Raw genomic sequence first — 56,910 nt, 5'->3', positions numbered from 1 at the left:
CGTGGTCGTCACCGGGGCGACCGGCGGGATCGGCCTTGCCGTCGCCCTGGAGCTGGCGGGGTCCGGCTTCGACGTGATCGGCACGGCCAGGACCCAGGACCGGGCCGAGCGCCTGCGCGATGCCGCCGAGCGCGCCGAGGTGGGCGTACGCACGGTCCTGCTCGACGTCGCCGACGCCACGTCGACGGTTCGGGCCTTCACCGAGATCGCCCAGATGACCGCCGGCGGCCCGTGGGCGGTGGTCAACAACGCCGGGATCGCGCAGCCGGGGGCGATCGAGGACGTGGACGACGAGCAGATCCGCGCCCAGCTGGAGACCAACCTGATCGCGCCCGCGCGGATCGCCCGCCTGGTGCTGCCGCAGATGCGTCAACGCCGGGACGGGCGGATCGTCAACATCTCCTCCGTCTCCGGCCGGGTCTCCAACCCGTTCCTGGGCTGGTACTGCGCGAGCAAGCAGGGGCTGGCCGCGATCACCGACTCGTTGCGGATCGAGACCGCCGGGTTCGGCGTCAAGGTGGTGCTGATCGAGCCGGGCAGCTTCGGTACCGACATCTGGGAGCGCGCCATGTCCCGGCTGCCGCCGCGCAAGACGTCGGCCTACAACGACTCCTACGACCTCGCCGACGACATGGTCCGGCGGGCCAAGGCGCTGCCGGGTCCGGCCCCGGTCGCACACGCGGTGCGCACCGCGCTGAGCGTGCCGCGTCCCAGGCCGCGCTATCTGGTGGGCAACGACGCCAGGGCCGGCGCGTTGCTCGACCTGTTGGCGCCCACCGCTCTCTCGGATTACGCCAAAGGGGTGGCGACGGGCCTGCGCACACCTCCGGAGGGCGTCACCCGCGCCCTGGCCCGGCTGACCCGGCGACACGGCCCCCGCTGACCCGTGTCGGGCGCGCATGACAGGCTGGGCGCATGCAGGCGTACAGCGAACGACTCGGCGTGCCGGCCTCCTGGTGGGCCCTGACCGCCCTGATGGCCGTCTCCGGCGCACTCGTGGGGCTGGCCTTCGGGATCGTGCCGACCGTCGTGCTGGCCCTGGCCCTGGGCGCACTGGCGGCGTGGGCCACCGGCGCCTACGGCGCGGCGCGGATCACCGTCACCGAGACCGAGTTGCTGGCGGGTCGGGCCCGGATCCCGCTCACCGCGCTGGGTGCGGGGGTCGCGCTCGATCCCGAGCAGGCCCGCTCGTTGCGGATGGAGAACGCCGATCCGCGCGCGTTCATGCTGCTGCGCGCGTACATCCCGGGGGCCGCGCGGATCGAGGTCGTCGACCCGGCCGATCCCACGCCCTACCTCTATCTGTCCTCGCGCAACCCGCAACGCCTGGTCGACGTCGTGGCGGCGTTGCGCGCCCGCGCCTGATCGGCGAGGGCAGGCTCGATCCCGGCTCGAAGGAGCCGGGAGTGAGCGAATCGTCCGGCGCCGCGATGCGGCGGCGGGCGGCGGCGGACAGTCAAGAACGCCCGCCGGTGAATCGGCGGACGTTCGACTTCGTACGTCCTGCGTGTGTCTTCGGTACTTCCCACGATCCGCGTCATCCACCGCGTCCCGCGTCGTGCTCCCGCGTTCAAGGACGCTCGGCGAACGTCGACGGTCCAACTCCTGCCGGTACCCGTATGGCGTGTGCAGGGTTGCCGTTCATCGCCGGTCGTCCTCGACCGCACACGATCAGGCGCAGTCGCTGCAGACCGGCTGGCCGTTCTTCTCCTTGGCGAGCTGGCTCCGGTGATGCACCAGGAAGCAGCTTGAGCACGTGAATTCGTCGGCCTGCTTCGGGACGACCCGGACGGACAGCTCCTCATTGGAGAGGTCCGCACCGGGAAGCTCGAGTGATTCGGCCTGCTCGAACTCGTCGACGTCGACCGAACCGGCCGACTTGTCCACGCGCCGAGCCTTCAGCTCCTCGATGCTGTCTTCGTTGATGTCGTCATCGGTCTTACGCGGGGTGTCGTAGTCGGTTGCCATGTACCTCTCCCCCTCCGGGTGGATCTGCGGTGCTCAGTCGTGCAGACACCGCCCGTGAACCTGCTTGGACGATGCCTTCAGCGCACGTAACGCTTGAGGGGCCGGAGTTGTGCCCGACCCGAAGCGCAGATTTTGCCTTACATCAAGGCTCGTTACGCAATCGACACCCAACCGAACCCCCAAAGAGGTGACTTGGTTGGATGGGGGGCCACTGTAACCCCGTACCGCCCTGCACAACCAGGAGGAATCGTGACGGTCTACGCGCTGGGTGATCAAATACCCAAGGTGCACCCGGATGCTTATGTGCACCCGGACGCGGTCGTGATCGGCAGCGTGGAGATCGGCGCGGATTCTACGGTGTGGCCGGGGGCCGTACTGCGCGCGGATCACGGCCGGATCGTGATCGGCGAGCGCACGTCGGTCCAGGACGGATGTGTCCTGCACACGACGGCGCCGTGGCCGACGGTAGTGGGCGACGAGTGCGTGATCGGTCACATTGTGCATTTGGAGGGCTGCGTGATCGAGGATCGTTGCCTGGTCGGCAACGGCGCGGTGGTCATGCATCAGGCCGTGGTGCGCACAGGTGCCCTGGTGGGAGCGGGTGCGGTGATCGGAAATCGGCTCGAGGTGCCGTCGTACGCGATGGCCTTGGGGGTGCCGGCGAAGATTCGCGAGAACGCCGTTCCGGTCGGCGCGTTCGCGGAGACGGTGCGCAGCTATGTCGAGAACGGTCGTCGATTCCGCCGCGATCTGCGCCGGATCGACTGAGTCCACGCCCGCCGGGACGTTCACCCGGGTGTGTCGGATCGCACACGTGGGCCGCGGTTTGAACGCCCCGTTCGCCCCCGTATATAAGTGCGACACGGGGGCTGGAATATCACGGGGAGTGTCGTGCTCGAGTTGGCCGACCTGGACAAGCGATTCGGCGAGAAGGTCGTCCTCGACGGCCTGTCGCTGACCGTACAACCGGGTCAAATGTTTGGTTTCGTCGGCACCAACGGTGCCGGCAAGACCACGACCATGCGCATCGCGTTGGGCGTGTTGGCGCCGGACGCGGGGGACGTCCGCTGGCGGGGCGCGCCGGTGGACCGCGGCGTGCGCCGAAGCTGGGGCTACATGCCCGAGGAACGTGGTCTGTATCCGAAGATGCGCATCCAGGACCAGTTGGTCTATCTGGCCGAACTGCACGGGATGACCCGCGCCGACGCGCGCGCGTCGGCCGAGCGCTGGTTGAGCCGACTCCAGGTGGCGGGCGGGCCCGCGGACCGGCTGGAGACGTTGTCGCTGGGCAACCAGCAGCGCGTGCAGTTGGCCGCGGCGCTGGTGCACGAGCCGGAGCTGCTGGTCCTGGACGAGCCGTTCTCCGGCCTCGACCCGGTCGGTGTGGACGTGATGGCCGGCGTGCTGCGCGAGCGCACCGCCGCCGGCGCCTCGGTGGTCTTCTCCAGCCACCAGCTCGAACTGGTCGAATCGTTGTGCGACGCGGTCGGGATCATCAACAACGGCCGGATGCACGCCTCGGGCACCGTGGCCGAGCTGCGCGGGGACAGCCGCGCGGTGCGCTATCGGGTGCGGCTGGCGAACGCGCCGGCGGGTTGGGCGGAGGCGCTGCCCGGCCTGAAGGTGCTCTCCTCGGAGTCGGAGAGCGACACGGTGCTGGTCGAACTGCTTCCCGGAACCAGCGAGCAGGCTCTGCTCGACGGGGCCCGGGCGGCGGGCCGGGTGCTGGCGTTCGCGCCCGCGACCCCCTCGCTCGCCGAACTCTTCCGCGAGGTCGTCAACGGAACGGAGGTCGGCGCGTGAGCACCGGCGGCAGCACGTTTTGGTCCGCCGTGCGGCTGGTCGCGCGCCGCGAGTTCACCGAGCGCATCCGGGATCGGGGCTTCCAGATCTCGGTGGCGGTGATGCTGGCGATCCTGCTCGCATCGGTGGCCATCCCGGCCGCGCTCGGCGGCGGGTCGGACAAGTACGACGTGGCCTTCCTCGGGCCGCAGCAGACGCAGCTCGCACAGACCGCACAGCGCCAGGCGACGCTGCTGGACGTGGACGTGCGGGTCGGCTCCGTCGCCGACCGGGCGGCGGCCGAGAAGGCACTCGCGGACGGGAAGCTGGACGCGGTCGTGGACAACGGCCGGATCCTGGTGGACAGCAAGCTGGCCGACCCGCTGGCGGCCGTGCTGCAGAGCTCTTGGGCCACCGTGGAGCGCGACCAACGGCTGGACGCGGCGAAGATCGACCCGGACGTGGTGAACCAGGCCTCGGCGATCGCGCCGATGCCCAAGACCACCCTGGATCCGGACGCCGACCAACGCGACGCGCGCAAGGGCATCGCCTTCATCGGCACGCTCGTGCTCTACGGCATGCTCATGCTGTTCTGCATGTGGGTGGCCAGCGGCGTGGTCGAGGAGAAGTCCAGCCGGATCGTGGAGATCCTGCTCGCGACCGTGCCCGCCCGCGCGCTGTTGACCGGCAAGATCCTCGGGATCGGCCTGCTCGGCCTGCTCCAGATGCTGGTCACCGCGGTGGTCGGGCTGGCCGCGGCGTCCGCGCTGGGCAGCATCGAGTTGACCGGCGCGATGGTCTACCCGGTGGCGCTGGTGCTGCTGTGGTTCGTGGTGGGCTACGCGATCTACGCGTGCATGTTCGCCGCCGCCGCGGCCCGCGTCTCCCGCCAGGAGGACCTGCAGAACGTCATCACGCCGATGACCTCGCTGCTGATCGCCTCGTTCCTGGCCGCCATCTTCCTCGGCCAGAAGGGCGGCACGCTCGCCCAGGTGCTGGCGTACGTGCCGCCGTTCTCGGCCATGCTGCAACCGGCGCTGACCGCGGCGGACGAGGTCTCCGTGGTGGAGAACCTGGCCGCCTTCGCGATCGCCCTGGTGGCCCTGGTGGCGCTGGTGCGGCTCGCGGCCCGGATGTACGAGGGCGCGGTGTTGCGGATGGGCGGCAAGGTCGGCTTCAAGGAGTCGCTCGGCAAGTCGACCCGCAAGCGTTGAACCGAGGCTTCGACCGCAAACGCCCAACCGGCGCGCGCACGACAGGGCCCGCCGTCCCCCGAGGGGCGGCGGGCCTGTCGATGTTCCGCTCGGGTGCGCTCAGCGGCGGTTGGCCGCCTTGCGGGCCTCCACGGCGAGCCGGCGCTCCTCGAAGCGCACCACCTGGGAGTCCAGGCCGCCGAGGAACAGCGCGAGCTCCTCGCGGGCCTTCTCGCCCTCCGGGCCCAGGTCCGTGCGTTCCATGATCTTGAGGTGGCGCAGCACCGGCAGGATCACGTCGTTCTGGTGGATCGGCAGGTTGTACACGCCACCCACCGCGAGCTTGGCCGCCGCGCGCTCGAAGCCGCTGATCCCGTGCCCGGGCATCCGGAAGTCGGTGACCATCTCGGTGACCGCGCGCATCGCCTGGTCCGGGGCGATCTCGAAGGCGGCCTTGAGCAGGTTGCGGTAGAAGACCATGTGCAGGTTCTCGTCCGTGGCCACCTTCGCGAGCAGTTGCTCGGCGATCGGGTCGCCGCAGGTGCGACCCGAGTTGCGGTGCGAGACCCGGGTGGCCAGCTCCTGGAAGGTCACGTAGGCGATCACGTGCAGCGGATTGTCCATGTGGTCGCCCTGGTAGCCGGCCTCCATGTGCTCCATTCGCGAGCGCTCCAGCGCGACCGGGTCCACCGCCCGGGCGGCCATCAGGTAGTCGCGGATCGCGATGCCGTGCCGGCCCTCCTCCGCCGTCCAGCGGTGCACCCAGGTGCCCCACGCGCCGTCGCGGCCGAACATCGCCGCGATCTCGTAGTGGTAGCTGGGCAGGTTGTCCTCGGTCAGCAGGTTCAGCGTGAGAGCTATCCGGCCGACGTCGGTGAGCCCGGACTCCTGCGGAGTCCACGCCTCGCCGCCGAGCACGCCGTCGAAGTCGCGACCGGCGCTCCACGGCACGTACTCGTGCGGGAACCACTCCTTGGCCACCGCGAGGTGGCGGTCCAGCTCGACGGCGACGACCTGCTCCAACTCACGGAGCAGGTGCTCACCGGTCGGGGCGGGGGCGAGAAGGTTCATCGGCTCTCCAGGGCATAGGCAGACAACGTCGTACAGCGGCAGACACGGAGGACGACGCTGTGCATCGCCCGCACGACGCGTCCCTACGATTCCGTAACTTACGACAGCGTAGGTTGGTTCCACCCCAAGACGGAAATGTGATCCACGACTCTCGCACGTACGTACGATCGCTTTCGGCCCCGGCGACCGCCCGCACCGGGGCGGTCGCCGCCCGGAATCAGCCCGCCGGGAAGCCGATCCGCATCATCAGACCGCCCTCTTCCCGGGGCTCGACCTCGATCCAGCCGCCGTGCGCCCGCACGATCGAGCGCACGATGGACAGCCCGAGCCCGACGCCCTTGTCGCTGGCGGTCCGCTCGGTGCGCAGCCGCCGGAACGGCTCGAACATGTTGTCCACCTCGTAGCCGGGCACCACCGGCCCGGTGTTGACCACGGTGAGCACCGCGACCCCCGCGGTGGTCTCGGTCGAGATGTCCACCGTGCCCCCGGGCCGGTTGTAGCGCACCGCGTTCTGGATCAGGTTCATCGCGACCCGCTCCAGCAGCACCCCGTTGCCCTGCAGCACGGCGGGGCCCAGCTCGTCGTCGAGCGTCACCTTGCGCTCGGCCGCCTCCGCGCCGGTCTGGTCCACCGCGCGGCGGGCCACCTCGGCCAGGTCGACCGGCTTGCGCTCGGTCAGCTCGTTGTCGCTGCGGGCCAGCAGCAGCAGGCCCTCGATCAGGCCCTCGCTGCGCTCGTTGGTGGCCAGCAACGTCTTGCCGAGCTGCTTGAGCTCGACGGACGCCTCCGGATCGCCGAGCGCGACCTCCAGCAGGGTGCGGTTGATCGCCAGCGGGGTGCGCAGTTCGTGCGACGCGTTGGCGACGAACTTGCGCTGCGACTCCAGCGAGCGATCCAGCCGGTCGAGCATGTCGTCGAAGGTGTCGGCGAGTTCCTTGAACTCGTCGTCCGGACCGTCGAGGTCGATCCGCCGGTGCAGATTGGATCCGGCCACCTCGCGGGCGATCGAGGTGATCCGCTCGAGCGGGCGCAGCACCCGGCCGGCCATCACGTAGCCGAACCCGAAGGCGATCACCGACAGCAGCAGCAGGGCCAGCAGCGACTGCTGGAGCAGCGAGTTCAGCGCGGCGTCGCGCTGGTGGATCTGCTGGATGGTCTGCCACTGCTCGAACTGGTCGGGCGTCATCGGCACGCCGTTGATGGTCATCAACGTGTTCGGCGCCAGGCTCAGATTCAGCCGGCCCTCGGTCAGGCTCTGCCGCACCAGCAGGTAGACGGTGCCCAGCAGGAGCACCCCGGCGATCAGGAACATCCCGCCGTACAGCGCGGTCAGCCGCATCTTGATGGTGGAGCGCAGCAGCGCGGGCAACTGCGAGGGGGCCATCCGCGACAACCGCGACATCTCCGCCGCGTCGTCGGCGTCGCGGCCCAGGATCAGCCGGCGTCCGCCGGTGGCCGGACGCTGGGGGTCGCGACCCGGCTCGCGCACGGGTTCGCGGTTGGGCCTGGGCGGCGCGCCCGGTGGCGCGCTGGGGCGCGGCGGCTGGGGCGGTCGGCCCGGACGGGGCGGTGGGCCGGTCTTCGCCGCCGGGTTCGGCTTCGCCGCCGGGTTCGGCTTCGCGGGCGCGGTCGAGGCGCCCGCGGCCGGCTCCGCGGATCCGGCTGCGGTACTTCCGGCTTCCGCCGGGACGGCCCGAGAGCTGTCGTTCATGGCGGTCCTCAAATGCGGTATCCGGCGCCGGGCACCGTCAGGATGACGGGCGGCTCGCCGAGCTTGCGGCGCAATGTCATGACGGTGACGCGGACGACATTGGTGAACGGATCGGTGTTCTCGTCCCATGCCTTCTCGAGCAGTTGCTCGGCCGAGACCACGGCGCCATCGGCGCGCATCAGCACGTCCAGCACCGCGAACTCCTTGGGCGACAGGTGCACCGGGACACCCTCGCGCAACACCTCGCGCCGGTTCGGGTCGAGCCGGATGCCGGCCCGCTCCAGCACCGGCGGCAGCGGGGAGACGGCCCGCCGGCCGAGTGCGCGCACCCGGGCGATCAGCTCGCTGAACGCGAAGGGCTTGGGCAGATAGTCGTCCGCTCCCAACTCCAGGCCCTCGACCCGATCGCTGACGTCGCCGGCGGCGGTCAGCATGAGCACCCGCATCGGAATGCCCGTCTCCACCACCGCCCGGCACACGTCGTCGCCGTGCACGATCGGCAGGTCCCGGTCGAGCACCACCACGTCGTAGTCGTTGACGGCGATCCGTTCCAGCGCCGCCTCCCCGTCGTACACCACGTCGACGGCCATGGCCTCTCGGCGCAACCCGGTCGCGACCGCGTCCGCCAGGAGCTGCTCGTCCTCGACTACGAGAACCCGCACCGGCTGTGCCTCCTGCTCGATGAGTGGATGGATCCGTTGTCCATCTTCCCCCGCGCCCCGGTAAAGCCTCGGTAAGCCGGCCGGCCGACCGGGGCGGGCGGGATCGGCCCGGCGAGCGCGTCGCGCCGCGGACGTTACGGGACCCCCCGAAGGAGGGAAGGATTCCGGTACGCCCCGGAAAGTCCGATCCCGGGCCGGCGGGCCGGAAATCGCCCCTGGTCACACCCTTAGGTCGAGCCCCGTCAAAGGCCCGGATCCATGGTTTCCCCGGCATTGCACGGGGGGAGGACAACCGAAACCGGCGACGACGAGTGACATTGGGGCGGCCTTATGGACGAATTCACGGCCGGCGTACTGCGGCGCATACGTGAGACCGAACAGGCTCTGAAGCAGGCCTGTGACACCGGCGACGACTTCCTCGTCGAGGTGGAGCAATCCGAGTTGGACGACCTCCTGCGGATGGCGTCCGAGCACGGCGTGCGGGTGCTTCCCGAAAGCGCCTAGGCACTCCGCTCGGGCGAGAGCACCCGAGCCACGCATGGACACACGGTTCTTGATCTCCCCCGGCGAGGTCCCCAGTGGACGCCGGGGGTTCGGCTGTCGGGCCGAATTCGCGAAGGCCCGGATCCGGTGCGGGGGCACCGGGTCCGGGCCTTGCGCATGCTCGGGTCTACGCGTGCAGGGCGGCCAGCGCGGCCTCGAGTTCGGCACGCAGTCCGGCGGGCGCGGCCAGGCACAGGCTCGACCCGTCGGGCTCGGGCCACAGGTCCTCGATCACCTCGGCGCCGGCCTCGCGGGCGATCAGCGCGCCCGCGGCCACGTCCCACGGATTCAGGCCACGCTCGTAGTAGGCGTCGACCCGACCGGCGGCCACCGAGCACAGGTCGATCGCGGCCGAGCCGGCCCTGCGCAGGTCGCGCACGCGCGGCAGCAGCGCGCCGATCACGGCGGCCTGCCGGGTGCGCCGCTCGGCGGTGTAGCCGAACCCGGTCGCCACCAGCGCCCGGGCCGACTCGACCGAGGCGCGGCAGTGGATCGGCTTGCCGTTGCGGTAGGCGCCGCCGTCGCGCACGGCGTGGAAGGTCTCCCCCACCACCGGCACCTCGACCACGCCCAGCAGGGTGCCCTCGGCGGTCTCGGCGGCGATCGACACACACCACCCGGGCAGGTCGTACAGGTAGTTCACGGTGCCGTCGATCGGGTCGATCACCCAGCGCACGCCGCTGCTGCCCGCGGTCGCGTCGCCCTCCTCGCCGAGGAAGCCGTCGTGTGGTCGGTGCGCGCGGATGCGTTCGATGATCAGCTTCTCCGCGGCCGTGTCCATCTCGGTGACCACGTCGGTGGGGCTGCTCTTGGTCGCCGCGACGCCGAGGTCGGCGGGACGCTCGTGCAACAGGAAGCCGCCGGTGTGCCGGGCCGCGTCGCGAGCGATGGCCAGGAGTTCCGCGGTGTCGATCGTCATGGACCCATCCTGCCGGCGGAGCCGTGCAGGGCCTCGCCGCGCGGCGACCGCGCGGCCGCCTCCGGGTCGGCGCGCAGCGCCCGGGGGTCCGGGCAACAGCCCACCGGGCACACGTCGTGCGCGGCGCCGAGCACACCGAGCGCGCACCGCGCGGGCGCCTCGCCGCGTACCGTCGCGGCGCGCTCCAGGAGCAGGTCGCGCACCGCGCCCGCGAACCTGGGGTCGGCGCCGGTGGTCGCCGCTCGGGCCACCGGCAGCCCGAGCCGCGCGGCGGTCGCGGCGGCCTCGACGTCGAGGTCGTAGACCACCTCCATGTGATCGGAGAGGAATCCGATCGGCACCAGCACCACGGCCGGTGCAGTGCCGTCCTCGGCCGACGCCACGAGGTGGTCGTTGACGTCCGGCTCCAGCCACGGCACCTGCGGCGGGCCGCTGCGGCTGGAGTACACCAGGTCCCAGTCGTGCTCGCGCCCGAGCGCGCGCGCGACGCCCTCGGCGACCAGGCGCGCGGTCTCCCGGTGCTGCTCGACGTATCCGCCGCCGGCCGGGCCGGCGGTGCGCGCGGTGACGGTGGGGATCGAGTGGGTGACCATCACCAGTCGGGCGCCGGCCCGCACCGCCTCGGGCAGTTCGGCCAGCGCGGCCAGCACGTGGTCCACCAGCGGCTCGACGAAACCGGGATGGTCGAAGAAGTGCCGCAGCTTGTCGAACACCGGTGCCCGGTCGCCGACCTCGGCCCGGGCCTCGAGCAGGTTCTCGTGGTACTGCCCGCAGCCCGAGTAGGAGGCGTAGGCGCTGGTCACCAGGACCGCGGCACGGCGGATCCCGTCGTCGGCCATCCGCCGCACGGTGTCCGCGAGATACGGGCGCCAGTTGCGGTTGCCCCAGTAGACCGGCAGCCGCAGTCCCTGTGCGGCGAAGTCCGTCTCGATCGCCGCGATCAGGGCGCGGTTGTGCGCGTTGATCGGGCTGGCACCGCCGAAGTGGGCGTAGTGGCCGGCGGCCTCCTCGAGGCGTTCCCGGGGCACCCCTCGGCCCGCGGTCACGTTCTCCAGGAACGGGAGCACCTCGTCGGGGGCGTCCGGCCCGCCGAAGGAGAGCACCAGGAGCGCGTCGTACGGACTGGGGTCGGGGGCCTGTGTCGCGTGCATGTCTGTGATCCTCGCATCGCGGCCCCGCCCGCCCCAACGCCCCGGCCCGCGCGCGGCGTGAGTTGCGGCCCATCGGGCCCCGGCCCCTTCCCGGTCCGATGACCGGCGAGTAATGTCCGGCTGATCCCACGGCGACCCCAGGAGGAACCCGTTGAGCAGCGCCACCCCCGCCGTCTCCAAGACGCCGCCGATCTGGCGGAACTGGACCGGAAACCAGTCCGCGCGGCCGCACTCGGTACTCACTCCGAGGTCGGCCGAGGAGATCTCGGCGGCGGTCCGCCGGGCGGCGGCACAGGGTCTGGCGGTCAAGGCCGTCGGCGCCGGGCACTCGTTCACCTCGGTCGCGGTCACCGACGGGGTGCAGATCCGCCCGGAAGGGCTGACCGAGGTGCACGCGCTCGATCGTGCGGCGGGCACCATCACGGTCGGGTCCGGGATGCGGCTGAGCGACTTCAACGCGCTGCTCGCCGGCTACGGCCTCGCGCTCGCGAACATGGGCGACATCGCGGTGCAGAGCCTCGCCGGCGCCACGTCCACCGGCACGCACGGGACCGGGCGGGTGTCCGGATCGCTGGCGGCGCAGATCCGGGGCATGGAGATCGTGCTGGCGGACGGCGAGATCACCACGTGCTCGGCGACCGAGAACGCGGAGTTGTTCGCGGGTGCCCGGGTGGGTCTGGGCGCGCTGGGCGTGGTGACCGCGCTGACGTTCGCGGTGGAGCCGAGCTTCCTGTTGGAGGCGCGCGAGGAGCCGATGCGGCTGGACGCGGTGCTCGCCGACTTCGACGCGCTGTGCGCGGACAACGAGCATTTCGAGTTCTATTGGTTTCCGCACACCGACAACTGCAACGTGAAGCGCAACAACCGGATCGAGGGGCCGGCGAAACCGCTGTCGAAGGCGCGTTTCCTGCTGGACGACGAGTTGTTGTCCAACGGTGTGTTCTCGCTGGCCTGCCGGGTCGGCCGGGCCGCGCCCAGGACGGTGCCCACGATCGCGCGCCTGTCCAGCCGCGCGTTGTCGGCGCGGACCTATTCGGACACCTCGCACAAGGTGTTCACCAGCCCGCGCCGGGTGCGCTTCATCGAGATGGAGTACGCGCTGCCGCGGGCGGCGGCCACGGCCGCGCTGACCGAGGTGCGTGCCTTCGTCGAGGCGGCGGGCCTGCCGATCAGCTTCCCGGTCGAGGTGCGGGTGGCCCCGGCGGACGATCTGTGGATGTCCACGGCGTACGGGCGCGACACCGCCTATATCGCGGTGCACATGTACAAGGGCACGCCGCACGAGCGGTACTTCACCGAGGTGGAGAAGATCATGGTCGGGCACGGCGGGCGCCCGCACTGGGGCAAGATGCACACCCGCGACGCGGAGTACTTCGCGAAGCTCTACCCGAGGTTCGCCGACTTCACGGCGCTCCGGAACCGGGTGGATCCGGAGCGCCGCTTCGGCAACGACTACCTGCGTCGGGTGCTGGGCGACTGAGGCCCGCCGCACCGGCGCCGGTCCCAGGGCTAGCGCGTGCCGGCGCCCGCGTTCGACCGCGAGTCGCCGTCCGCGCCGCCCTGGGCGGTGCCGCCGGCGTCGTTGCCGGCCGCCGCCCCGCCGTTCGCGGTGCCGGCCCCGCTCGAGCCGCCCGCCGGCGGGGTCGCGGGCGGCGCCGTGCTCGGCGGCTTGGAGTCGCTCGGGTCGGACGAGGGGGTGTGGCTCGGTCGCGTGGACGGGGTGGTCGAGGGCACCGAGGTCGCCCCCGTGCCGTTCTCGCCGGTCGTGCCCTGGTCGCCGGTGGCCGGCCCGTGCGTGGGTGCGGGCGTGGAGCCGGTCGGCTGCGGGGTCGAACCGCCCGGCTGCTTCGGGGTGTCGGGTCGGGCGGGCTTGTCGTCGACGATCCGCGAGATGGTCGAGCCGCCCGCGTCGCCGTGTCCGAACAGGCTCGCGAACGAGCGGCCGATCGCGGTCTCGGTGAGCGTCACCACACCCATCGCCACCACGAACACGAGCACCGCCCCGACCAGCGAACGGGCCAGCCAGACCCGCTTGTCGCCGTCCGCGACCGGTTCGGCGTCCGTCCCGGCACCGCCGAGCAGGCGCTCCGCGCGCGTCGAGCCCGTGACCGGCGCGGTCCGCGCATGCTCCTCGAACCGGGTGTAGTCGCCGACCGGCAGCAGCATCGTCTCGTCGGCGGCCGATCCCGGGTCGGCCACACCGGTGGGTCGCTCCGGTACGGCGGCGGGGTCCGGACTCGGCCCGCCCTCGTGCGGCGGGATCAGCGTCGCCCGCACGTCGCGCAGTTGCTCGCCGGTGCGGCGGAACAGGTGCACGTAGAGCGCGCTTCCGACCGTGGCGACCACGCTCGCGAGCGCCGCGCCGATCACCGTCCCGGCGACGCCCAGCGTCGAGAGCAGGAAAGCCGAGGAGATGGCCGCCAGGGCACTGCCCACAACCTGCACCGCGTTGACATCGATCCGGCGACGTTCATTCTCGGTCCTTTCCGGCATCACTTTCCTTGCCCGTCCGAGCACGGACGGTGGTTAATCATGAAAAACAGGACTTCACCCTGGTTACGACTGAACGGCCCATCGACATCGTTCCGATCGGCCCAATCTTGTGATCGACATCACCCCGGACGGCCGAAAACGACTCGTCCGAACGGGACGCGCCGATGCGGCGCGGTGTGTCCCGGTAGAGCCCCCGAATGGAGTACTGTTCACGCCAGGTTCCGGAACGACCTGTGCGCGAAGGGGGAGGCGACCGACCGCGGAGGTCAGGGTGGGGCGCCGCCCCGGTATCTACCCGAAATGGTGTAACCAAGGCAATTCGGCCAGTCAGGTAATAAATCCGACACGCCGGACAACTCGGTCAGGTTGTGGCCACGCCGAGGCTGGGCAGGTCACACTCGTAGCGGGAGCAACGACGCAGGTGACGTCGGCAGGCACCACCCGGGAGGTCCCCATGCCCGAACTGCGTGTCGTGGCCGTCAGCAACGACGGCACACGGTTGGTGCTGAAGGCTGCCGACGGCACTGAGTACATGTTGCCCATCGACGAACGGCTCCGTGCCGCCGTCAGGGGCGACCGCGCCAGGCTCGGCCAGATCGAGATCGAGGTCGAGAGCCAGCTGCGTCCGCGTGACATCCAGGCCCGGATAAGGGCCGGTGCCACCGCGGAGGAGGTCGCACAGCTCGCCGGAATCCCGGTGGACCGGGTGCGGCGTTTTGAGGGCCCGGTCCTCGCCGAGCGCGCCTTCATGGCCGAACGCGCCCGCAAGACCCCCATCCGTCGGCAAGGCGAGAGCACCGGCCCGCTGCTCGGCGAGATCGTCACCGAACGCCTGCACCTGCGCGGCGCGGACTCCGAGTCCGTGCAGTGGGATTCGTGGCGGCGCGACGACGGTAGCTGGGAGATCCTGCTGCTCTACCGCGCCGATGGCGAGATGCGCTCCGCGAGTTGGAGCTTCGATCCGCCCCGGCGCCTGGTCACCACCAACGACGACGAGGCCCGTTCGCTGATCGGCGAGCACCCGGCGGCGTCCGAGACCCCGTTCCCGTTCCGACCGCGCCTGGCCACCATTCCGCGCGAGAGCGACGACGACGCGATCACCAGCCTGCTCGACGCCGTCCCGGGTCTGCGCGGCGAACCGCAGACCCAGTCGGCCTCGCCCGGTCCGATGCGCATCGACGTCACCGCACTGGCCGAACGCCCGCGCGTGGGCAGCATCGAGCGGGCGGAACGGGCCGAGCGCGTCGAGCGTCCCGAGCGGATCGAGCGCGTCGAGCGGTCGGAACGCCCGGAGCGCGCCGAACCGATCGAGGAAGAGGAGACCCAGGCCCCCGCCGCGGCGGCGGGCGCGGGCAGCGCGTACGAGAACGTCCTGGTGCCGCGCGGCGTGGTCGGCCCGCACCGCGAGCGGCTGGTCGGCAGCACCGACCGACAGGCCGAGGCCGACGGCGTGCGTCCCGGCCGCCGGGCGACCGTGCCCAGTTGGGACGAGATCGTGTTCGGGAGCAGGCGCAAGCGCCGGGAATGATCGACGGCACGACAGACGGGTACGACAGGAGCCGAGGGCCCGCACGGGCCCTCGGCTCCTGTCGTGCGCTCGTCGCCGGCACCGCGGTCCGAGCGCGCTACTCGCCGGTGGCCACCGGGCGTTCCGGGTCGGTGATCCAGTCGCTCCAGGAACCGGCGTACAGCGCGGCCGGCACGCCGGCCAGCGACAGTGCGAGCACCTCGTGCGCGGCGGTCGCGCCGGAACCGCAGTACGCGGCGACCCGGGCACCGTGGACCGCGCCGCGGGCCGCGAAGTACTCCTTGAGCTCGGCGGGTTCGTGGAAGCGGCCGTCGGCGTGCGTGTACTCGGTCGCGGGCGCGCTGACCGCGCCGGGGATGTGGCCGGCCTTCGCGTCGATCGGCTCGGTCTCGCCCCGAAAGCGCTCCGCGGCACGAGCGTCCAGCAGCACCCCGCCCGCGGCCACCAGGGCCGCGGTCTCGTCCGCGTCCAGGCGTGTCATCCCGCCCGGGCGCGGGACGAACGCGCCCGGTGCGGCGGGTTCCGGCACCACGTCGGTGACCGGGTGCCGCTCCGCCGTCCAGGCCGCGAAGCCGCCGTCGAGCACGCGCACCCGGTCGTGGCCGAAGTAGCGCAGCAGCCACCACGCCCGCGCCGCGGCGACGCTCGGCCCACCGTCGTAGACGACCACGTCGATCTCCGGGCCGATCCCCAACCGGCGCATGCTCGCGCCGAACGCGGCCGGCTCGGGCATCGGATGCCGGCCGCCGGCGCCGCCGGGGGTGTGCGGTCCGGACAACTCCGCGGCGAGATCGACGAAGTGGGCGCCGGGGATGTGGGCGACCCGGTACGCCTCGATGCCGGGCGGGCCGCCGAGTTGCCACGTGACGTCGAGCACCAGCGGCGGCGACGAACTGTCCAGGGCGGCGGCCAGGTCGGCCGCCTTGATCAGGGAACTCATACCGGCATCCTGCCTCGTGCGGCGGCCATCGACGAGCACATGTCCGACGCGGGTGGCAGCATCGATGACGGATCGTCCCGAATTGTCGGCATCTGTCGAGGAGGCATCGATGAGCGAGTGGACCTCGCGATATCCCACCGGGGTGCCCTGCTGGGTGGACCTGGGCGTCCCCGACGTCGAAGCCGGACTGGCCTTCTATCGCGGCCTGTTCGGCTGGGAGGGCGAGATCGGGCTGGCCGGGGTGGGCCACTACACCACCTGCACGCTCGGCGGCCGTCCGGTCGCCGGCCTGATGGGCCGCATGCCCGGTCGACAGGGCCCGGTCGCCTGGACCACCTATCTGGCCGCGGACGACGCGGACGCGGTGATGCGACGGGTCGGCGCGGCCGGCGGCACGGTGATCGCGCCACCGATGGACGTCATGACGTTCGGCCGCATGGCGGTCGCCGCCGACCCCACCGGCGCCGTGTTCGGCGTGTGGCAGGCGGGCGACCACAACGGCGCGGGCGTGGTCAACGAGCCCGGCGCGGTGGTGTGGAACGAGTTGTACACGCCGGACAGCGCACGGGCCAAGGAGTTCTACACGGCGGTCTTCGACTTCACCTACGAGGACATGTCCGACGCCGACTTCGACTACGCGACGTTCCACGTCGGCGGTGTCCTGCGCGGCGGCGTGGCGGGCGCGCGGAACGGCCCGCCGGCGCACTGGGCCGCGTACTTCGCGGTGCGCGACGCGGACGAGACCGTCGACCGGGTGGACAGCCTGGGCGGCAGGGTGCTGCGCGGCCCGGAGGAGTCGCCGTACGGCCGACTGGCGGCCGTGCGGGATCCGCAGGGCGCGGTGTTCAACGTGATCGCGGTGGCATCGAATCCGAATGATCCGCAATAGTCCATCCGGTCCGAATTCACCTGCGGGAGTGCCGGGTTCGACCCGCCGCTCCGGCCGAAACCACTCCGCCCTTGAATCAAACGGGTGACGTAGAGTCGAGCGTGACGGGCTCCCGTCCGGAAACGGGGTCCGGGATCGGCGGGACCCGTGCGCCTACGTACACACGGATCACGTCGCCCGCGGCCTTCCTCGGCCGGGAGACGCATCTTCTTCGTCCCGACCATCGAGGGGGTCCATTTCCATGGGCAAGCTGTTCAAGATCGTCCTGTTGCTCGCCGCCGCCGCGGGCGTCGCCACGCTCGTCGCGTCGAAGCGGCGCAACCAGGCCTGAACCGGCCCGGGTTCATCGAAGGGACGGCCTCGTCCGGAGGCCGTCCCTTCGGCATGAGCGCCCTTGGGCATGAGCGCGGCGCCCGGGCGTGACGTGAGGACACGCCCAGGTCCTGTCCGCCGGACAGGGCCTAGCCGCGCGCCTCCAGCAGCGGCACCAGTTGCTCCGCCGACGTCATCGAGCCGTGCACGCCGGTGAGGCGGGATTCGCCCGGTTCGCGGCGGGAGGCGACCACCGCGATGTCGCCGAAGGCCGCCGCGACGATGTCACCGACGCGGGCACGGACCCGGTCCTCGACGACCGGGCCGAACCAGCCGGACTCGATCGCCTCCTCCCCGGTGACCACCCACATCTGGTCGCCGAGCATGTCGTCCCAGATCGCGTGCACGTCCCTGGTCGCACCCGGGCGCGTGTAGACGTGCCGCGCGCGGGACTCGCCGCCCAAAAGGGCGACGCCGGCGGACAGGGCGGGGTCGGTGTCCACGTCGATCCGCTTCTCGGGCGCCACGTCGACCATGCCGTGGTCGGCGGTCACGTACAGGACCGAGTCGGCGGGCAGCCCCTCGGCCATCGCCCGCGCGACGCCGTCGATCCGGCGCAGCTCGGCGCGCCATTCGGGCGAGTCGACGCCCATACCGTGGCCGCAGCGGTCGAGTTCGCTCGCGTAGGTGTACACCAGCACAGGCCCCGGTTGGGCGAGTTGTTTGTGCACGCCCTTGACCCTGGGCGCGCCGAATTCGGCGCCGATGTAGCGACCGCCGCCCAGCACCGCCCTGGTCAGCGGCGTGTGTTCGAACATGCCGTCGTTGACCTGCGCGACGGTGATCCCGGCGGCGGCGGCCCGCTCGAGCAGGCTCGGGTACGGCTGCCAGTCCCGCGGACGGATGTCGTCGACCCACCGCAGTTGGTTCATCAGCCGGTTCTCGCCGGGCACCGCCACCGAGTAGCCGACCAGGCCGTGTACGCCCGGGGTGAGCCCGGTGCCGAACGACGCGAGGCTGGTCGCGGTGGTCGCCGGGAAGCCGGCCGTCAGGGGCCGGCCGCTGCCCGCGAACGACGTCTCCAGGAGCGAGTGCAGGTACGGCGCCTCGACCGGATGCTCGCGCAGCAGGTCCCAGCCCAGGCCGTCGATCAGGAACACGCACGCGGCGCGCGCGGGCGCGAGGCCGAGCGTGTTCTCCTCTCCGGGCATGCCGAGGGAGGCGGCTATCGAGGGCATCAGGTCGGACAACGCCCCGGTCCCGTAGCGAGGCAACGGGACCGGGGGTTGTTCGTCGAGCCAGACGGAGGCACTCACTGGTTGATGCCGGCCACTGCCTCGGACAGCGCGCGGGCGAACGTGAGGGTGCGCTCCACCGCTTCCGGACCGTCGGCGGCCTCGCTGACCCGCAGCGAGAGGTCGTCGGCGGTCAACGAGCCGGTGTAGCCGTGGTCGACCTCACAGTTCGGGTCGGCACACCCGGCCGGTTCGAGGTCGATCCGGCCGACCGCGCCCCACCCGATGGTGAGCACGGCCTCGCGGGGCGGGGCTCCCGGAACGTATTCGGCGGGGTTGCCCACGACGCGACTGACCACGACCGACTCGAGGCGGTCGATCCGAACGGTCTCGGTGGACGTCGTCGCGTAGGGAGTGGGCGACGTGTCGTCGGGTGCGTGTTCGTCGGTGTGGCTGACCAGGAAACGGCCTGGCGTGAGCACCAGAACGGTGATGTGGCGGCGGACCTCATTGGAATCGAACGTGGTCTCCTGGTGCACCAGGAAAGCGTCGACCGGCTCGGTGCCGATCGTGGACTCGACCGCGTCGGCAACGAGGCTCGGGTAGTAACCGCTGCGCTCGATGGCCGTGCGCAGCCCCTGGGTCGAGGTGGTGGTCTTAGCCATACCCCCCATCCTGGCACCTCCAAGGGCACACGTGCGCCATCCGCCCCGTTCGAAGGTGGGGTTGCGCACCTGCCGTTGCCAAATGGTGACGGTTTGTCGATGTAATGACAGGACCGAACGGGTGAGGTGGATGCGCACTGTTGGTGCGACATCTACGGATCGCCACCGTGCGCCTTCCGTGCGCCCTCCCGGTGGAGGCCCCGGCGGGGTTGACTCGTCTCCTGAGAGGACCGCCGGGGCAACAGGGACGCGCCGTCGACACGGTGGCACCGACGGAACTCTCGCGACACTCGCGTCCTCGAGGGAGGGAGCGAGTGACACCGCCTCACCGCCGGGGACACTCGGGGAAACGACCGGCGCGGGGCGGCCTGGTCCGGACAGCGTCGAACGGCATGAATTGCGCGGCCATGTGGAGGGCAGGCGCGGAGGGGCATGCCGCGGAGCGGATCCGGCCTGGAGCCGCCGCCGTACGTAGGTGCCACAGCTCGGGGTGGCATGTGAGTACGGCGGCGGTTCCGCATCTCCGGACGGCTTCCGCCGGGATCAGCCGGGATCAGCCGGGATCGGCGCGACGCTCGACGTGCCACGGCGCCGGCTACGGTCGGGACAGCGACCTGGGGCCGAGGTCGGTGCGGGCCGGCGGGCGGGACAGTCGGATCTGCGCGCCGAGCACGTGCGCGCCCTCCGCCGCCACGATCACCGGGTTCAGTTCGATGGACGTGACCTGGGGCAGGTCGTCGGCCAATCGGGACAGCCGCGACAGCACGTCCTCCAGGGCCGGCACGTCCACCGGGCGCGCGCCCCGGTAGCCGAACAACATCGGCGCCGCCCGCACCTCGCGGACCAGATCCGCCACGTCCTGATCGGTGGCGGGCACCAGTCGGTAGGCCGCGTCGCCCAGCAGCTCGGTGGCCGGGCCGGCCAGTCCGAAGGACAACACCGCGCCGAACGACTCGTCGTAGGTGAGCCCGAGCACGGTGGCGATCCCGTGCGGCGCCATCGGCTGCACCACCAGCCGGGCCTGGTCCGGGCCGCCCAGGCGGGTGGTCATCTCCCGGAACACCCGGCGCAGTCCCGCCTCCGCGCCGATGTCCAGACGTACCCCGTCCACGTCCACGCGGTGCCGCAGGTGTTCGGCGATGGTCTTGAGCGCGACCGGGTAGCCCAGTTCGGTCGCCGCGCGGACCGCCGCGTCCTCGCTGTCCACCCGCACCGCGGGCAGCAGTTCGACGCCGTAGCAGGCCAGCAGGTCGGCGGCGTCCGCCGGGGACAGGCCCACCGCGTCCGCGGCGCCGAGTCGGGCGCGGACCAGCGCGCGGGCCTGATCGGTGCGTACCTCGGGGTGTTCGGGCACCGATCCGGTGGGTCGCCGGCGCCACGCGGCGTAGCGCACCACCTCGGCGAGCGCGCGGACCGCGTTCTCCGGGGCCGGATAGGAGGGCACCGAGCCGAGCGCGGGCACACCGTCCGCGTCCAGCCGGCGCAGTTGTGTGGGCAACCCCTCGTGCGCGAGGTAGGTGGTCAGCAGCGGCTTGCCGATCTGTGCCGCGTGCCCGGCCATCTCCGCGATCACGCTCGCCACCTCGTCGCCGGAGGTGGTCAGCGGCGGGATGAACACGGTGATCACCGCGTCCGTCTCGGCGCAGGCCAGCGCGTCGGCGAGCGCGTCGCGGAAGTCGTCGGCGGTCGCGGAGGTGGTCAGGTCGACCGGGCGCCGGGGCCGCAGGCCCGCGCTCGCGCACGCGTCCTGGGTGAGCAGGCCCAGCGAGTCGGAGTTGCCGATGATCGCGATCCGGTCGCCGGCGGGCAACGGTTGGTAGGCGAGCAGTTGGCCCACGTCGAACAGTTCGGCGACGGTGGGCACCCGGATCACGCCCGCCTGGCGGAACAGCGCGTCGACCGCCGAGTCGGGCAGTGTCAGCGCGCGGGTGACGTGCCCGAGCGGGACGCCCTGGCTGTGCCGCCCGGACTTGACCGCGACCACCGGTTTGGCCCGGGAGACCCGGCGGGCGAGCCGGGTGAACTTGCGCGGGTTGCCGATCGATTCCAGGTGCAGGAGCACCACGTCGGTGGCCGGGTCGTCCTCCCAGTACTGCAACAGGTCGTTGCCGGAGACGTCGGCGCGGTTGCCCGCCGACACGAAGGTGGAGAGCCCGATCCCGCGGCCCACGGTGGACTCCAGGATCGCGATGCCCAGTGCGCCCGACTGGGCGAACATGCCCACCCGGCCGCGGCGCGGCATCCGTGGCGACAGGCTCGCGTTGACCCGCAGGTCCGGGTCGGTGTTCAGCACGCCGAGGCAGTTGGGTCCGATCACCCGCATCCCACGCCGGCGCGCGGCGCGGACCAGGCGCCGCTGCCGTTCGCGGCCCTCGGGACCGGTCTCGGCGAAACCGGAGGACACCACGACCAGACCGTGCACCCCCTTGCGCCCGCACTGTTCGACCACCTGCTGCACCGCGTCCGCCGGGACCGCCACCAGCGCCAGGTCCACTCCCCCGGGGATGTCCAGCACCGAGGCGTAGGTCGGCACGCCGTCGATCGGCTCGCTGCCCGCCTTCGGGTTGACCGCGTACACCTCGCCGGTGAACTCGCCCGAGCGCAGGTTGGCCAGGAGCGTGTTGCCGACCGTGCCCTCGTGCCGGCTGGCGCCGATCACCGCGACCGAGCGCGGGGTGAGCAGTCGGGCGATCGAGCGTGCCTCGGCGCGGTGTTCACGCCCGAGCATGACCCCGAGCGAGGTCTCGGTGGGCGCGAGTTCCAGGGTGAGTCGGACCACGCCGTCCTCGAACGCGGACTGCTGGGTGTAGCCGGCCTCGGTGAACACCGTGACCATGCGACGGTTGGAGGGCAGCACGTCGGCCACGAAGCGTCGGATGCCGCGCTCGCGGGCGACCGCGGCGATGTGTTCGAGCAGGACCGACGCCACGCCCCGGCCCTGCTGGTCGTCCTGGACCAGGAAGGCCACCTCGGCGGTGGAGGAGCGGCCCTGCGGGCCGGTGCGCACCGCGCGTCCGTCCGGGCCGATCCGGTCGTAGCGCACGATCGCGACCATCTCGTCGCCGACGAACAGGCCCAGGCCGACCCGGTCGACCCAGTCGTGCGTGGTGAAATGCCGCACGTCGCGGTCGGACAGCCGGGGGTAGGGCGTGAAGAAGCGCAGGTACTTCGACTCGGCGGAGACGCGCGCGTAGAAGTCGACGAGGCGACCGGCGTCGTCCGGACCGACGGGACGCACGTGGGCGGTGGCGCCGTCGCGCAGCACGACGTCGGCCTCCCAGTGCTCGGGCGGCTTCGGCGACGGACCTGCGGTGTCGGTGGGCTCCACGTTTGCGAGGCTAGCCCCTGCGACGCGTCGCCGGCGGATTCGAGCCGCCCCGACTCGGTGGGTGTCCGGCGCGCCTGATAGACCATCAGATACCGTGCCCGGTCTCGCCGCAGGAGGTAACCCATGTCCGCTCAGGGCCTGTCCGCCGCTTTCCCCGTCGCCGACATGGCCGCGGCGGTGCGGTTCATGACCGCGGTGCTCGGCGCGGAACCGACCTTCGTCGACGGCGAGCGCTGGGCGCAGTTCGACGTGAACGGCGGCCGACTGGCGCTGGCCGGCACCGACCGCGAGGGCGAGTCGGCCTCGGTCATGGTCAAGGTGGCCGACCTGGAGGCGGCCCTGGCGCCGCTGCGCGAGGGCGGGTTCACCGTGGGCGAGTCGGTCGAGGGACCGCACGAGGTGCGGGTTCAGGTGACCGGGCCCGACGGATGGGCCGCCGTGTTGTACCAACCGCGACGCTGACCACGGGTCGCGACGGGACGGCGGATAGCCATGATCATCGGAGTGTCCGAGCGCCGGGGCGAGGCCGAACCCACGCGTCCCGGCGCGTATGCCCCGCCGCTGCCGCTCGCGCCCGGTAGCGTCCTACCGGTGAACGGCTTGCGGATCCTGCCGGAGGTCGCGGACGCGCTCGCCGCCGGCCGACCCGTGGTCGCCCTGGAGAGCACGATCATCGCGCACGGGCTGCCGCGCCCGGACAACCTGCGGATCGCCCGCGAGATCGAGGGACGGGTCCGGGCCGCGGGCGCGGTCCCGGCGACGATCGCGCTCGTGCACGGCCGACCGTCGATCGGGTTGGACGCCGAGACGCTCGAGTTCGTCGCCATGTCCCGGGACGTGCTCAAGGCCGGGATGCGCGACCTGGCCCTGGTCGCCGCCCGGGGCGGGCACGCCGCGACCACCGTGGGCGCGACCGCGCACCTGGCGCATCAGGCGGGCATCCGGGTGTTCGCCACCGGCGGCCTGGGCGGGGTGCATCGCGAGGCGCGGGAGAGCTGGGACGAGTCGGCGGATCTGATCGCGCTGACCCGCTGCGGGCTCACCGTGGTGTGCTCGGGGGTCAAGTCGATCCTGGACGTGGGCGCGACGCTGGAGCGGCTGGAGTCGCTCAACGTGCCGGTGATGGGTTTCGGTACGCACGCGTTCCCGGGGTTCTACCTGGCCGACTCCGGCCACCGGCTGGAGTGGCGGGTGGACACCGCGGACGAGGTGGCCGACGTCGTGCGCGCGCACGAGGCGCTCGGCCTGGGGCGGAACGCCCTCGTGGTGGCGAATCCGGTGCCGCGGGCCGATCAGGTGGACCCGGACCTGCACGATCGGGTGTTGCGTCGGGCGCTGACCGCGCTGGCCGACAGCGGGATCCGCGGCAAGGCGGTCACCCCGTTCCTCCTGGACGTCTTCCACCGCGAGACCGGCGGCGCGAGCCTGAACGCCAACATCGCCCTCATCCTCAACAACGCCGACCTGGCCGCCCGCATCGCGCAGGCCCTGACCATCGCCTGAGCGGCCCGATCGGGGCGCCGGCACCGCCGACTCCGGGCCGATGCCGGCCGGGTGGGGCGCCCGTCGCGGGAGCGTGCTCCTACCACCGTCCGGCGTCGATCTGCGACGTCGTGACCGCCGCCGGCCGGGCCGTACGGACGGTGGAGCTCATCCGCAGGTGCAACACGCAGGCCACCGCCGCGTGCGGGTCCCCCGCCGAGCCGCCCTTCGCGGCGAACGGCAGCCCGTCGTACGGCCCTCCGACCAGTCGCCCGGCCGGCACCAGCGGTTGCACCTCGGTCTCCACCGCGAGCCCGTCCGCGCCCAGCGCGATGCACACCGCGCCCGCGATGTCCCCGCCCGTCGCGTACACCCCCGCGAACGGCGCGGCGGCCAGCGCGCGCCCGACCGCCTCGCCGAGCAGCACCGGAAGCCGGGCGGAGACCACCGGATCGGCCCGGTCCGGGACCAGGGTGCGGATCCCGGCCAGGGGTGTGCCGGTGCGGGCCAGCGCCACCAGGTCGGCCGCGACCCGGACCGGATCGGGCGCGTCGCCCACCTCCAGCCACCGCGCGCCCAGTCGGCGCCGGGTCCAGGCGATCTGCTCGCGGCCGAGCGGGCTGAGGCTGCCCGCGACGCCGAGCACGGGTCGACCGGTGGGCACCGTGCCCAGCGCGCTCGCCAGCGCCGCGCCGAACGGCCCGGGATCCACCGGCAGCCAGCGCGACTCCCCCGCGAGCACGCCGGTCGCCGCCGCCAGTGCGAGCGTCTCCACATCGGCGTCGGTGACCGCGTCGCAGACCAGCACCCGGGCGGCCGGATCGCACAGGGCCCGGACCAGGCCGGGCGGGTCGCCGCGCACGACGTCGAGCGGGACGTGCGCGATCGCCCGATCGATCGTGTCGAACGCCTCGATCACGGCCGCGGACGTCACCGGGCCGAACCCGTCGCGGGCGACTTCGCCGTCCGCGATCGGGACGCCGTGCGCGTGCGCGACACCGGCCTCGACGGGCCGGCCGGCATCGGGACGGGCCGGCACCACCAACGCGCGCACCGGCGGCCCGGGACGGGCGTCGAGCACGTGCAGCAGCGCGCCGGTCTCCGCGCCGGGATTGCCGCGCAGTGTGCCGTCCATGCGCTTGCCCACCAGCGGCGCGTCCGGGAACACCGACGCGCCCGCGACCACCCGCCGCGCGGCCTGCACCCCGGGCAGGTGCCGGGTGGCCAGATCGAACACGAGTACCTCCGGCGCGCCGGAGCACGCCCGAGGTGGACCGCCGGTGACCAGCGTGCGCATCCCCCGCCGGGCGAAGCGCACCGCGGTGGCGTTGGCGCCCGTGAGGTCGTCGGCGAGGACGAGCACGCGCGGGCCGGATCGCCCCGTACTGTCTGTCAATTACGGTCCCGAATGTCGGATCAAGATCATCTTTGTGCGCTTGTTTCCGTAGCCTCTCGGAGTCTTGCGGCCCGGCGCCGCGACGGTCAACGTGAGGAGCCCGGAGCCGGTCGTTGACCGCTCGAACGGGTGATGCGAGGGTGCGTTCCTGCACCGATGCAGCGGTGCTGCGGTAAGGCGACACCGCACGACAGACGGAGGAATTCGGCGATGACGGGTGCGACCGAGGCGTTTCGCGCAGCGCGCGACTTCCTGCTCGAACACCGCGAGGACCAGCCCACCGCGTGCCGGGACTTCCCGCGTCCCGAGCCGACCGAATTCAACTGGGCGCTCGACTGGTTCGACCCGAACGCGCGCGGAAACGACGCCACCGCGCTGTGGATCGTGGCCGAGGACGGCACCGACACCAAGGTCTCCTTCGACGAACTGGCCCGGCGCTCCGACCGGGTCGCGTCGTGGTTGCGGGCGCGCGGGGTGCGGCGCGGCGACCGGGTGTTGCTGGTACTGGGCAACCGGGTCGAGTTGTGGGAGGCGATGCTGGCCGCGATGAAGCTCGGCGCGGTGATCATCCCGGCCACCACGATGCTCGCGCCCGCCGATCTGACCGACCGGGTCACCCGCGGCGACGTCGCGCACGTGATCGCCGAGTCGGCGGTGACTCCGGGCTTCGCCGAGGTGCCCGGAGACTGGACCCGGATCGCGGTGGGCGAACCGAGCCCCGGCTGGCTCGCGTTCGCCGACGCGCACGACTCACAGGGCGCGGACGAGGCGTTCGTGCCGGACGGGCCGACCGCCGCGGCCGACCCGCTGCTGCTGTACTTCACCTCCGGCACCACCGCGCAGCCCAAGCTGGTGGGCCATACCCAGGCGAGCTATCCGATCGGGCACCTGTCCACGATGTACTGGCTGGGCCTGCGGCCGGGCGACGTGCACCTGAACATCTCCTCGCCCGGCTGGGCCAAGCACGCCTGGAGCAATTTCTTCGCTCCCTGGAATGCCGGTGCCACGATCCTGATCGTGCGTCAGGAGCGATTCGCCGCACGCCCGTTGCTGGACACGATGGTGCGTTGTGGGGCGACCTCGTTCTGCGCGCCGCCGACCGTGTGGCGGATGCTGGTCCAGGAGGACCTCGGCGCGTGGCGCACCGCGCTGCGCGAGGTGATCGGCGCGGGCGAGCCGCTCAACCCGGAGGTCATCGAACAGGTGCGGACCGCCTGGGGGTTGACCATCCGGGACGGCTTCGGCCAGACCGAGACCACCGCGCAGATCGGCAACGCGCCCGGACAGCAGGTCCGGCCGGGCTCGATGGGCCGGCCGCTGCCCGGGTACACCGTCGCCCTGCTCGACCCGATCTCCGGCGAGGTGGTCACCGGCGAGGGCGCCGAGGGCGAGATCTGCCTCGAACTCGCGGCACGCCCGCTGGGTCTGATGACCGGTTACCTCGACGACCCGGAGCGCACGGCCGAGTCGATGCGCGACGGTTTCTACCACACGGGCGACGTCGGCACGCGGGACGCGGACGGCTACATCACCTATGTGGGCCGCTCCGACGACGTGTTCAAGGCGTCCGACTACCGCATCTCGCCGTTCGAGCTGGAGAGTGTGCTGATCGAGCACGACGCGGTGGCCGAGGCCGCGGTGGTGCCCTCGCCGGATCCGGTGCGGCTCGCGGTGCCGAAGGCGTACGTGGTGCTCGCCGCCGGGCACGAGCCCACCCGTGAGACCGCGCTGTCCGTGCTGCGGCACGCGCGCGAGGTGCTCTCGCCGTACAAGCGGATCCGCCGGATCGAGTTCGCGGAGTTGCCCAAGACCATCTCGGGCAAGATCCGCCGGGTCGAACTGCGGGGTCGCGAACGCGAGTTGCACGAGGGCGACTTGGCCGGACGGGGCGCGCTGGAGTGGTTCGAGGAGGACTTCCCGGAGCTCAAGGGCTGACCGGACCGGGGCCGGGCCGCCACAGGCCCGGCCCCGGAACGCGCTCAGATCTTGTCGGCGACGATCTTGGCGATCGCGATGTGCTGCGTACGCGGGAGGCCCTTCGCGGCGGGCGCGAGGGACACGTGCGCCTCGACCATCAGGTCGGTGCCGCGCGGCTTGACGAAGTAGACCTCGGGCACCGAGGGCGCCGGATAGGCGCCGTCCCCGGCCACGTACAGCGTCGGGAACGCGCCGAGATCGGTGATCGGCTTCCCGTACTTGGACGCGTCGTTCTTGGCCGCCACGCTCTCCGCCGTGCCGGAGAGCCTGCTGCTCTGGGTGAAGTACTGCACGGTCAGCAGCGACGAGTCGCCCGGGCCGTAGTAGCGGCAGCTGTGCAGCGTGGGGTCGTTCTTGGTGCGCGGAACCTCGCTGCCCAGCACACCCTTGAGCTCGGCGGGCGTGAGCAGGTTGCAGAAGTCCTTGGCGCCGACATCGACGGTGCCGCCGGGCTTGCCGGTCTCCGGCGCGGTTGCGGGCGCGGTGCCCTTGCCCCCGCCGGGCTGCGTGGCCGGCGCGCCGCTCGCGCCGCCGGTCGAGCCGCCGCCCGCCTGGGGCGCGGCCGTGGCCGGGTCCTTCTTCTTCTTGTCGTCGTCGCCCTTGACCTTGTCGACCAGACCGCATCCGCTGGACAGCGCGATGACGGATGCGGCGATCAACAGGCCCGGTACGGCAGGCTTACGCAGGTACAACGTGGTTCTCCATCCCCGTGGGGCGACCGGCGCCTCCTCCACCCCCGTGGATGCGTGACGGAACGTCACGACGGCGCGGATCGCTCGATGTCGCCGATGCGTGTGTGCGGCAGAGCGAGGCTAATGCACGAAATGGATGACCGCTGAAGTGCCGCGGGAGCGATACGGTGACGACCGTGACGACTACGCCGAGTGAATCCGACGGGCTCGTACGCACCGCGACGTTCGGTTGGGGCGGGGCCCGGGCCGCGCTGGGCGTGGTCGCGCTGCTCGACCCGGTGCGGGTGTCCCGACCGTGGATCGGCGACGACGCGGAGCGCACCGGCGCGCTGGTCTTCGCCCGCGCGCTCGGCGGACGCGACCTCGCGCTCGGCGCCGGCGCGATGTTCGCGGCGGGCCGCGGCGAACCGATCCGCGCCTGGGCGCTGGCGGGCTCCGCCGCCGACCTCGGCGACACGCTGATCACCTGCGCGTACCGCGGGAGGCTGCCGCGCGGACGGCGGGCCTTCATCGCGGGCCTGGCCGGGGGCTCGGCCGTGCTCGGCGTGGCCCTGGCCCTCGCCGAGCGGGGCAGGGACCGCCGGGGCCTGTCCTAGGAACGCGGTGGCGGGGCGGTCCGCATCGGGTGCGGGCCGGGCCGATGCCCGACCCGCACCCGATGCGCCTACGCGGCCACCTCGCTCGCCAGGCGGCGCTTGTTCCAGTACGCGACGATCTCCAGAAGCACTCCGGCGGCCACCGCGAGGCCGACCGCGGTCCACGGCATCCGCGTACCGACCAGCTTGAGTTCGAAGAAGTCCTGGAGCCATGGCACCGAGATCACCGTGGCGAACCCGGCACCCATCACCAGCACCAGCGCTATCCGCCACCACGTGTACGGACGGGCGATGATCGCGAGCACCCACAGGCCGACCAGGAACAGCGTCAGCGTCGCGATCGACGTCTCGGCCGTACGGGTGGCGTCCGTCGCGCCGTAGTACGAGCGGGCCAGCAGGTACGCGGTGAAGGTCGCCGTGCCGGCGATCACCCCGGAGGGGCCCGAGTAGCGCAGCACCCGCTTGACGAAGCCGGGACGGGCGCGTTCCTTGTTCGGCGCCAGGGCCAGGAAGAACGCCGGGGTACCGATGGTGAACCAGGCCAGCAGGGTCAGGTGCCGGGGCAGGAACGGGTAGGGCACGTTGGCGATCACGACCAGGATGGCCAGCAGCACCGAGTAGGCGGTCTTGGTCAGGAACAGGTTGGAGACCCGCTCGATGTTGCCGATCACCCGGCGGCCCTCGCCGACCACCGACGGCAGCGTCGCGAAGCTGTTGTCCAGCAGCACGATCTGCGCGACGCCCTTGGTGGCCTCGCTGCCCGAGCCCATCGACACACCGATGTCGGCGTCCTTGAGCGCGAGTACGTCGTTGACGCCGTCGCCGGTCATCGCCACGTTGTGCCCGCGCGACTGGAGGGCGGCGACCATGTCCCGCTTCTGCTGCGGGGTGACCCGGCCGAAGACCGTGTTGGCCTCCAGCACGTCCGCCAGCTCGTTCTGATCGGTGGGCAGCGTGCGCGCGTCCACCGGGTGTTCGGCGCCCTTGATGCCGAGCTTGGCGGCCACCGCGCCGACCGAGATCGCGTTGTCGCCGGAGATCACCTTGGCCGCCACGCCCTGATCGGCGAAGTAGTCCAACGTCGCGCCGGCGTCGTGCCGCAACCGCTGCTCCAGCACCACCAGCGCGGCGGGCGTCACGTCGGCGCCGTCCGGGCCGCCGACGAGGGCGTCCACGGTGTCCGCGAGCGGGGCGTCGGTGCGGACCAGCATCAACACCCGCAGGCCCTGTCCGCCCAGCCGTTCGGCGTCGGCGAGCAGTTCGCCGTGCGCCTGCGTGGTCACCAGCACCTCGGGGGCGCCGATCAACCACGTGGCGCGGGCACCGGCCACCTCGAACGTCGCGCCGCTGTACTTGCGCGCGGACGAGAACGGCACGCTCTCCACCGAGGTCCAGCCGTGCTCGGCCGGGCACTCGTCGATGATCGCGGCCAGGCTCGCGTTCGGGCGCGGCTCGGTGGTGCCGAGCGCGCCGAGCGCGGAGCGCACCGGCAGGCCCTCGGCCAGCTCGCGCACCTCGGCGACGTTCATGCCGCCCTCGGTGAGCGTGCCGGTCTTGTCCAGGCAGACCACGTCGACCCGGGCCAGACCCTCGATCGCGGGCAACTCCTGGACCAGGCACTGCTTGCGCCCCAGACGCACCACACCGACCGCGAACGCCAGCGAGGTGAGCAGCACCAGGCCCTCGGGGACCATCGGCACGATGCCCGCGATCATCCGGGTGACGGCCTCGCGCCAGGTGGTGTCCTCCAGCCGGTACTGGCTGATGATCAGCGCGATCGAGGCCGGGAACAGGATCCAGGTGACGTACTTGAGGATCGTGCTGATCCCGTTGCGCAGTTCCGAGGCCACCAGCGTGAACTTGCTGGCCTCCTCCATGAGCTGCGCGGCGTACGCCTCGCGACCCACCCGGGTCGCGGTGAACGCGCCGTTGCCGGCCACCACGAAGCTGCCGGACATCACCGGGTCGCCCGGGCGCTTGATCACCGGGTCGGCCTCGCCGGTGAGCAGCGACTCGTCGATCTCGAGGTTGTCGGCCTCGACGACCACGCCGTCCACCGCTGCCTTGTCGCCCGCGCCCAGCTCGATCACGTCGTCGAGCACGAGGTCCGAGGGGGACAGCGCGACGGCCCGCCCGTCCCGGCGCACCACCGGCTTGGACTCGCCGATCACCGCGAGCCGGTCCAGGGTGCGCTTGGCGCGCATCTCCTGGATGATCCCGATCCCGGTGTTGGCGATGATCACGAAACCGAACAGGCCGTCCTTGACCGACCCGACGGACAGGATGATCAGCCACAACACGCCGATGACGGCGTTGAACCGGGTGAAGACGTTCGCCTTGACGATCTCGGACGTCGAGCGACTGGAGCGCACGGGAACGTCGTTGACGTCGCCCCTGGCGACCCGTTCCGCAACGTCCGCGGCGGTCAGTCCGACGCCGAGCGGCACGGGGGCATCGCCTTGTTTCCCGTCGGGTCCGTCGACCGGCGGAATGGCTGTCGTCTCTCCGGGCCCGGCGCCCGGCAACGGCTGAGTCATGGGTCTACGTTAAGTGCCCCGGGAGATCGCGGTTGGCGGTGGGCCGCCCGTTGGGATCCGCCCACCGCCGCACGCGCCTATTCGACGACCGTGACCGGTCCGATTTCGAGTGCTTCCAGCGGCTCGCGGATCTTGTCCGCGTCGCCCACCAGGACCACCACGAGGTGCTCGGGGTCGAACGCGGCGGACGCCGACGCGGCGGCGTCCTTGGTGGCCACGTCGGCCAGCCGCAGGTAGAGCTCCGGCAGGTAGTCGTCCGGGAGCCGCTCGGCGGCCATGTCCGCGAGCGAGTCGCACACCGCGCGCGGCGTCACGTACTTCAGCGGCGCGACGCCCACGATGCTCTGCACCGCCGCGTCCCGCTCGACGTCCTCCAGGCCCTCGGCGGCCAGCGTGCGCAGCACGGTGACCAGGTCCGCGACGGCCGGCCCGGTGACGTCGGTCTCCACCGAGCCGTGGATCGCCAGCAGCGAGCCCACCGGCAACGACTGGTTGCCCGCGCGCACGCCGTAGGTGTAGCCCTTCTCCTCGCGCAGCACCCGGTCCAGGCGCGAGGTGAGCGTGCCGCCCAGGCAGTACGTACCGATGGTCAGGGCCGGCCACGAGGCGTCCTCGCGGCCCGGTCCGGTGCGCCCGACCAGCAGTTGCGTCTGCACGCTGCCCGGCCGGTGCACGATCAGCACCCGGGCGTGGTCGTCGGCGAGCACGGGGGCCGGTCGCGAGGGCTCGGCCGGCTCCGCGTGCCAGGTGCCGATCGTGCGCTCCAGCACACCGGTGACGTCCACGCCCTCGAAGTCGCCGACCACGACCAGGGTGGCGGTCTGCGGACGCACGTGCGCCGTGAAGAAGTCCCACACGGCCGTGCGGTCCACCCGCGCGACGCTCTCCGAGGTGCCGGCGCGCGGCCGGGACAGTCGCACCGAGGGGTCGAACAGCGTCGCGCTCAGCGCGAGCGCCGCCCGCCGGGGCGGACTGGCCAGCTCGTGCACGATCTCGTCCAGCCGCTGGCGCACCAGCCGGTCCACCTCGTCCGCCGGGAACGCCGGCGCCCGGACCGCGTCCGCGAGCAACCCCAGCGCCCGCTCCAGGCGCGAGGCCGGCACATCCAGCGCGACCCGCACGCCCGGATGATCGGCGTCGGTGTCGATCGTCGCGCCGCAGCGCTCCAACTCGGCGGCGAACTCCTCGGCGCCCATCTTGTCGGTGCCCTCGGTGAGCGCGCGCGCCATGATGGTCGCGACGCCCTCGCGCTCGGTCGGCTCGGCGGCCAGCGGCGAGTCGAGCACCAGCTCGACCGCCACCACCTTCTGGCCGGGTCGGTCCACGCGCAGCACCGCGAGGCCGTTGCCCAGCACCGAGCGCTCGGGCGCGGGGAAGGTCCACTCGCGGGCCGGGCCCGCGCCGGGGCGCGGGTGGAACACCATCTCGCCGGTCTGGGTCACGCGACCTGCTCCTCGTTCTCGTCCGCGTCGTCGGTCGGTTCGTACACGAGCACCGCACGGTTGTCCGGCACCAGGCGCTCGGCGGCGACCGCCCGCACCTCCTCGGCCGTGATGTCCAGCAGCCGGTCCAGCGCGGTGAACGCCAGGTTCGCGTCGCCGAACAACGTCGCGTAGCGGCACAGTTCGTCCGCCCGGCCGCCGGCCGTGGCCATCGTGTCCAGGTAGGCCCGCTCCAACTGGGCCTGCGCACGTTCGAGTTCGGCCGGGGTCGGACCCTCGGCCGCGAACCGCGCGAACTCCTCGGCCAGCGCCGCGTCGATCGCCCCGACCGCGCCCGACCCGGACGCCTTGACGTCCAACATCGCCACCGACGCGGTGCCGGACAGGCGCATCAGGCCCACCCCGGCGTAGATCGCCAGCTCGTCGTGCCGCACCAGCCGGGTGTTCAGCCGCGAACTCTCCCCTTCGCCGAGCACGGTCAGCGCGATGTCCGCCGCGTCCGCGCCCCGGGTGCCGTCGGCCGGCATCCGGTACGCGGCCATCAGGGCCGGCGAGGGCACCTCCTCGTGCACCGTCTCGCGCACCTCGGCGCCCAGGACCGGCGGCAGCGTGCCGTCCGCGGGCACCGGCTTGCCGTCGTGCGCGGGGATGGTGCCGAAGTACTTCTCCACCCAGGCCAGCGTCTGCTCGGGATCCACGTCGCCGACGATCGCGAGCACCGCGTTGTTGGGCGCGTAGTAGGTCCGGAAGAACGCCTGGCAGTCCGCGAGCGAGGTGGCGTCCAGGTCGGCCATCGAGCCGATCGGCATGTGGTGGTACGGGTGGCCCTCGGGGAAGGCCATCGCCACCAGCCGCTCCCACGCGGTGCCGTAGGGCACGTTGTCGTAGCGCTGCCGGCGCTCGTTCTTGACCACGTCGCGCTGGTTGTCCAGGCTCTCCTCGGTCAGCGCCTTCAGCAGCCCGCCCATGCGGTCCGCCTCCAGCCACAGCGCGAGTTCCAACTGGTGCGCGGGCATGGTCTCGTAGTAGTTCGTGCGCTCGAAGCTGGTGGTGCCGTTGAGCGAACCGCCCGCGGACTGCACGAACTCGAAGTGCTCGTTGCCGTGCACGTTGGCCGAACCCTGGAACATCAGGTGCTCGAAGAGGTGCGCGAGGCCGGTCCGCCCGGGCCGTTCATGCCGTGAGCCCACGTCGTACCAGAGGCAGACGGCGGCCACGGGGTCGACGTGGTCCTCCGAGAGCACCACGCGGAGCCCGTTGCCGAGGGTGTGCGTGGTCGCGGTGAACCCCAACGATGCAGTCGCCGGTCCTGCCATATGCCCAACCGTCCTCTCCTGGAGAGTGACCGCCGCGCCGGCGGCCACCCTCACCCTAACGACGCGCGGTGCCCGTTCGACTCCCGCTTTCGGGCTGTTCGCGATCGGCGAAGCCCGCCCGCGGACGACTACTGCTGATAGCCCTCCACCTCGCGCGCCGGCCGCGCCGCGGCCGTCGCCGGGTCCCCGCCGGCGTCCCGCAATGCCTGACGCTGCCTCAGCAGGTCCCAGCACTGGTCGAGTTCGGCCTCCACCTCGGCCAACCGGGCATGCTCCTCACCGGACGAGATCACGCCTTGCGCAAGTTGGTCCCGCAGGGCACGCTCCTGCTCGACCATGTCGGTGATGCGTTCGCGGATCTGCTTGTCGTCCATCGGGAAACCCTTCGTTCTTCCTGCTCGGACGGCGGCCGGAGAGTGCGGCACAACCGTGGGCCAAGAAGCTGTCCTTCCCTCCTCGCACGGCCCTCAAGCACGCTGTCACCCGGGTCGATGCACTCACATGTCGCACCGGCGCGTCACAATGGGCACGCCGTGCGGGCCGTCCCCGGCCGCGCCGCCCTCGGGCGGACACGGGAGACACGGCCCGGCGCCGGCCCGAAGAAGCAAAGGAGCAACGCCGCGCATGGCCCGCCGTAGTACGAAAACTTCCGGTCCGCAGCCACCGGACGACTTCGAGGAACGCATCCTCGACATCGATGTCGTCGACGAGATGCAGGGCTCCTTCCTGGAGTACGCCTACTCGGTCATCTACTCGCGGGCACTGCCGGACGCCCGCGACGGGCTCAAGCCCGTGCATCGCCGCATCCTGTACCAAGCCGCCGAGATGGGCCTGCGCCCGGACCGGGGGTACGTCAAGTGCGCCCGCGTCGTGGGCGAGGTGATGGGCAAGCTGCACCCGCACGGTGACGGCCCCATCTACGACACCCTGGTGCGCATGGCGCAGCCGTTCTCGATGCGCCTGCCGCTGATCGACGGCCACGGGAACTTCGGCTCGCTCGGCGGCGACGACCCGCCCGCCGCGATGCGATACACCGAGTCCCGGCTGTCCTCGGCCGCGATGCTGATGGTCGACTCGATCGACGAGGACGTCGTCGACTTCGGCCCCAACTACGACGGCCAGGAACAGGAACCGGGCGTCCTGCCCGCCGCGTTCCCGAACCTGCTCGTCAACGGGGCGTCCGGGATCGCGGTCGGCATGGCGACCAACATGCCGCCGCACAACCTGGTCGAGGTGGTCGCCGCCGCGCGTCACCTGATCCGACACCCCACCGCCACACTCGACGACCTGATGCGCCACGTCCCCGGCCCCGACCTGCCCACCGGCGGTCGGATCGTGGGCCTGGGCGGGGTCCGCGACGCGTACGAGAAGGGCCGCGGCACCTTCAAGATCCGCGCCACCGCGACGGTCGAGTCGGTCACCGCACGCCGCAAGGGCATCGTGGTCACCGAGTTGCCGTACAACGTCGGCCCGGAGCGGGTGATCGCCAAGATCAAGGAGTTGGTGCAGGCCAAGAAGGTCCAGGGCATCGCGGACCTGAAGGACCTCACCGACCGCTCGCACGGCCTGCGTCTGGTCATCGAGATCAAGAACGGGTTCAACCCCGAGGCGATCCTCCAGCAGCTCTACAAGCTGACGCCGATGGAGGAGACCTTCGGCATCAACAACGTCGCGCTGGTCGACGGCCAGCCGCTCACGCTGGGCCTGAAGGAACTGCTCCAGGTCTACGTGGACCACCGCTTCGAGGTGGTCCGCCGGCGCAGCGAGTTCCGGCGCCGCAAGCGCCAGGAGCGCCTGCACCTGGTCGACGGCCTGCTCGTCGCGCTGATCGACATCGACCGCGTGATCGAGCTGATCCGCTCGAGCGACAACTCGGCGCAGGCCAAGGAACGTCTGATGGAGACGTTCTCGCTCTCCGACATCCAGGCGTCCTACATCCTGGACACCCCGCTGCGCCGGCTCACCCGGTTCGACCGGATCGAACTGGAGGCCGAGCAGGAGCGCTTGCGCGCCGAGATCGCCGAACTGACCACCATCCTGGAGGACGACAAGCTGCTCCGGAAGGTGGTCTCGGACGAATTGGCCGCGGTGTCCAAGAAGTACGGCACGCCGCGCCGCACGGTCCTGCTCGAATCGGCGGACGTGCCCGCCGCGGCCGTTCCGCTCCAGGTCACCGACGCGCCGTGCACCGTGCTGCTGTCCTCGACCGGCCTGCTCGCCCGCACCTCCACCGGCGGCCCGCTGCCGCCCGAGGGGGCCAGATCCAAACACGATCTGGTGGTGTCCTCGGTCGCGGCCACCGTGCGCGGCGAGGTCGGCGCGGTCACCAGCACCGGCCGGCTGCTTCGGATCAACGTGGTCGACCTGCCCTCGCTGCCGGAGACCGCGACCGCGCCGAACCTGGCCGGCGGCGCACCGCTGTCCGAGTTCGTCTCGCTGGAGTCGAACGAGCGACTGGTGTGCCTGACCACCCTGTCCGCCGACTCCCCCGGGCTCGCGCTCGGCACCGCGCAGGGGGTGGTCAAGCGGGTCGTGCCGGACTATCCGGCGAACAAGGACGACCTGGAGGTGATCACGCTGCGCGAGGGCGACGCCATCGTCGGCGCGGTCGAGTTGCGCACCGGCGAGGAGGACCTGGTCTTCATCACCGACGACGCCCAGTTGTTGCGTTTCCAGGCCTCGATGGTGCGCCCGCAGGGCCGCCCGGCGGGCGGCATGGCCGGGATCAAGCTCGGCACCGGACAGTCCGTGCTCTCGTTCACCGCGGTGGATCCGGGCGCCGACGCGATGGTGGTCACGGTCGCCGCCTACAGCGGGGACGCGCTGTTCGGCTCGGAGTACGGCACCTGCAAGGTCACCCCGTTCGCCGAGTATCCGCGCAAGGGTCGAGCCACCGGCGGGGTGCGCTGCCAGCGCTTCCTCAAGGGCGAGACCACGCTGCGCCTGGCCTGGGCGGGCCGGGCACCGATCCGCGGCTCGGACGCGAAGGGAGCGCCGGTCGAACTGCCCGCCCCGGATCCGCGCCGGGACGGCTCCGGCACGCCACTGGTCAAGCATGTCGAGGTGGTCGGCGGCCCTCCGGGCACCGTCTGAGCCGGCCCCGCACACCGAGGCCCCCGCGGCGTCCCTCGCCGCGGGGGCCTCGTCCCGTTCGATCGCCGGCCGAGCCGGCCTCGTTCGTCAGCGCGCGGCGAACTCCTCCAGGAGCTCGATCGAGCGCGTGTACTTGTGCCGCAACCGCACCTGCGTCGCCGCGTCGAGTTGCCCGAGTCGGGCCTCGGAGCGGTTGTCCGCGATGTCCGCCCGCTTGACCACGAGCGCGATCGGGTCCGCCGCCGCGCGCTCGATGCTGACCTCCAGCGGTTCGCCGGGCAGCTTGGACAGCGCGATCACCGCGGCCACCACCCGCTCCGGCACACCGGCGGCGCGCAGATCGTCCGCACCCACCGGTGTGTCCTCGATCACGTCGTGCAGGACCGCCGCCATCTGCGTGTACGTGCCCTCGACCTGCCGCATCACCCGCAGCGGGTGCGTGATGTACGGGTGACCACCCTTGTCCAACTGACCGTCGTGCGCGGCCCTGGCGAGCGCCACCGCGTCGTCCAACGTGAAGCCGGCTATCGCCGCTCTCCCGTCGGGCCGTCCCTGGGGCATGGCCGCCTCCCATCGTTACCGTGTGCAACAACCGTACCGGGATCATCGGATCCGGGCGCTCGGGGCGGGGCCGATCGGGCCGATCGGCAAGTGAAAGCTATACGGTGCACAGTCGTGGAAACCTGCGTCTTTCTTTCGCACGAACTCGCCGAGCCGATGGCCGGCACCGCTCCGACCACGCGCGGCTGGCTGCTGGTCGAGCACCCCGGACCGTGGGCCGCGAAGGCCCTGACCGGCAGTCGCGGGCTCGACGACGGGGTGGGCCGGCAGCTGGACGAGCGCGCCGGCAGGGCCGGTTTCCGCGCCGCCCTCATCCGCCGACCGGACCAGGCGGGCCGGCGACCGGACGAGGCGAACCCCCGGGCCGACGACGCGGGCGGCCCGGCCGACGCGGGCACCGCCTCCGACGGACCGCGGACCGTCTTCCTGGCCTGGACCGAGCCCGGCGGCACCTGGCTGCGCCGGTTGCGGGTGGCCGGCGCCGCCGACCTGCTCACGCTCGACCTCGCCGCGCTGGCCGGACCGGCCGAGCCCGCACTGGGCGAACCGGTCGCCGAGCCGCTGATCCTGGTCTGCACGAACGGCAAGCGCGACCGGTGCTGCGCGGTCGAGGGCCGCCCGCTGGCCGCCGCGCTCGCCGCGAGCCTCCCCGAGGCCGCCTGGGAGGTCACCCACCTGGGTGGGCACCGATTCGCCCCGACCGCCATCGTGCTGCCCCAGGGCTACCTGTACGGCCGCCTGGACCCCACCTCGGCCCGCGCCGTGATCGCCGCCGCGCGCCGCGGCGAGATGTTGCCGGACCGGTGCCGGGGCCGGGCCACCTACTCCCGGGCCGGTCAGGCCGCCGAGCTCGCGGTCCGCACGGACTGCGGCGAGCGCCGGGCCGACGCGCTGTCGGTGTACGACGAGCGGGCCGAGGACGACGGCGGGTGGACCGTGCGGGTCGACCACACCGACGGCCGCACCTGGACCGTCGCGGTGGACGCACGCCGGGAGGCCCCCGCCCGGCCGGAGAGTTGCGGCAAGGACGAGGGCCTCCCGACCAGCATGCGGGCCCGGCTGTTGACGCACCGTCAGTAGGCGCCCGCCCCGGTCAGCGAACGGACCTCCATCTCGGCGTACTTGGCGGCGTCCGCCTCCTCGTCCGAGCGCAGCGTGCCGATCCAGCCGCACAGGAAGCCGATCGGAATCGACACGATTCCCGGGTTCTCCAACGGGAACCAGTGGAAGTCGATCCCGGTCACCAGCGGCGTCTTGCCGCCGGAGACCACCGGCGAGAACAACACGAGCACCAGCGCCGAGCCGAGCCCGCCGTAGATCGCCCACACCGTGCCGTTGGTGTTGAACCGCCGCCAGAACAGCGTGTACAGCAGCGTGGGCAGGTTCGCCGACGCGGCGACCGCGAAGGCGAGGGCGACCAGGAACGCGACGTTGAGCTTCTGCGCGGACAGGCTCAGCCCGATCGCGATCCCGCCGATCACGATCGCCGAGATCCGGGCGGCCCGCAGTTCGCTCTTCTCGTCGGTCGCCTCCTTGCGGATCACGTTCGTGTACAGGTCGTGCGCGAAGGACGCCGAGGAGGCCAGGGTCAGCCCGGCCACCACGGCCAGGATGGTCGCGAACGCGACCGCCGCGATCACCGCGAGCAGCACTACGCCGCCGAACGTGTCCGGCCCGCCGCCGAGTTCCTCCGCGAGCAGCGGCAGCGCGGTGTTGCCCGCCGCGTTCGACTTGCGGATCTTGTCCGACCCGAGCACCGCCGCGGCGCCGAACCCGAGCACGATGGTGAGCAGGTAGAACGTGCCGATCAGCGCGATCGCCCACATCACCGAGTGCCGCGCGGCCCGCGCGGTGGGCACCGTGTAGAAGCGCACCAGGATGTGCGGAAGTCCAGCGGTGCCCAGCACCAGCGCGATGGCCAGGCTGATGAAGTCCAGCCGACTGGTCAGGTTCTTGCCGTACTTCAGACCCGGCTCGAGGAACTGCTGTCCGTGGCCGCTGGTGTGCGCGGCGGTGTCCAGCAACTCGTCGAGGTCGAAGTGGAAACGCAGCAGGACCAGGAACGTCATCAGGATCGCGCCGCCGAGCAGCAGCACCGCCTTGACGATCTGGATCCAGGTGGTGCCCTTCATCCCGCCGAAGGTCACGTAGACCACCATCAGCGCGCCCACGCCGACGATCGTCCAGGTCTGCGCCGAGCCGCCGCTGTCCCCGAGCAACAGCGCGACCAGCGTGCCCGCGCCGACCATCTGCGCGATCAGGTAGAAGATCGAGACCACGATCGTCGCGGCGCCCGCCGCGGTCCGCACCGGCTTGCGGCTCATCCGGAACGCGACCACGTCGGCCATCGTGAACCGCCCGCAGTTGCGCACGAGTTCGGCCACCAGCATGAGCACGACCAGCCACGCGACCAGGAAGCCGATCGAGTACAGGAAGCCGTCGTAGCCGAACAGCGCGATCAGTCCGGCGATGCCCAGGAACGACGCCGCCGACATGTAGTCGCCCGCGATCGCCAGCCCGTTCTGGGAGGCGGAGAACTCCCGCCCGCCGGCGTAGAAGTCGTTGGCCGTGCGGTTGTTCCGGCTGGCCCACACGGTGATGCCCAGCGTGATCACCACGAAGACCACGAACAACAGGCCGGTCAGGCCGCGGTGGCCGCCGGCCACCGCGAGGTACGCACCGTTCACCGGAACATCTCCTGGGTCTCCCAGCGCAGGTTGAGCGCCGCCCGGTCACGCTTGCCGCGCGCGTTGCGGGCGTACGACCACGTGATCAGGAAGGTGCTCGCGAACTGGAGCAGACCGAAGGCCAGCGCGACGTTGAACGCGCCCAGGATCCGGTGCGCCATGAAGTCGCGCGCGAACGTGGACGCGAACACGTAGAGCAGGTACCACCCGAGAAACGCGAGCGACATCGGGAAGACGAAGTCTCGATAGCGCCGCCGGATCTCCTGGAACTCGGGGCTCGCCTGCACCCGCAGGTAGATGTCCGCGCGCGGATCCGGCTCCGGGTCGCCGATCGGCACACCCCGGGTGGGTGTGGGTCGGTACGAACTGGTCGTCACCGTAGCTCTCCTCGTCGATCGCCGAACCGCGCGGCTGTGTCCCGACGCCGAGCGCCCTGGACAGGCGTTCGACGGGACCGGTTTTCAGCATGGTCAGCGGGCGCGGGCCGCACGGCCAGGTTCTGCACAATTCACCTGTACGGATGAACCGCCGGCACGGCCGCACTCCTGGCTCCGCCATGCGTCGTGGAATCGCTTGGCCAACGAGATCCCGCGCCCCGCCGACACGGGAGACCGGCCGGTCACACGCCAATGAGTGACATTCGTCCTTCTATCGCAGATATACGGACCGTTTGGCCCTGATGTCCTGACCATGAAAAAACGCCGGGCCGGAGGGACGAATCCCTCCGGCCCGGCGTATGCCCGGGTGTCCGGTTCGCTCAGACGTCGATCCGCGAGCGGTCGAGCAGCGACGCGGAGTTGGTGATGAACTCCTTGCGCGGCGCCACCTCGTTGCCCATCAGCAGGTCGAACACGCGCTCGGCCGCCTCGAGGTCGCCGAGGTTGATCCGGCGCAGCGTGCGGTGCCGGGGATCGACCGTGGTCTCCGCGAGCTGATCGGCGTCCATCTCGCCCAGACCCTTGTACCGCTGGATCGGGTCCTTCCAGGCGATGCCCTTGCGCTGGTACTCCAGCAGCGTGCGCTTCAGCTCGGCGTCCGAGTACGTGTAGACGTACTTCTCCTGGCCCTTCTTGGGCCGGGACAGCTCGATCCGGTGCAGCGGCGGGACCGCGGCGAAGACCCGGCCGGACTCGACCATCGGACGCATGTAGCGCTGGAAGAGGGTGAGCAGCAGGCAGCGGATGTGCGACCCGTCGACGTCGGCGTCCGCCATGAAGATGATCTTGCCGTAGCGGGCCTGGTCGATGTCGAAGGTGCGCCCCGAGCCCGCACCTATGACCTGGATGATCGCGGCGCACTCGGCGTTCTTGAGCATGTCCGAGACGGACGCCTTCTGCACGTTCAGGATCTTGCCGCGGATCGGCAGCAGGGCCTGGAACTCCGAGTTGCGGGCGAGCTTGGCGGTGCCGAGCGCGGAGTCGCCCTCGACGATGAACAACTCGCTGCGGTCGACGTCGTCACTGCGGCAGTCGGCCAGCTTGGCCGGCAGCGCCGAGGTCTCCAGGGCCGTCTTGCGCCGCTGGGCCTCCTTGTGCTGCCGCGCGGCGATCCGGGTGCGGGCCGCCGAGACGACCTTCTCCAGGACGGCGCGGGACTGCGCCTTGTGGTCGCGCGCGGTAGAGGTCAGGAACGCCTTGAGTTCCTTGGCCACCACGTTCTGCACGATCCGCGCGGCGGCCGAGGTGCCCAGCACCTCCTTGGTCTGACCCTCGAACTGCGGCTCGGCCAGCCGCACGGTGACCACGGCGGTCAGACCCTCGGTCGCGTCGTCCTTGGTGATGTCGTCCTCGGCCACGCGCAGCAGCTTGGTCGAGCGCAGCACGTCGTTGACCGTACGCCGGAGCGCCTGGTCGAACCCGGCGACGTGGGTGCCGCCCTTGGGCGTGGCGATGATGTTGACGAAGGAGCGCAGGGTCGAGTCGTATCCCGTACCCCAACGCAGCGCCACGTCCACACCCAGTTCGCGCTGCACCTCGGTGGGCACCATGTGGCCCTGCTCGTCGAGCACCGGCACGGTTTCCTTGAACGTGCCGGAGCCGGTGAAGCGCAACACGTCGCAGAGCGCGCGGTCGGGAGCGAGGTATTCACAGAACTCGCTGATCCCGCCGGAGTAGTGAAATACCTGTTCGTCCGCTTCGCCCGGATTCGCACCATTACGCTCGTCGCGAACAACGATCGTGAGTCCGGGCACCAAAAACGCGGTCTGCCGGGCTCGCGAGTGGAGCTGCTCCAGGTCGAGCGCGGCGTCCTTGAGGAAGATCTGCCGGTCCGCCCAGTAGCGGACCCGGGTCCCGGACTTGGCCTTGGAGATCTTCTTGATCTTGCGCAGTCCGTTACCGGCGCTGAACGGAGCGTCCGCGCCGAGGGTGGCGAACTCGCCGGGCACGCCGCGGCGGAACGAAATGGCGTGGGTGTGCCCGCTCCGGTCCACCTCGACGTCGAGTCGGGCGGACAGGGCGTTGACCACGGAGGCGCCGACGCCGTGCAGGCCGCCGGACGCGGCGTAGGAACCGCCGCCGAACTTGCCGCCTGCGTGCAGCTTGGTCATGACGACCTCGACACCGGACAGGCCGGTCTTGGGCTCCACGTCGACGGGGATACCGCGACCGTTGTCCCGAACCTCCACCGAGCCGTCCGCGTGCAGGAGCACCTCGATCCGGTCTCCGAAGCCCCCGAGGGCCTCGTCCACCGAGTTGTCGATGATCTCCCACAGACAGTGCATCAGGCCCCGACTGTCGGTGGAGCCGATGTACATGCCGGGCCGCTTGCGGACCGCGTCAAGGCCCTCGAGAACGAGGAGATGCCGCGCGGTGTAGTTCGAGTGGTCGGGCTCGCCCGCCAGGAGCGCGGTGGACTGCGCGGTCGTCTGGGCGGTCACGCGGTGCAACTCCTCGCATGTAGTCGCGTAGTCGGATCGCCGCGAACGCGTCGATCCGTGCGGCGCGTCGGCGGTGCTCCGAGCCCGCGAAAACGGGCCCTGTGATCACCTTCGTCGCGCCGGAGAGCAAGGCTACCGGGGCCGGAAGACAGCCCGGCGACGGCTCGCCGCCGCATCCTAGCCGGCATCCGAACACATCTTCGACCACCCGATCGGGTGGCCGGCATGAACCGTACGCGCACAGGGCACGTCCTATGCACAAGGAATGAGTTGCAGAAGGGGTGTGCCGAGAAGCTGTTGAACATGACACGATCACCCCGGGAACGTTCGAGGCTGATTTGATGTTGGACATCGATGAAGGCTTCGTCGAGTAGAGAAGAGGCGACGTGAATTCGGTTCTGACACCCGCCAGTCCGTTGACGGCCGCCGACCGTTGTGATCGGTGCGGCGCCCAGGCATACCTTCGGGTAGTCCTTTCCAGCGGCGGCGAACTGCTGTTCTGTGCGCACCACGCCCGTAAGTTCGAGCCTGAGCTTCGGAAGGTGGCCGTGGAGATACAGGACGAGACCGACCGCCTCACGGCGGTCCCCGTTACCGCACCGGACGACGACAACTGACCAGACAGCCGACCCTCTGAGATCCCGACGAGCAGACATCGCGCCGATGGCGGCCACCGCGAGGTGGCCGCCATCGGCGTCTGTCGTCGTCACCCGCGAGGGCGGTCGGCGCCCTCGCGGTCCGTGATATCCCTCACAATCCGGCGGCATCCCGGATGTCCCGGGCGAACGCGGCGACCCGGGTGTACACGCCCGGTTTACCCGCCAACGCGCATCCCTCACCCCACGAGACGATCCCGGCGATCCGACCCGCCACCAGAAGCGGCCCGCCGCTGTCGGCGCTGCACGCGTCCTTGCCGCCCAGTCGCTCTCCGGCGCACACCATCGCGGCGGCGTCATAGCTCCCGAATCGTCCGCCGGGGTACGCCGTGCGACAGGTCGCGTCGGACACCAGCGGCACGGTGACCTGGCGCAGTGTCGAGGAGTAGTCGCCTCGACCCGTGGTGTCACCCCAGCCCACCACGGTCGACGCGGTCCCGCTCGCGTAGACGTCCGCGTCCTGTTCCACCATCGACGCGACGCCCGTGCCGAGCGGCTCGTCGAGGGTGAGCACCGCCCAGTCGCCGGAGATCAGGCTCGGATCGAAGTTCGGGTTCACGTACACCTCGCCGACCACCACCTCGCGGCCCTGTTTGGTGCGCAGGTCGGTCCGACCCTGGATCACCTTCAGATCCGCGCGGTCCTCCCGCTTGCCGTTCGCGTCGTACATGCAGTGCGCGGCCGTCAGCACCTTGGTCGGCGCGATCAGCGTGCCGCCGCAGAACTGCCCCGATCGCGCGGAGCCGTACTCGGCGCGACTGGAGAGGGCCACGGCGAACGGATAGGTCGCGGTGTCCGCGGGGCTGCCGCCGACCACCGCGCGCGGGGGCCCCGAGGGCGAGGCCGCCGTCAGGACCGCCGCCAGGGCGACCGCGGCGAGCGCGGCCATCGATCCTCGTGTGTACCGCCGGAAACTGCTGCGTCTGTTCCGCTCGGGCGCTCGCACCATCATGGGGAACCTCTCGCCGGCTACCGTCAGGTAGAAGCCGGTGCCCCAGCGTGGCTCTCCGGAATCCTCACTCCGGGCGAACGGGTGATTTCACTCGGAAACGCACACACGAAGGCCCCGGATGGTGTATCCGGGGCCGGTGACCTCCACGCACGGTGCGGCGATCCCGCTCAGTCGAGGTAGTCGCGCAGCACCTGGGAGCGGGACGGGTGGCGCAGCTTGGACATCGTCTTCGACTCGATCTGGCGGATTCGCTCACGGGTGACCCCGTAGACCTTGCCGATCTCGTCGAGCGTCTTGGGCTGACCGTCGGTGAGCCCGAAGCGCATCGACACCACGCCCGCCTCACGCTCGGAGAGGGTGTCGAGCACCGAGTGCAACTGCTCCTGGAGCAGCGTGAAGCTGACCGCGTCGGCGGGCACCACGGCCTCGGAGTCCTCGATCAGGTCGCCGAACTCGCTGTCGCCGTCCTCGCCGAGGGGGGTGTGCAGGGAGATCGGCTCGCGGCCGTACTTCTGCACCTCGATGACCTTCTCCGGGGTCATGTCGAGTTCCTTGGCCAGTTCCTCCGGAGTGGGCTCGCGGCCCAGGTCCTGGAGCATCTGGCGCTGCACGCGGGCCAGCTTGTTGATCACCTCGACCATGTGCACCGGGATGCGGATGGTCCGCGCCTGGTCGGCCATGGCCCGGGTGATCGCCTGGCGAATCCACCAGGTGGCGTACGTGGAGAACTTGTAGCCCTTGGTGTAGTCGAACTTCTCCACGGCGCGGATCAGACCCAGGTTGCCCTCCTGGATCAGGTCCAGGAAGAGCATGCCGCGACCGGTGTAGCGCTTGGCGAGCGAGACCACCAGGCGCAGGTTCGCCTCCAGGAGGTGGTTCTTGGCCCGGCGGCCGTCCTCGGCGATGATCTCCAGTTCCATCCGGAGTTTGGGGGGCAACTTGTCGCCGGAGCCCAGCTTGTCCTCGGCGAACAGGCCGGCCTCGATCCGCTTGGCGAGGTTGACCTCCTGCTCGGCGTTGAGCAGCGGGACCTTGCCGATCTGCTTGAGGTAGTCCTTGACCGGGTCGGCGGTCGCGCCCGCCGCGGCGACCTGCTGCGCGGGGGCGTCGTCCTCGTCGTCGGAGAGGATGAAGCCCTTGCTCTCCGGCTCGTCGGGCACCGCGTCCTCGACCACGACCTCGGACTCGTCCGGCAACTCCTCGGCGTCCGCGTCGGGTTCACCGGCCTTGCCGGCCGTCTTCTTCGCGGCGGCCTTCTTCGGCGCGGCCTTCTTGGCGGTGCCGGCGGCGGCGGTCTTCTTCGCGGCGCTCTTGCGCGGCGCGGCGGGCGCCGCTGGAGCGGCCTGGGCGACGGCGGTCGGCGCGGGGCTCTCGTCGGGCGTGACCGGTTCCGCGTCCGCCATCACGGTGACCGCGGTGGAGGCGCGGTTGGAGACGACGGTCTTGGTCGCGGTGCGCTTGGCGGCACTCTTGGCCGCCACGCTCTTGCGGGTGCGCTTGGGCGCCGCCGAGTCCGCGGCACTGACCATGATGGTCACACCCTCCTGGTCGAGGACCTGGTTGAGGCTGCGCAGGACGTTCTTCCACTGGGTGGCCGGAATCTGGTCGGCCTCGAACGCCTGGCGCACCTCGTCGCTGGCGATGTACCCCTGGGCCTCACCCCGCTCGATCAACGACTTCACGTTGACGAATTCGGCGATCTCGGGCGGGAGCGAACGGGATGTGCTGGCCGACACAAACAACCTCTCGACGATCTGGACGGCGTCACGGCCTGGTGAACAGGCAGGCGCCGCCAAGCGAACGACACTCGGGCGGACAGCGTGGTTCCGGCAAACCGGTTGCACTCGAAGTCAGCGCATCGGCTTGTTTTGCTATTCCCGAACGGCTGCCACCTTCGTACTCATCGGGCCAGGCGGAGAAGTGTTACGCACCCATTCGGTGGCGCAGCTCACACGATTCCCTCTTGCGGCGCGCGCCACACCCTGTGTGAGGGATCCGACTCATACGTCCCCGGTGATCCGCACCCCCAGGATGGTCACATCGTCGTCCCGGTCCCGGTCGCCGAGCAGTCCGTCCAGGATGCTCGTCAACAGCGCCTCCAGGCCCCCGTTGGCCCCCCGGGCGACCTCCACGAGGTCGTCCAGGCCCTCGTCGATGCCGCGTCCGCGGGTCTCCACGAGACCGTCCGAGAAGCCGATCAGGATGTCTCCCGGATCCAGTCGGATGGTGTGCTGCGTCCGATGTTCGGCGACTCCCAGCGGCGTCGACTCCTCGCCGATCTCGACGAGTTTGGCCTTGCCGTCGGCGGAGACGACCACCACCGGCAGGTGCCCCGCGTCGGCGAGGACGAGCAGCCCGGTCGCCGGGTCGATCACGGCGTACACCAGCGTGGTGAGAGACTCGTCGTCCTCCGTCGCGGTGAACAGCCGGTCCAGGCCGGTGAGTACGGCGGCGGGCTCGGGGTCGGTGAAGGCGAGCGCGCGCAGCGCCGAGCGGACCCGGCCCATGCCGGCCGCCGCGGTCAGGCCCTTGCCGATCACGTCGCCGACCACGATCGCCACCCGCTTGTCGGGCAGTTGGAACACGTCGTACCAGTCGCCGCCGACCTCGAAGTCGGGCGCCCCGGGCAGATAGCGGTAGCCGAACTCGACGCCGCGCACCGCGGGTAACCGCTCGGGCAGCAGGCTGCGCTGCAGGGCGACGGCCGTGCGGTGCTCGCGTTCGTAGAGCCGGGAGCGCTCGATGGCGAGCGCGCACTGCCCGGCGAACGCCTCGAGGAAGATCCGGTCGTCCGGGTCGAACGCGCGTCCGTCGTCGAAGGTGTAGCGCAGCACGCCCAGCGGCGCGCCGGAGCCGACCAGCGGCAGGATCACCCGGGAGGCGCCGGGACCGTGGTGGGAGACGTACCGGGCGATCCCGTCGGTCACCGCGGCGACCAGGTCCGCCGACCAGTGCGCGGGCAGGCCGCGCCGACGGGTGACGGTGCGCTGCGCCGGCACGTTCGGCCATGGGTACACCGGCGCCGTCTCGTCCAGCAGATACGCCTCCGAGCGGGCCGCGGCGATGCCGATGCCGAGTTCGCCGACCGCCTCCTCCACCTCGGGCACCCGGAGCGTGCCGGCGATCCGCGCGGTCATCGCCTGGAGCCTGGCGGTGCGCCACTGGCTGGAGCGCAGCAGGTCCTCGCAGCGCCGCTGCTCGGTGATGTCGCGCACCACCAAAAGCACGCCGAGCACCGGTCCGGTGTCCTCGACCGGGTCACGCACCGGCAACCACTGCGACTCGTACGCCCGTTCGCGTGCGTCGCCGCGACTGGAACCGACCCGGTCGGCGGGATCGCCGTGGTCGCGGCTCACGTGTGTCTCGACGTACGGTTCGCCGCGGGTGAGCACCCGGGTCATCGTCGCCTCGATCCGGCGCGCGCGGGCCGGCGGGTAGACCTCACCGGGACGTCGGCCGAGCAGGTCCTCGACCGAGAGCCCGGCCAGCCGGGCGAGCGCGCCGCTGACCCGCCGACAGTGCAACCGCCGGTCGTAGAACGCGAATGCCGTCGATCCCTGGCTGGTCAAGGTGGCCAGCAGCGCCGCGTCGAGCACAGCGGGCCGCTCGCATCCGACCTTGTCGTCGTTCATTGCCTCACAACCCCACCTGTTGGCAACTCCGAGCCGGCGAGTCAGATATCGAGAGTACGCACGCGAACCCCCTCACCGGGAGGATTGGCCTGAACTCTCCGTACGTCGCCAAATCGGGCGGGTCGGACATACGCGCGCCCCTTCGTCGACCCGTACGACGGGCCGGCGAAGGGGCGATGCGTGCGTGTCCTCGGTTCCGGCAGGCACTGCGCCCTCGGCCGCCGATCAGCCCTCGCGGGGAGCGGGGAACTGGCGGTCCACCTCGGGATGTACGGCCAGCAGCGAGCGCATGGCGGCCTCGGCACTCTCGCCGTCGCCGGCGGCGACCGCGTCGACCAGGCGCGCGTGCAGCGCCACGGACGCCTCGGACAGGTGCTCGCAGCCGGCCACGTGGCCACCGGACACCTGGAGCGCGGCGGCCAGGATGCCGGCGAGGTGATCGAGCATGCGGTTGCCCGCGACCTGGAGCAGCAGGCCGTGGAACTCCGCGTCGGCGCGGCTGAAGGTCAGCGGGTCGGGCTGGGCGACCGCTCGCTGCATGATCTCCACGACGTCGGCGAGCCGGCGGACGATCTCGGGGTGGTTGCGGCACGCGGCCATGTGCGCGGCCAGCGGTTCGATGCCCCAGCGCAGTTCGAAGAGTTCGCGGCGCTGCGAGTCGCGTTGCGGGCCGCACGCGCGCCACTCGATCACGTCGGGGTCGAGCAGGTTCCAGTCGCTCACCGGGCGCACCCGGGTGCCGACGTTGGGCCGGGCGCTGACCAGGCCCTTGGCCTCCAGGACCCGGAGCGATTCGCGCACCACGGTCCGGGAGACCTCGAAGCGCTGGCCGATCTCCTCGGGCACCAGCGGGCGTTCGGCGCCCACCTCGCCCGCGACGATCATCTGGCCGAGTTGCTGGACGAGTTGGCCGTGCAGGCCGCGGCCTCGGCCGACGCCGGGTTTGCGCACGGCACGGGCCGGTTCGAGGTCGGGTCCGTCCCACACGTACGGCCGGCGGGACATCGGGTCGGTGCCGGCGGCGCCCGGCTCGCCGGCGCGGAACGCGTCGGCCGAGCCGCTCGCCGGGGCGTGGGTCATTGTCTGATGGGCAGCGATACTCACGCTCTCCATCTCGGCCTCGAACGGGTCGGGCTTGAGCAGCAAACCCGCTCTCGGCTGAAAAACACACGAAAGGGTGATCTACCTTGCGGGTCGATCGTCCGAAAGTGTGACGTCCGTCCGGAGCGCTCAGGCCCGGCGACGCACGAAGGTGATCAGCGCGAGCACGGTGACCACGAGGGTGACGCCGGCCAGCACCGCGCCACCCGTCACCGGCGACAGCCCGCCACCGTCGGAGACGACGAGCATGCGGTCGGCGGCGCGGAACGGGAGGTAGCGCACGAGGTCCCGATACGCCTCCGGGACTCCGGCCTCGATCGCCGCCGCGATCAGTCGTTCGGCCCCGGCGGGCAGCGCCGCGGCGGCGACCGCGATCAGCGCGGTGCCGCGCGAGAGGGTACCGATCGCCAGGCCCAACACGGCGGCGAGCAGCACGTAGGCGACGAATCCGGCCAGGATCCGGGGTGCGGGTGCCTCGATCGCCGCGCGGTCGGGGAAGGCGGGGCCGAACACGGCGCGGGCCGTGCCGACGCTCGCGCCCACCGCCAGAGCCGCGAGCACGACGGCCGCGAGCGCGGTGCCGACCACCTTGGCCAGGAACACCCGACCGCGTCGGGGCAACGCGAGCAGCAATGTCGGCAGCGCGTCCCGCCGTTGCTCGCGCGCGCAGGCGAGCGCCGTCATCAGCATGATCGCCGGGACCAGCACCGGCGTTCGGCCCGGACCCGCAGTGACCAGGTGGGCCACCTCGCCGGAGCCGATCGGGACGGCGCCGGCCTGGCGGGCCGCCACCCAGGTCGCGCCCGCGCCGAGCGCGAGCAGGCCCAGCAGGCCCCACCAGGTGGCGCGCAGGGTGCGGGCCCGCGTGAGTTCGTATCGGATCGCGCTCATGCGCTTCTCACCTCGTCGGTCTGCTCGGCGCGCCCGGCGGAGCGCCAGGTGCGGGCGAATCGGCGCCTGGGCGGCAGTGCGGCGGCGGGCTCGCCGGAATCCGGCTCGATCCCGACGCCGGCACCGACGCCTCCACCGGCGCCGACCCCGTCGGCGATCGTGTCCATTCGGCGCGAGTGTGCCGCGCCGTCCGGCGCGGCCTGCGGGTCGGCGCGACGGTCGATGTCGTGGTCGGCTTCCTGGGCGAAGCCGCGGTCGAGGCCCTGGTGCGGCTCGGTCGAGGCGGCGCACGCGGCGCCGGGGCCGGCTTCCGGCGCGGCGTACGCTCGCGGGTCTGCGCGCCGGGGTTCGGCCGGAGCCGCCGCCTGGGCCTGCCGCGTCGGCCGGGGTTCCGGGTGTCCCGGCAGGGCGGGGTGGGGCTCGGCCGGTGACGGTTGTGTCGGTCCGGGTGGTGTCGGTCCGGGTTGCGTCGGTCCGGGCCGGGGCGATCCCGGCTCGGCTTCGAGGTCGACGCGGCCGTCGACAAGAGGTGGCGGGTCGGGCCGGGTCAGGGGTTCCAGGAGTACCGTCGCCGTGGTCGTCGCCGGGTTCACCCCCGCCACACGGGTGGGGTCGGCGCCGGGGACGGCGAGTTCCTCGGTGGGCCGGTCCGCCGAGACGGTCTCGACCGGCGGCTCGACACCGGCCCCGTCGGCGTCGGCGTCGGTCCGGACGCGCTCGCGCCGCTTGGTGATCACGTCGATGAACGCGTCGCCCACCCCGGGCTCGCGTTCGGCCAACTCGTGCAGCAGGATCCCGCCGCGGAAGGCGATCTCGCCGACTCGGGCCCGGTCGGCGCCGAGCACGGTGAGCGTGGTGCCGCCGGGGCGGGTGGTGTGCACACCCTCGGCCCGCAGCAGCGCGGACAACCGGGCGACCTGCGGAGTGCGCACGGACACTCCCTCCCGCACGCCGCGGCGCAGGAAGTCGGTCGCCGACTCGTCCGCGACCAGGCGACCTCGACTGATCACCAGGACCCGGTCGGCGCACCGCGCGGTCTCGGCCAGGATGTGCCCCGCGACCAGGACGGTGCGGCCCTCCGCCGCGTAGGCGCGCAGGAAGTCGCGCAACCAGCGCAGCCCCTGCGGGTCCAGGCCGGTCGCGGGTTCGTCCAGGATCAGCGTGCCCGGGTCGCCGAGCAGGGCCGAGGCCAGCGCGAGTCGGCCGAGCGCCCCCGCCGAGAGCACCCTGGTCCGGGCCCCGGCCACCGGGGTCAGCCCGACCAGGTCGAGCACCTCGTCCACCCGGCGGGACGGGATCCGGCCGGCCGACGCGAGCATCGCCAGGTGCGCGCGCACCCGCCGGCCCGGATGTGCCCCGCCGGCCCCCACACACGCGCCGACCTCGGTGCCGGGTCGGCGCAGCCCGCGGTAGCGCCGACCGTCGTACCGGGTCTCGCCCCCGCCGCGTTCGAGATCGAGCATCAGCCGCAGCGCGGTCGACTTGCCCGCGCCGTTGGGCCCGAGCAGTGCCGTGACCCTGCCGGGGAGTACGTCGAAGGACAGGTCGTCGACGGCCACGATGCCGCCGTATCTCTTGGTCAGCGCACGTGCCTGGATCATCGCCATCGCCATCGCTCCTCGTCACCCCGGCTGCGGGAGATCTATGGATCTTTGGCAACATATCTGCGAAACCACAATTTTCCCGGCATTTACTTGCATATCGGCGAGCTGCGGAAAAGTCCGCCGAACCTGGACAGGCTGCCGGGTCCTGGAGGACCATCGAAATACCGCCGAGTACCGCCTCTGGAGGTCGGCATGTCTCTTCCCGATCCGGGCGTCCTGGACGCCGTCCGCCGCAGGCGGGGCGACCTCGACGACGCGTTGTTGATCGTCCGTGACGGTCTGGTCGCCGACCAGGCGGGCCCGCGTCGGGTGGCCGCGTTGTGCGCGGGGCTGCGGCAGTTGCGGGCCGATCTGTACGAACACGTCGCGGCCACCGAAGGCCCCGGCGGCCTCTACGAGGAGGTGCGCCACGCGGATCCCCGGTTCGAACCCGCGGTGTGGCGACTGCGGGGCGAACACGCCCGGCTGGGTGTGCTCCTCGACGACCTGGTCGCGGGGATCGCTCAGGGCGCGCAGGACACCGGGGGCTGGCCGGCGCTGCGCCCGCGTGTGGTGGAGTTGCTCGCGCTGCTCGGCCGACACCGCAGCCGCGACGCGCAACTCGCCTACGACGCGGTCGGGCTCGACCTGGGCGGCCAGGGTTGAACGAGCCGGGGCCGAACGAAATCGTGGGATGAACGCGTCGGTGGCGCGAGGGCGGATCGGGCCCGTCCGGTCAGGCCTCGGGGCGCAACATCGGCGGGTTGAGCTTCTCCGCGGAGCCGCGGCGGAACAGTTGGGCCGGCCGGCCGCCCTGGCGGGTGGTGGTGCCACCGGTGGGCACCAGGAAGTCGGGGGTGCCGGTGACCTTGCGATGGAAGTTGCGCGGATCCAGAGCCACGCCCCACACCGCCTCGTAGACCCGACGCAGCTCGCCGACGGTGAACTCCTCGGGGCAGAACGCGGCGGCCAGCGAGGAGTATTCGATTTTGGAGCGGGCCCGTTCGACGCCGTCCTCCAGGATCCGTCCGTGGTCGAACGCGAGCCGGCTGCCGTCGCCGAGCAGTTCGCCGACCGAGGACCAGCGCGCGCCGGCCGCGTCGCCGCCGGGGCGCGGGGCGGGCAGATCCGGGGCCAGCACCAGGTAGGCGACGCTGACCACGCGCATCCGGGGGTCGCGACCGGGGTCGCCGAAGGTGGCGAGCTGCTCCAGGTGCACGGGCAGTCGGTCCAGGCCGGTCTCCTCGGCGAGTTCGCGTGCCGCGGCGGCCTCCAGGCCCTCGCCCTCGCGCACGAAACCGCCCGGCAGTGCCCACGCGCCCTGGAACGGCGGCTCGCCCCGGCGGATGGTCAAGGCACTCAGGGCGTGCTCGCGCACCGTGAGGACCACGAGATCCACGGTGACTCCGAAGGGCGGAAAGATCGAGGTCTCGGAGCGCGGCATGGGGCGATCCTAGTGCCCGGAGGGCACTAGCTGTCTGGCTGACGATAAAACGGATTCCGGAAGGTCGGCACACCGCGCGCAGGCGGGTGGTGGCGTCGCGTCACCGGGCGGGCCGGTTCAGATCGCCAGTTGCATGCCCGCCGCCGCCTCCTCCACGATCGCCTGCCCGGCCCGGTTGACCCGGACCGTGAACGGCTCGCCGCCGACCCGCAGATCGCGCAGTTCGAGTTCGCCGACGTCCAGCGCGCCGGCGGGCCGCACGGTGATCCGGCCCGCCGGCGCGTCCGGGCGGATCCCGGCGAAGGCCACCAGGACCGGCAGGATCGCTCCGGCCGCGCGCGCCAGCGGGCGACACGCCAGAGGGTGCGCCACCGGAGCGTGGCCGTCCACGCGCTGTTCGCCCGCGTGCATCTCCGGCAGCCGGTACTGGAACCACGGCGCGGCGTGCAGCAGGCCGGCGAACAGCCGCTGTGCGGCGTCGAGATGGCCCGCCTCGGCCAGCCCCGCGGCGGCCACGCAGGTGTCGTGGGCGCGCACCACGCCGCCCAGGGTGCCGAGCGGGTGGTAGCCCGGGGTCCGGGCCGAGGTGGCCCGCAGCCCCCATCCGCAGTCCAGGTCGGGCGCGGTCAGGCGCTGGGCCACCGCCCGGTTCCCGGTGTCGTCCAGGATGCCGCTGCCGGGCAGGTGGGCCATCGCGGACGAGGCCACGGTGATCGGTCGGCCGGTGGGATCCAGCGCCGCGGCGTAGAACTCACCCGCCGCGTCCTCCGCCCGGAACGCCTTGCGGAAGGCGACGCCGAGGTGCTCCGCCCGCTCGCGCAGCGCGCCGCCGCCCGGCAGGTCGTACGCGTCCAGCAGAGCCGCGCCGTGCCACGCGGCCTGGTAGGTCTGGGCCTGGAGTTCGCACGGCGCGGGTCCCTCGGGACCGAGTCGCACGAAATCGCCGGGTCGCTCGCCCAGCGTGCGCGACAGGTGCCCGAGCGCGCGGACGAGCGCGGGCAACAGCGCGGTGGTCTCGGCGGCCGGCAACCCCCAGCGCCAGGCCTCGCCGAAGAGCGTGACGAACAGCGCGGTCGAGCCCGCGCAGTCGTAGCGTGGCCGCTCGCCGACCCGGCCCAGAAAGTGCGGGATCCGCCCGGGCTCCTCGCCGTCGCGCGGTTGCGAGCGCACCCCTTGGCGCGCGGCCAGCAACCGCAGCACGCCGCTCGCGAAGCGGGTGCCCAGCGGCAGCAACATCCGGGCGGTCCACAGCGCGTCGCGCCCCGTGGGGGCCAGTTGCCACGGCGCGCCGGCGGTGGGCATCGGCGCGGTCGGCAGATCGGAATCGGGAACCACGAGCAGTGCCCGCAGGTCGCGCAGCCCCTGCTCGACCCAGGCCGCGACCCGCACGTCGTCGCAGCGCACCCGGGGTTCGGTCCACGGCGGTTGCCCCACGAAGGCGCGTGGACCGGGTCGGCCGGGTGCCGGCTCGGCGATCACCCGCAGTTCGACCGCCCACGAGCGGGCCGGCTCCAGGTCCACCTCCCAGCGCAGCGTCGCGGTGGCGGCCAGCGCGGTGTCCGGCGCGGGCTCGGCACTCGCCCGCACGGTCATTCCGTCCGGCGCGCTCCACCCCAGGCCGGCCGCGGCCACCCGGGCGGGCAACTCGACCGATCGATGTCCGGCCCGCAGCGCGGCGAGCGGGATCAGGTCGGTGCCCAGGGCCAGTTCGACCGGGAAGCACAACGCGCGGCGGCCGGTGTTGCGCACCACGAGCCGCTCGCGGCCGTCGGCGTACCGGGTGCGCTCGACCACCAGCGCGGGGTCGGGTGTGCCGTCCGCGGCGAACCGGCGCATCGCGAGGTAGCGCACCGCACCCGCCGCGACCACGTGCCCGGACAGCGGTTCGGGTTCGATACCGCCGATCGTGAGCACGTTGCGCGAGAGCGTGCGCCGCCCGTCGTGGTAGATGCCCGACACGCCCTGCCCGCGCAGTTGTCCGTCGCGCCCACTGATCGCCATGCCGGGCGCGTCCACACAGACGAGTGCGTCGTGCGCGACGGGGTGGGGAATCGTGCTCACGGTCACCGCTCTCGTCTCCCGCTTCTCTCGTGGGTCTCGCGCGGGGTCGGGACCCGGACCACCCGCACCGGAGTCGGCGGCACGCCGGATGGCCCGCGGCTCCCGACGTCGACCGGCCGGTCGACACGTTGCCCCCGGCCCCCCAACGGTCACGGCGCCCGGTTGGTCACGGCATCGCGGAAGATCCTTCGGCGCACCTCGGCGGCGCTCAGCGGACTGTTGATCGCCGAGTGCAGCAGTCGCGCCATCGTGTATCCGGTGTCCGCCCGCAGCGCGCCGGTCACCGCGACCCGGGCCAGCACACCGTCTCCGATCGTCCAGGCCGCCCACGCGGCGAGGGTGAGCGGCGGCGCGGAGGCGGGCGCGAAGGCCCGACGGGCAAGCGCCGTCCACAGCGCGAGGAGCGCCTGGTCGTCGGCGTCGCCCGACTGCTCGCCGTGCCAGGCCATCGCCTCGTCGCGCACCCGCGCGTCGCCCAACCCGAGCACCAGCCGCGCCGCCTCCGCCGGTTCGATCGTGGTGTCGCCGGCCCGGAACCGGGCCCGGTGACCGGTCAACGCGGTCAGCGTGCGCTCCGGCGAGTATGCCTTCGGATCGCTTCGCACACTCGTGTACGCCCGCATCATCAACTCGCGCATCGCGTACTCCGGCGGGCGGAAGCGGCGCACCAGTTCGGCCAGCGAGACCGGCTCGGGCAGGCCCGCCCAGACCGCCGTCGCGGCCACCGTCGAGTCGCGCCCGGTCCGCAGCGGGGTGCCCTCGGACGGGCAGCAGTCGGCGTCCGTACAGCCGTAGGACCACCAGCGCTCGGCGGTCACGCACACCGCCTCGCGCACCTCGATCGTGTGGCGGGCGCAGGCCCGGGCGATCGCCGTGTGCAACGGCCGCAACCGCTCGACGGCCGGCGCCGGCCCGGCCTCGCCCGCTGCAGCCGACCCCGCCGGCTGCGCGCCATCCGCGTATATCGCCACGGCCACACCCCGCGCGCCGGTGCGCGCCAGCAGCCGCGCAAAGTGGTCGGCGGCCTGCTCGAAGTCGGCGGGCGGCGGCAGGTCGTGCCGCAGCACCGGTCCGACCCGACTGCGCTCACCGGGCAGGATGCCGAGCAGCACAACGCTGTCGGTGGGCCGCACCCCGATCAGATAGGGCACGGCCTCCACCAGATCGGCGGGCGAGCGCACCCGCAGGACGGACTGCGGGGACATCACCACGAAGGGCGTGCGGTCGAAGCCATCGGTGTCGTTCATACGGCGAGCCTGCGCCGGCTGCCGACCCGATTCCGGCACACACCGGCCGACTGTGCATGAATCAGCCGTTGTGGATACCGGTCTTGACAAAACAAGCCACCGAAGCCCAGCCGATCTCACGGTCAAGGCCGGAGGACAGCAGGCGCAGACGAGGCGGCAGGCAACCGTGCGGTCCGACGACGGCGCCCTCCTTACCGCGCCCGCGCCCCGCCCGGAACCCGCCCACACATCGCCGCCGGCCCCCGCAACGGCGCGAAGACCTCCGCCTGCGCGGTCAGTGCCCGGTACTCCTCGTC

Annotated in this window: 48 protein-coding genes (2 of these 48 running past the window's edge); 17 read left to right on the top strand and 31 right to left on the bottom strand. The window is 71.9% G+C overall.

All coding sequences use genetic code 11. The features are described from left to right. Positions 1 to 883: the 3' portion of an SDR family oxidoreductase gene (locus ACZ4FV_RS00460; protein ID WP_395859861.1), read on the top strand. The gene continues 11 nt to the left of window position 1, outside the view; the window shows 883 of its 894 coding nt (coding positions 12-894); its start codon lies off the left edge, out of view; it ends in the stop codon at positions 881 to 883. Positions 884 to 915: 32 nt separating this feature from the next. Further along, on the top strand, positions 916 to 1,365 hold the full coding sequence (locus tag ACZ4FV_RS00455; RefSeq protein ID WP_395859862.1) for a DUF3093 domain-containing protein: 450 nt from the start codon (positions 916 to 918) through the stop codon (positions 1,363 to 1,365). Positions 1,366 to 1,671: 306 nt separating this feature from the next. Here the strand turns inward: ACZ4FV_RS00455 and ACZ4FV_RS00450 are convergent, their stop codons facing one another. Next, positions 1,672 to 1,968, bottom strand: coding sequence for a DUF4193 domain-containing protein (locus ACZ4FV_RS00450; protein WP_395859864.1), 297 nt, complete (start codon positions 1,966 to 1,968; stop codon positions 1,672 to 1,674). 249 nt (positions 1,969 to 2,217) lie between these two features. Here ACZ4FV_RS00450 and ACZ4FV_RS00445 point away from each other — a divergent pair, with 249 nt between their 5' ends. From ACZ4FV_RS00445 to ACZ4FV_RS00435, 3 genes are all read left to right on the top strand, one after another. Then, the gene (locus tag ACZ4FV_RS00445) at positions 2,218 to 2,736 is read left to right on the top strand and encodes a gamma carbonic anhydrase family protein (protein ID WP_395859866.1); all 519 of its coding nucleotides are present in this window, start codon (positions 2,218 to 2,220) and stop codon (positions 2,734 to 2,736) included. Between the two features lie 123 nt (positions 2,737 to 2,859). Further along, on the top strand, positions 2,860 to 3,771 hold the full coding sequence (locus tag ACZ4FV_RS00440; RefSeq protein WP_465321475.1) for an ABC transporter ATP-binding protein: 912 nt from the start codon (positions 2,860 to 2,862) through the stop codon (positions 3,769 to 3,771). After that, positions 3,768 to 4,964, top strand: coding sequence for an ABC transporter permease (locus ACZ4FV_RS00435; protein WP_465321473.1), 1,197 nt, complete (start codon positions 3,768 to 3,770; stop codon positions 4,962 to 4,964). The genes ACZ4FV_RS00440 and ACZ4FV_RS00435 overlap by 4 nt, the downstream gene beginning before the upstream one ends. 99 nt (positions 4,965 to 5,063) lie before the next feature. Here the strand turns inward: ACZ4FV_RS00435 and ACZ4FV_RS00430 are convergent, their stop codons facing one another. From ACZ4FV_RS00430 to ACZ4FV_RS00420, 3 genes are all read right to left on the bottom strand, one after another. Further along, positions 5,064 to 6,014 carry an acyl-ACP desaturase gene (locus tag ACZ4FV_RS00430; protein WP_395859873.1) on the bottom strand — a complete coding sequence of 317 codons (951 nt, stop codon included), beginning with the start codon at positions 6,012 to 6,014 and terminating at the stop codon, positions 5,064 to 5,066. Positions 6,015 to 6,231: 217 nt separating this feature from the next. Next, complete coding sequence (locus tag ACZ4FV_RS00425) at positions 6,232 to 7,725, bottom strand: sensor histidine kinase (RefSeq protein ID WP_465321471.1); 1,494 nt, start codon at positions 7,723 to 7,725, stop codon at positions 6,232 to 6,234. Positions 7,726 to 7,733: 8 nt separating this feature from the next. Then, positions 7,734 to 8,387: a response regulator transcription factor gene (locus tag ACZ4FV_RS00420; RefSeq protein ID WP_020555846.1), complete on the bottom strand. Its 654-nt coding sequence runs from the start codon at positions 8,385 to 8,387 to the stop codon at positions 7,734 to 7,736. 330 nt (positions 8,388 to 8,717) lie between these two features. Here ACZ4FV_RS00420 and ACZ4FV_RS00415 point away from each other — a divergent pair, with 330 nt between their 5' ends. Then, on the top strand, positions 8,718 to 8,891 hold the full coding sequence (locus ACZ4FV_RS00415; protein ID WP_020555845.1) for a hypothetical protein: 174 nt from the start codon (positions 8,718 to 8,720) through the stop codon (positions 8,889 to 8,891). A gap of 166 nt (positions 8,892 to 9,057) precedes the next feature. On the opposite strand, the gene ACZ4FV_RS00410 is transcribed toward ACZ4FV_RS00415, so the two are convergent. Together ACZ4FV_RS00410 and ACZ4FV_RS00405 are read right to left on the bottom strand one after the other, a co-directional pair. After that, a complete protein-coding gene (locus ACZ4FV_RS00410) occupies positions 9,058 to 9,849 on the bottom strand; it encodes an inositol monophosphatase family protein (RefSeq protein WP_395859875.1) in 792 nt (263 codons plus the stop codon). Then, positions 9,846 to 11,000: a ferrochelatase gene (locus tag ACZ4FV_RS00405; protein WP_395859877.1), complete on the bottom strand. Its 1,155-nt coding sequence runs from the start codon at positions 10,998 to 11,000 to the stop codon at positions 9,846 to 9,848. The genes ACZ4FV_RS00410 and ACZ4FV_RS00405 overlap by 4 nt, the downstream gene beginning before the upstream one ends. Positions 11,001 to 11,151: 151 nt before the next feature. Here ACZ4FV_RS00405 and ACZ4FV_RS00400 point away from each other — a divergent pair, with 151 nt between their 5' ends. After that, a complete protein-coding gene (locus tag ACZ4FV_RS00400) occupies positions 11,152 to 12,480 on the top strand; it encodes a D-arabinono-1,4-lactone oxidase (RefSeq protein ID WP_395859879.1) in 1,329 nt (442 codons plus the stop codon). Between the two features lie 29 nt (positions 12,481 to 12,509). Here ACZ4FV_RS00400 and ACZ4FV_RS00395 read toward each other — a convergent pair whose 3' ends face one another. Next, on the bottom strand, positions 12,510 to 13,493 hold the full coding sequence (locus ACZ4FV_RS00395; RefSeq protein ID WP_465321469.1) for a hypothetical protein: 984 nt from the start codon (positions 13,491 to 13,493) through the stop codon (positions 12,510 to 12,512). 421 nt (positions 13,494 to 13,914) lie between these two features. On the opposite strand from ACZ4FV_RS00395, the gene sepH reads away from it, so the two are divergent. After that, positions 13,915 to 15,021 (top strand): septation protein SepH, encoded by a 1,107-nt coding sequence (gene sepH, locus ACZ4FV_RS00390; RefSeq protein WP_465321468.1) that lies wholly within the window; start codon positions 13,915 to 13,917, stop codon positions 15,019 to 15,021. A gap of 97 nt (positions 15,022 to 15,118) precedes the next feature. On the opposite strand, the gene ACZ4FV_RS00385 is transcribed toward sepH, so the two are convergent. Continuing rightward, positions 15,119 to 15,961, bottom strand: a complete 843-nt coding sequence (locus tag ACZ4FV_RS00385) for a sulfurtransferase (RefSeq protein ID WP_465321466.1) — start codon at positions 15,959 to 15,961, stop codon at positions 15,119 to 15,121. A 109-nt stretch (positions 15,962 to 16,070) separates the two neighbouring features. Here ACZ4FV_RS00385 and ACZ4FV_RS00380 point away from each other — a divergent pair, with 109 nt between their 5' ends. Continuing rightward, the gene (locus tag ACZ4FV_RS00380) at positions 16,071 to 16,850 is read left to right on the top strand and encodes a VOC family protein (protein ID WP_465321465.1); all 780 of its coding nucleotides are present in this window, start codon (positions 16,071 to 16,073) and stop codon (positions 16,848 to 16,850) included. A gap of 461 nt (positions 16,851 to 17,311) precedes the next feature. Here the strand turns inward: ACZ4FV_RS00380 and ACZ4FV_RS00375 are convergent, their stop codons facing one another. From ACZ4FV_RS00375 to ACZ4FV_RS00365, 3 genes are all read right to left on the bottom strand, one after another. After that, positions 17,312 to 18,478: an alkaline phosphatase family protein gene (locus tag ACZ4FV_RS00375; RefSeq protein ID WP_402229388.1), complete on the bottom strand. Its 1,167-nt coding sequence runs from the start codon at positions 18,476 to 18,478 to the stop codon at positions 17,312 to 17,314. Continuing rightward, positions 18,475 to 19,062, bottom strand: coding sequence for a DUF5998 family protein (locus ACZ4FV_RS00370; protein WP_161365428.1), 588 nt, complete (start codon positions 19,060 to 19,062; stop codon positions 18,475 to 18,477). The genes ACZ4FV_RS00375 and ACZ4FV_RS00370 overlap by 4 nt, the downstream gene beginning before the upstream one ends. A gap of 595 nt (positions 19,063 to 19,657) precedes the next feature. Beyond that, on the bottom strand, positions 19,658 to 22,390 hold the full coding sequence (locus ACZ4FV_RS00365; RefSeq protein ID WP_465321464.1) for a bifunctional acetate--CoA ligase family protein/GNAT family N-acetyltransferase: 2,733 nt from the start codon (positions 22,388 to 22,390) through the stop codon (positions 19,658 to 19,660). 123 nt (positions 22,391 to 22,513) lie between these two features. On the opposite strand from ACZ4FV_RS00365, the gene ACZ4FV_RS00360 reads away from it, so the two are divergent. Together ACZ4FV_RS00360 and ACZ4FV_RS00355 are read left to right on the top strand one after the other, a co-directional pair. Further along, complete coding sequence (locus ACZ4FV_RS00360; protein ID WP_395869272.1) at positions 22,514 to 22,852, top strand: VOC family protein; 339 nt, start codon at positions 22,514 to 22,516, stop codon at positions 22,850 to 22,852. A gap of 30 nt (positions 22,853 to 22,882) precedes the next feature. After that, positions 22,883 to 23,893, top strand: a complete 1,011-nt coding sequence (locus tag ACZ4FV_RS00355) for a pseudouridine-5'-phosphate glycosidase (RefSeq protein ID WP_395869274.1) — start codon at positions 22,883 to 22,885, stop codon at positions 23,891 to 23,893. A 79-nt stretch (positions 23,894 to 23,972) separates the two neighbouring features. Here ACZ4FV_RS00355 and ACZ4FV_RS00350 read toward each other — a convergent pair whose 3' ends face one another. Continuing rightward, on the bottom strand, positions 23,973 to 25,268 hold the full coding sequence (locus ACZ4FV_RS00350; protein ID WP_465321463.1) for a four-carbon acid sugar kinase family protein: 1,296 nt from the start codon (positions 25,266 to 25,268) through the stop codon (positions 23,973 to 23,975). Positions 25,269 to 25,478: 210 nt separating this feature from the next. Between ACZ4FV_RS00350 and ACZ4FV_RS00345 the strand changes: the two genes are divergently transcribed. Next, positions 25,479 to 27,203 carry an AMP-binding protein gene (locus ACZ4FV_RS00345; protein ID WP_402229398.1) on the top strand — a complete coding sequence of 575 codons (1,725 nt, stop codon included), beginning with the start codon at positions 25,479 to 25,481 and terminating at the stop codon, positions 27,201 to 27,203. Between the two features lie 44 nt (positions 27,204 to 27,247). On the opposite strand, the gene ACZ4FV_RS00340 is transcribed toward ACZ4FV_RS00345, so the two are convergent. After that, positions 27,248 to 27,937 carry a hypothetical protein gene (locus ACZ4FV_RS00340; RefSeq protein WP_402229401.1) on the bottom strand — a complete coding sequence of 230 codons (690 nt, stop codon included), beginning with the start codon at positions 27,935 to 27,937 and terminating at the stop codon, positions 27,248 to 27,250. Between the two features lie 176 nt (positions 27,938 to 28,113). On the opposite strand from ACZ4FV_RS00340, the gene ACZ4FV_RS00335 reads away from it, so the two are divergent. Beyond that, on the top strand, positions 28,114 to 28,533 hold the full coding sequence (locus ACZ4FV_RS00335; protein WP_395869282.1) for a hypothetical protein: 420 nt from the start codon (positions 28,114 to 28,116) through the stop codon (positions 28,531 to 28,533). A gap of 68 nt (positions 28,534 to 28,601) precedes the next feature. Here ACZ4FV_RS00335 and ACZ4FV_RS00330 read toward each other — a convergent pair whose 3' ends face one another. The 4 genes from ACZ4FV_RS00330 to ACZ4FV_RS00315 all read right to left on the bottom strand — a co-directional run bounded on the left by ACZ4FV_RS00330 (position 28,602) and on the right by ACZ4FV_RS00315 (position 34,202). Beyond that, positions 28,602 to 31,070: an HAD-IC family P-type ATPase gene (locus ACZ4FV_RS00330; protein WP_395869284.1), complete on the bottom strand. Its 2,469-nt coding sequence runs from the start codon at positions 31,068 to 31,070 to the stop codon at positions 28,602 to 28,604. Between the two features lie 77 nt (positions 31,071 to 31,147). Then, on the bottom strand, positions 31,148 to 32,512 hold the full coding sequence (locus tag ACZ4FV_RS00325; RefSeq protein ID WP_395869286.1) for a M16 family metallopeptidase: 1,365 nt from the start codon (positions 32,510 to 32,512) through the stop codon (positions 31,148 to 31,150). Beyond that, positions 32,509 to 33,828 carry a M16 family metallopeptidase gene (locus ACZ4FV_RS00320; protein WP_395869288.1) on the bottom strand — a complete coding sequence of 440 codons (1,320 nt, stop codon included), beginning with the start codon at positions 33,826 to 33,828 and terminating at the stop codon, positions 32,509 to 32,511. The genes ACZ4FV_RS00325 and ACZ4FV_RS00320 overlap by 4 nt, the downstream gene beginning before the upstream one ends. Positions 33,829 to 33,956: 128 nt before the next feature. After that, positions 33,957 to 34,202: a DUF2630 family protein gene (locus ACZ4FV_RS00315; RefSeq protein WP_395869290.1), complete on the bottom strand. Its 246-nt coding sequence runs from the start codon at positions 34,200 to 34,202 to the stop codon at positions 33,957 to 33,959. A 250-nt stretch (positions 34,203 to 34,452) separates the two neighbouring features. Here ACZ4FV_RS00315 and ACZ4FV_RS00310 point away from each other — a divergent pair, with 250 nt between their 5' ends. Beyond that, a complete protein-coding gene (locus tag ACZ4FV_RS00310) occupies positions 34,453 to 36,921 on the top strand; it encodes a DNA gyrase/topoisomerase IV subunit A (protein WP_395869292.1) in 2,469 nt (822 codons plus the stop codon). An 87-nt stretch (positions 36,922 to 37,008) separates the two neighbouring features. On the opposite strand, the gene ACZ4FV_RS00305 is transcribed toward ACZ4FV_RS00310, so the two are convergent. Next, positions 37,009 to 37,482, bottom strand: a complete 474-nt coding sequence (locus ACZ4FV_RS00305) for an HD domain-containing protein (protein WP_395869294.1) — start codon at positions 37,480 to 37,482, stop codon at positions 37,009 to 37,011. A 114-nt stretch (positions 37,483 to 37,596) separates the two neighbouring features. On the opposite strand from ACZ4FV_RS00305, the gene ACZ4FV_RS00300 reads away from it, so the two are divergent. After that, positions 37,597 to 38,562 (top strand): sucrase ferredoxin, encoded by a 966-nt coding sequence (locus tag ACZ4FV_RS00300; protein WP_395869296.1) that lies wholly within the window; start codon positions 37,597 to 37,599, stop codon positions 38,560 to 38,562. Here the strand turns inward: ACZ4FV_RS00300 and ACZ4FV_RS00295 are convergent. The 3 genes from ACZ4FV_RS00295 to ACZ4FV_RS00285 form a co-directional block, all read right to left on the bottom strand. Next, positions 38,556 to 40,148 (bottom strand): solute symporter family protein, encoded by a 1,593-nt coding sequence (locus ACZ4FV_RS00295; RefSeq protein ID WP_402229618.1) that lies wholly within the window; start codon positions 40,146 to 40,148, stop codon positions 38,556 to 38,558. The two genes, ACZ4FV_RS00300 and ACZ4FV_RS00295, sit on opposite strands and share 7 nt — an antisense overlap. A 17-nt stretch (positions 40,149 to 40,165) precedes the next feature. Next, positions 40,166 to 40,546: a DUF485 domain-containing protein gene (locus tag ACZ4FV_RS00290; RefSeq protein ID WP_395869298.1), complete on the bottom strand. Its 381-nt coding sequence runs from the start codon at positions 40,544 to 40,546 to the stop codon at positions 40,166 to 40,168. Between the two features lie 380 nt (positions 40,547 to 40,926). Next, on the bottom strand, positions 40,927 to 43,047 hold the full coding sequence (locus ACZ4FV_RS00285) for a DNA gyrase/topoisomerase IV subunit B (protein ID WP_395869300.1): 2,121 nt from the start codon (positions 43,045 to 43,047) through the stop codon (positions 40,927 to 40,929). Positions 43,048 to 43,433: 386 nt separating this feature from the next. Here ACZ4FV_RS00285 and ACZ4FV_RS00280 point away from each other — a divergent pair, with 386 nt between their 5' ends. Next, the gene (locus ACZ4FV_RS00280) at positions 43,434 to 43,664 is read left to right on the top strand and encodes a DUF7455 domain-containing protein (RefSeq protein ID WP_020555816.1); all 231 of its coding nucleotides are present in this window, start codon (positions 43,434 to 43,436) and stop codon (positions 43,662 to 43,664) included. A gap of 133 nt (positions 43,665 to 43,797) precedes the next feature. On the opposite strand, the gene ACZ4FV_RS00275 is transcribed toward ACZ4FV_RS00280, so the two are convergent. From ACZ4FV_RS00275 to ACZ4FV_RS00250, 6 genes are all read right to left on the bottom strand, one after another. Beyond that, positions 43,798 to 44,592 carry a S1 family peptidase gene (locus ACZ4FV_RS00275; protein WP_395869301.1) on the bottom strand — a complete coding sequence of 265 codons (795 nt, stop codon included), beginning with the start codon at positions 44,590 to 44,592 and terminating at the stop codon, positions 43,798 to 43,800. 230 nt (positions 44,593 to 44,822) lie between these two features. Further along, positions 44,823 to 46,397, bottom strand: a complete 1,575-nt coding sequence (locus tag ACZ4FV_RS00270; protein ID WP_395869303.1) for an RNA polymerase sigma factor — start codon at positions 46,395 to 46,397, stop codon at positions 44,823 to 44,825. Between the two features lie 258 nt (positions 46,398 to 46,655). Further along, positions 46,656 to 48,287, bottom strand: coding sequence for a SpoIIE family protein phosphatase (locus ACZ4FV_RS00265; RefSeq protein WP_395869305.1), 1,632 nt, complete (start codon positions 48,285 to 48,287; stop codon positions 46,656 to 46,658). A gap of 225 nt (positions 48,288 to 48,512) precedes the next feature. Beyond that, entirely contained in the window at positions 48,513 to 49,367 is an 855-nt protein-coding gene (locus ACZ4FV_RS00260; RefSeq protein ID WP_395869307.1) for a FadR/GntR family transcriptional regulator, read from the bottom strand. A 150-nt stretch (positions 49,368 to 49,517) separates the two neighbouring features. Beyond that, positions 49,518 to 50,279, bottom strand: coding sequence for a hypothetical protein (locus tag ACZ4FV_RS00255; protein WP_465321462.1), 762 nt, complete (start codon positions 50,277 to 50,279; stop codon positions 49,518 to 49,520). After that, complete coding sequence (locus ACZ4FV_RS00250) at positions 50,276 to 51,886, bottom strand: ABC transporter ATP-binding protein (RefSeq protein WP_465321461.1); 1,611 nt, start codon at positions 51,884 to 51,886, stop codon at positions 50,276 to 50,278. Before ACZ4FV_RS00250 ends, ACZ4FV_RS00255 begins: the two co-directional genes overlap by 4 nt. Before the next feature lie 189 nt (positions 51,887 to 52,075). Here ACZ4FV_RS00250 and ACZ4FV_RS00245 point away from each other — a divergent pair, with 189 nt between their 5' ends. After that, the gene (locus tag ACZ4FV_RS00245; RefSeq protein WP_402229416.1) at positions 52,076 to 52,528 is read left to right on the top strand and encodes a hypothetical protein; all 453 of its coding nucleotides are present in this window, start codon (positions 52,076 to 52,078) and stop codon (positions 52,526 to 52,528) included. A 70-nt stretch (positions 52,529 to 52,598) separates the two neighbouring features. Here the strand turns inward: ACZ4FV_RS00245 and ACZ4FV_RS00240 are convergent, their stop codons facing one another. The 4 genes from ACZ4FV_RS00240 to ACZ4FV_RS00225 all read right to left on the bottom strand — a co-directional run. After that, positions 52,599 to 53,306 (bottom strand): NUDIX hydrolase, encoded by a 708-nt coding sequence (locus ACZ4FV_RS00240; RefSeq protein ID WP_395869314.1) that lies wholly within the window; start codon positions 53,304 to 53,306, stop codon positions 52,599 to 52,601. 117 nt (positions 53,307 to 53,423) lie between these two features. Continuing rightward, the gene (locus ACZ4FV_RS00235; RefSeq protein ID WP_402229419.1) at positions 53,424 to 55,367 is read right to left on the bottom strand and encodes an amylo-alpha-1,6-glucosidase; all 1,944 of its coding nucleotides are present in this window, start codon (positions 55,365 to 55,367) and stop codon (positions 53,424 to 53,426) included. Between the two features lie 149 nt (positions 55,368 to 55,516). After that, entirely contained in the window at positions 55,517 to 56,614 is a 1,098-nt protein-coding gene (locus ACZ4FV_RS00230) for a DUF4192 domain-containing protein (protein WP_395869318.1), read from the bottom strand. Positions 56,615 to 56,805: 191 nt separating this feature from the next. Beyond that, on the bottom strand, positions 56,806 to 56,910 hold the 3' end of the coding sequence (locus ACZ4FV_RS00225) for an aldo/keto reductase (protein WP_465321460.1). Its footprint extends 867 nt past the window's final position; 105 of the gene's 972 nt are visible here — the last part of the coding sequence; its start codon lies beyond the right edge, outside the window — the gene reads right to left on this strand; it ends in the stop codon at positions 56,806 to 56,808.

The organism is Embleya sp. NPDC025285, assembly GCF_055558835.1.
This window is presented reverse-complemented; position numbering and strand designations above follow the sequence as displayed.

What these genes read in the sequence shown, in the direction of transcription:
- ACZ4FV_RS00385 (WP_465321466.1), bottom strand. Translation starts at nt 15,961, where the DNA reads ATGAGTTCCCTGATCAAGGCGGCCGACCTGGCCGCCGCCCTGGACAGT.
- ACZ4FV_RS00455 (WP_395859862.1), top strand. Translation starts at nt 916, where the DNA reads ATGCAGGCGTACAGCGAACGACTCGGCGTGCCGGCCTCCTGGTGGGCC.
- ACZ4FV_RS00245 (WP_402229416.1), top strand. Translation starts at nt 52,076, where the DNA reads ATGTCTCTTCCCGATCCGGGCGTCCTGGACGCCGTCCGCCGCAGGCGG.
- ACZ4FV_RS00265 (WP_395869305.1), bottom strand. Translation starts at nt 48,287, where the DNA reads ATGAACGACGACAAGGTCGGATGCGAGCGGCCCGCTGTGCTCGACGCG.
- ACZ4FV_RS00380 (WP_465321465.1), top strand. Translation starts at nt 16,071, where the DNA reads ATGAGCGAGTGGACCTCGCGATATCCCACCGGGGTGCCCTGCTGGGTG.
- ACZ4FV_RS00410 (WP_395859875.1), bottom strand. Translation starts at nt 9,849, where the DNA reads ATGACGATCGACACCGCGGAACTCCTGGCCATCGCTCGCGACGCGGCC.
- ACZ4FV_RS00230 (WP_395869318.1), bottom strand. Translation starts at nt 56,614, where the DNA reads ATGAACGACACCGATGGCTTCGACCGCACGCCCTTCGTGGTGATGTCC.
- ACZ4FV_RS00425 (WP_465321471.1), bottom strand. Translation starts at nt 7,725, where the DNA reads ATGAACGACAGCTCTCGGGCCGTCCCGGCGGAAGCCGGAAGTACCGCA.
- ACZ4FV_RS00345 (WP_402229398.1), top strand. Translation starts at nt 25,479, where the DNA reads ATGACGGGTGCGACCGAGGCGTTTCGCGCAGCGCGCGACTTCCTGCTC.
- ACZ4FV_RS00320 (WP_395869288.1), bottom strand. Translation starts at nt 33,828, where the DNA reads ATGGCAGGACCGGCGACTGCATCGTTGGGGTTCACCGCGACCACGCAC.
- ACZ4FV_RS00275 (WP_395869301.1), bottom strand. Translation starts at nt 44,592, where the DNA reads ATGGCCGCGCTCGCCGCGGTCGCCCTGGCGGCGGTCCTGACGGCGGCC.
- ACZ4FV_RS00360 (WP_395869272.1), top strand. Translation starts at nt 22,514, where the DNA reads ATGTCCGCTCAGGGCCTGTCCGCCGCTTTCCCCGTCGCCGACATGGCC.
- ACZ4FV_RS00370 (WP_161365428.1), bottom strand. Translation starts at nt 19,062, where the DNA reads ATGGCTAAGACCACCACCTCGACCCAGGGGCTGCGCACGGCCATCGAG.
- ACZ4FV_RS00240 (WP_395869314.1), bottom strand. Translation starts at nt 53,306, where the DNA reads ATGCCGCGCTCCGAGACCTCGATCTTTCCGCCCTTCGGAGTCACCGTG.
- ACZ4FV_RS00330 (WP_395869284.1), bottom strand. Translation starts at nt 31,070, where the DNA reads ATGACTCAGCCGTTGCCGGGCGCCGGGCCCGGAGAGACGACAGCCATT.
- ACZ4FV_RS00355 (WP_395869274.1), top strand. Translation starts at nt 22,883, where the DNA reads ATGATCATCGGAGTGTCCGAGCGCCGGGGCGAGGCCGAACCCACGCGT.
- ACZ4FV_RS00315 (WP_395869290.1), bottom strand. Translation starts at nt 34,202, where the DNA reads ATGGACGACAAGCAGATCCGCGAACGCATCACCGACATGGTCGAGCAG.
- ACZ4FV_RS00430 (WP_395859873.1), bottom strand. Translation starts at nt 6,014, where the DNA reads ATGAACCTTCTCGCCCCCGCCCCGACCGGTGAGCACCTGCTCCGTGAG.
- ACZ4FV_RS00395 (WP_465321469.1), bottom strand. Translation starts at nt 13,493, where the DNA reads ATGCCGGAAAGGACCGAGAATGAACGTCGCCGGATCGATGTCAACGCG.
- ACZ4FV_RS00255 (WP_465321462.1), bottom strand. Translation starts at nt 50,279, where the DNA reads ATGAGCGCGATCCGATACGAACTCACGCGGGCCCGCACCCTGCGCGCC.
- ACZ4FV_RS00450 (WP_395859864.1), bottom strand. Translation starts at nt 1,968, where the DNA reads ATGGCAACCGACTACGACACCCCGCGTAAGACCGATGACGACATCAAC.
- ACZ4FV_RS00305 (WP_395869294.1), bottom strand. Translation starts at nt 37,482, where the DNA reads ATGCCCCAGGGACGGCCCGACGGGAGAGCGGCGATAGCCGGCTTCACG.
- ACZ4FV_RS00415 (WP_020555845.1), top strand. Translation starts at nt 8,718, where the DNA reads ATGGACGAATTCACGGCCGGCGTACTGCGGCGCATACGTGAGACCGAA.
- ACZ4FV_RS00405 (WP_395859877.1), bottom strand. Translation starts at nt 11,000, where the DNA reads ATGCACGCGACACAGGCCCCCGACCCCAGTCCGTACGACGCGCTCCTG.
- ACZ4FV_RS00250 (WP_465321461.1), bottom strand. Translation starts at nt 51,886, where the DNA reads ATGGCGATGATCCAGGCACGTGCGCTGACCAAGAGATACGGCGGCATC.
- ACZ4FV_RS00310 (WP_395869292.1), top strand. Translation starts at nt 34,453, where the DNA reads ATGGCCCGCCGTAGTACGAAAACTTCCGGTCCGCAGCCACCGGACGAC.
- ACZ4FV_RS00260 (WP_395869307.1), bottom strand. Translation starts at nt 49,367, where the DNA reads ATGACCCACGCCCCGGCGAGCGGCTCGGCCGACGCGTTCCGCGCCGGC.